This window comes from Clostridium sp. C2-6-12 (assembly GCF_009928485.1).
Taxonomy (GTDB): domain Bacteria; phylum Bacillota; class Clostridia; order Clostridiales; family Clostridiaceae; genus Clostridium.
Map to the genome: position 1 here is coordinate 1 of NZ_JAABNP010000042.1, position 46,302 is coordinate 46,302.

Consider the following 46,302-nt stretch of genomic DNA (forward strand, 5'->3'; position numbering starts at 1 on the left):
TCACAAAGGAATGGCTTATTTATTTTTTACAGATTCTATTTATTCAACAACCTATTTAAATATAATAGAATAATAAAAAAATGTATATAAAAAAATAACAAAACAATATATTTCTATATATGTTTTGCTATTTCTTATATTAGTCAAATAGTTCTTCTTCTAATTCTTCAATATTTAAAATTTTAATGGTATTCCTATTAAATTCAATATAATTTAAATCTCTTAAATTCATTAACTCTCTTGATAAAGATGGTCTTGGAATTCCTAGTGAAGATGCAATTTCTTCTTTGCTTTCCTTTAATGTGATTATTTCACTTTTTTGATTCTTAACTTGTTCTAAAATGTAATTAATGACCTTATGCTTAATGCTCTTAAAGGCAATACTTTTTATTTTAGAATTTAAAATAAATATCTTATTACTTAATGCAGACATAAAATTTCCTAACACTTCTTCATTTGATGTACACAGTTTTAATATATCTGCTTTGCTTATATAAAGTATACTGCTGTCACTAAAGGATATAACTGTTGATGGATATTTAGATTTTTTTGAGAAAATCAAAGCTTCACCAAATACATCTCCATTATTTAATCTCTTTAAAGTAATTTGCTTTCCGCTGAGATATATTCTTTGAATTTCTATTGTTCCCTCTAAAACAAAACCTAAGCTATTACAATCATCTTCTTCATTAGCAATAACTTCACCTTTTTTATATGCTTTAACTGAATATCCAATATTAGAAATAAGCTTTTCAATTTCCTCATTGCTTAAGTTGTGAAAAAACTCATTTCCATGTAACTTATTCACTATTTCTTTCATCTAAAATTCCTCCAACACTTTGCATATGAATAAATAAATTCACATATATTTCATATCACAAAAATTTTCACTTACAGTATATTTTTATTATTTTGGATTTTAATATCGTCAATTGATTTAACTCACGTTCCATCATTCACATATTGCGGCATTGCTTTTATAATATAACTTACATTTATAAGAAAAAATATAAAAATAATTATTGCTATTTTCTTAACCATAAATTAACCTCATTATTTTATTCACCCAATTATAATCTCATATCTATATATTACTACAATAATGCAAAAATCTGAATATTTTTTACTCTAACAAATCGGACTTTTTTATACTTGTGTTTCAAATTGATTTACTAACCTTTCAATAATATTTTTTATATAATGAAACTATCTTTGATTATATAAGAAAAAAATAAGGTAGAACTCAAAGTTCTACCATTATTCATTAACTAATAACTATTCAATAGCTTTTAACAAACTATCTAATCTCATCTTTAATTCAATTAATTCCTCTTTAGGCAATTTTACTTTGCATGCCATTTCTTTTGGAACTTCTAATACCTTTTCTTTTAATGCTCTTCCGTTATCAGTTAATTCAACTATAACAACTCTATCATCATTAACGTCTCTATATCTTTTTATTAAACCCATTGCTTCTATCTTCTTTAATAGTGGGGTTAAAGTTCCTGAATCTAAATGAAGCCTTTTTCCAATATCTTTAACAGTACTTTTTTCATCTTCCCATAATACAAGCATTGCTACATACTGTGTATATGTTAGATTATGTTTATCAAGAAAAGGCTTATATAATTTTATTATTTCTCTTGATGCTGCATACAAAGAAAAACAAACTTGATTATCTAATTTTATACTATCATACTTATTCATATTTTTATCTCCTACTATATTATATATACTATTTCAGTAAATTTAATTTTAATAAATTAAATTAAGTTTAACTTTTTTACATTTATATGTCAATCTCAATTAAGCCTTTTTTGTTAATAAAACTCGTAAATCAGAACTATTTAGTAACTTAATTACCCCTTTATTTAATGAAATCCCATTACAAATAAACTATTTTTTAGAAAGAGAATCAATATAACTTACAGCTGATAAAGCTGCTATATTACCTTCTCCTGCAGCCTTTATATATTGATATGGTTTTCCAACAACATCCCCAGCTGCAAAACATCCATTTATATTTGTTTTCATTAATCGGTCTACTTCAATGTGATTATCAACTATATTTAATCCCGGCACCAATTGTCCTGGAGAAATGCTGTCTCTCAAAATGAAAATTCCATCTGTTTCAATTTCTGATTTTTTTAATTTAAGTTTACTCACCTTATCTTCTCCAATAATTTCAATAGGTGTGTCCTTAATAATTTCAATAGACGAATCTACCCCAACCTCTTCTTCATACATAGGAACATAATATACTTTAGAGGCAATTGTAGCAATAAAGTTAGCTTCTGCTTCTTCGTGTTTATTATATGATACTATTGTAACTACTTTTCCTTTATAAAGTGGAGCATCACAAGTTGCACAATATCCTACACCTTTTCCAAGCAGTCTTTCCTCTCCAGTAAACAGCTTACCATATTGAACACCTGTAGCTAATATTACTGTAGTAGCTTCATACATTTTTTCATTGACCATTAATGCAAAGTAATCTCCCATTGCATATACGTTATTTATTTTCTCTTCTGTTATATTTATATCCATTTCTTTTAAATGATTAAGAAACTCTTCTTGAATTTCCTTTCCACTCTTCCTATAAAAGCCTAAGTAATTATTAATTTCATGAGCCTTTGCAAGTTTTGGTGTAAGTTCTTTATTTCCAAATATAACAAACTTCTTTTTTCTTATTTTTGCATTTAAAGCAGCAGATATTCCCGCTGGGCCACTTCCTATTATTGCAATATCATATCTTTCACTCATTATAAATTCCTCCAACTATTTTTATGTTCTCAATTAAAACTAATATAAATTAATCTTTCTCTTTATACTTTTTTCAATTTGATTGATTTAATAAAATACTAATATGTTAAATTTAGATCTTATATAATATCTATTTCTACATTAATATATACTATTATAATTTAAGAGTTCAATAATTTCAAAATATCTTCTTTTATCTTTAAAGGCTTTGTTGTTGGTGAATATCTCTTTATCACCTTTCCTTCTTTATCAATTAAAAACTTTGTAAAATTCCATTTAATTTCTTTACTAAGTAATCCTTTTGCTTCATTCTTTAAAAATTTATATAACGGATGTGCATTTTCACCATTTACATTTATCTTCTCAAACATAGTGAATGTTACACCATAGTTTAATAAACAAAATGAATGTATGTCTTCATTGCTTGATGGATCTTGGTTTGCAAATTGATTGCAAGGAAAACCTAATATTTCAAGACCTTTATTATTATTTTCCTTATATAGCTCTTCTAATTCTTCAAATTGAGGTGTCAATCCACATTTACTTGCTGTATTTACTATTAAAACTACCTTACCTTTATATTCTTCCATTTTTACTTCCTGTCCATTCATTTTTTTAGCTGAAAAATCATAAAAATTCATTCTATCCATCTCCTTAATAATAATAATTTGAACTTTATCTATTGCTATTAACTGCATAATTTAATCTTTTATAGAACCAAGAATGCCAAAATACATTTACAAAAATTAAATTGAGTTCAATTGTTTTGTTTAAATAAAAACATAGCAGCAACATGTTGTCTACTATGTTTTATGTCATAAAATTTCTTATAAATTAGCTTCAATTGCTTGTTGTATTCTTTCTTTTGGTAAAAATCCTACTAATTGTTCTGCTTTTTGACCATCTTTGAATATTATCATTGTTGGTACACTTGAAATTTGAAATTCATTTGCTAAATCTAAGCTTTGATCAATATCAACTTTTATAAATTTAACTTTTCCTTCCATTTCACCAGCTAATCCTTCAAGTACTGGAGCTAACATTTTACAAGGTCCGCACCATGTTGCAAAAAAGTCAACAACTGTTACTCCACTTTCTATTTCACTTTTAAATTCATTATTTTCTACTATTTTCATCTTTCATACCTCCACTTTATCTATAAAATAATATTAGTTAAAGTTTCCTTCTATTAATTATTTTAAGTATTTTTTATTGTTAATATACATACACCATTGCATTTTCTAAAATTCAATTTAATACAACTAATCTACAATTTCATTTTACTTTGTATAATATTTATTGTCAATATATTTCGAAATTCTTTTCTTATAGCTTTTCAACTTCCATCTTTTTCAAAACAAGTGATAGTAGAAATCCAATTCCTGCGACTCCTGCTACAATATATATTGTAGTATTTACATTAAAATAATTTGTGATTGTCCCACCAATTGAAGGCATAATAAATGCTGATAATCCTGAATATATGCTTAAAGCTAGTAATAGACCCGTAGATTTTAATTTTTCACTTGAAAATTCATATATTAATATACGACTTGCAAGCATCATCATTGGACCATTAATAATTTGAAATACAGAAAGCAGAACCATTGAACTTACACTATTACTCATTCCAAAAAGTATAAATTGAAGCGTAACTGTAAATGCAGATATAGAAAGCAATTTATATGCTCCTAATCTTTTTAAAAAGAAACTTCCATAAATATATACTGGTATCTCCACTAGTGCACTAATTGTCCACTTATATCCTATGTCTGCATTAGTTGCTCCTAATTGCAGCATTTTATCTATTATAGTAGTTGAATTAGCAGTTCCTGCACAATAAATTAAAAATAATATAATTATTGCTAATATATATTTTTTATTATTTAATAGCTCTTTAATATCATCCATAGTGATATTTTCAGATTTACCTTGGCTAGATTTTACTCCTTCTTCAATAAGAACCATTAATCCTAAAAGCATAATTGTTATCAATATAATGCTTAATCCCAAACCCTTGTATCCAAATTCATTTAGCAGCTTGGCAATTACTATGCTTGCTGCTGCCCATCCTATTGATCCAAATGCTCTTATAAAACTAAATTGATCTCTTGCTTTTTCTCCAAAAGTAAAAAGCCAATTATCCAGGTACCCAAAATTCAAATTTGCGAGCCCTGCACTCATTGCTATTAAAATCATATGCAAAATAAACATTTTTGCTTCCAAGCTATAAAATAAATATGTAAATACAGCAAAAGCCATTACTGCAACAATGCATAATTTTTTTACAGTTTTATATTTATCTGATAAAATTCCAAAAACTAACTGAAATACAATAGTAGTAATTGCATAAGATGAAATTAAAATTCCACGTTCCATAGGATTGTAACCTATGTGTGATAAATAAGGCACATATTGAGTATACCCTAAAGCTATAATCCCATATGCTAGAAAATATATAAAGCAAAATTTTATCATCATTTTTTTATCCTTCATAGTTACTCTCCCTAAAATAATTTATTTATAAACAGTTTTTTGTAATTTAATATTTATATACTAAACATATCATATTTAGCGCAAATTCTAAGTTTTCTGATAAATTTTGTAACAACTTTTGCAATTTAGTTATATGTTTTTTTATAAAACAGGTTGTTTTTAGTCATACCATTAAAAAAACGCTTTTCTTACCGAAAAACGTTTCCTTCACAGAATATTATCCTTCCTATGATTTATTAGGTTCAAATTTCATACATCTTTAAATACTCTTTAGTATTACAAATCATTTCATCAAATAAAGCCTTTGATTCTTTCAAACCTATTGTAACTAATGGATCATTTACGAATGCATTATATGCAAGCTCTAAGTCCTTAGTAAGTGCTGCTTCCATTACTGTTTCTGTATTCATAAGATTTCTTATAACAAGATTATTAACATTAACTGGTAAATTCCCTGCGTTTATATTTCTCAACAATGCATTTGTCTTTACTATAGCTCCTAATGGAAGTCCAATAACCTGTCCCTTATTATGAGTTATAGATATTACCATGATGCATATGATATCTTAACTCTAGAAATGAAAAAACAACTTCTTGATTTACTTAATTTAAGTTCTTGTATAATATTTATGGATTTTGAAGAAAATAGCTTAATAGAAGAACTACTTTTTAAAATCCTAAAAGAGGACAAGATCAAATCAACTTATTCTGAATTATATATTATGACACTTTTACTTCAATTATTAATTACAATAAATAGATGTTCTGCTAAAAATAAAAATGATTACGAAACTGAGCAAAAGAATGAAAATATTTTAAAAATAGTTAGATACTTAAATTCAAATTATTTAAATAAGATATCTTTGAACGACTTGAGTGAGCTGTTTTTTATAAGTGAAGCTCATCTTAGCAGATCTTTTAAAAAAGTCACTGGATTTAATATTATAACTTACATAAATATTCTTAGAATAAAAGAAGCACAAAAAATCCTATTAAATTCCAATATGAATATAACCGTAATAACTTATACCATTGGATATGAAAGTATAACCAACTTTGAAAGAATTTTTTAATCTATAACTTCTATGTCACCATTAAAATATAGAAAAATAAATAAAAAGTAATAAATATTTAAATCCTTCTTTTAAATATTTATTGCTTTTTCAATTCTATATTATACTTTTTATATTAAAGCTTTTGAGTTATAGAATGAATATTTCTGGAATTTTGCTGAGAAAATTTCTTTTATATAAAATACTATAAAATCACTGTATATTTTTAATCATATCAGCTAAAAACGCTAATACCAGCCCTTGCCCCCAGCCCTGTATCCATTCTTTTGAAATATTACGATATCCATCTCTATCTTTCATGACCGCTGTACCACCTGATACATTTAGAACACGTCCATCTTCGCTTATATTTTTTAAGATTCCACCTAATGCTTTTTGAACGTATTTTGTATGAAGTGGGTTTACATTATTAATCATAGCAGCTGCAATACCACAAGATGCTGACACTTCCTCATAAGAATCCTCATCATCTAATACAGTTCTCCATAAACCATTTTCAGTCTGAACTAATTTTAATGCTGATAATTGATCGCGAAGCGCACATTCAATGTCCATACACTGTGGATATAAATACCAATCCTTCAAAATTAATTTAACTTGTGACATAGTATAAGCTGACCAGGAATTGGCTCTCCCCCAGTAAACTCCTGACATATTATCTTTATTAACATTATTGTAACCATGATACCACAACCCCGTACTAGGATCTTGCAAATATTTAATATGCCAGTAATATTGGTTGAGTGCATCCTTAATAATATCCTGATTATTTAATTTACTCCCTACTCGAAGTAGGAAAAATGCTGCCATAAACAATGTGTCTGCCCATGCTTGTTCTGGAAAATCATTTTCAATAGATACTGTATGCTGCAAAACATTATCTCCAAATCTAAGAGCATGGTTACGAATATAATCAACTTTACTCATAACAATATCCCAGTATTTTTCTTCACCTGTTTCTTCATATAACATTATAAGCATATGCCCCATGGCACATGTATTGACAGTCCATTCTGGCAGACCAAGTTCAATATATTCATCTGTCCACTTTATAAGCATATCTAAATACTCTTTATTCCCAGTTGTTTTATAGGCTCTAGCTACTCCATAATAAGCCACACCACAAGGCCACTCCCATGTTAAATCCATTGTCATTGTTTTTCTAACTACTTTATCAATTACTTCTATAATTTCTTCTTTGTTATAATTTAGTTTTAACATATTTCACCTCTTTAATATTTACTAATAGGATTAACTCTTTAAAAAATTTGCGTTACAAAAAATTAATATTTCTATAAAATTAAGTGATTTGACTTTTAAGCTTAAACTTTTCTATCATGGAATTCAAAGTCTCTACTTGAACAGTTAATTCTTCACTAGCAGCTGCACTTTCTTCTGCTATTGCTGAATTGGATTGAACTACCTCCGAAATTTGTTGTATTCCATCTTTTATCTGCTTAATAGCATGAGCTTGTTCTCCTGTTGCTAAAGCAATGTCCTCTATTAAGTTAGTAGTTTCATTTACATTACCTGCAACAAGAAATAATTTTTCTGCAGTGTTATCTGCTATTAATCTGCCTTTTGTTACAGCTTGTATACTTAATTTGATAAGCTTAGCAGTTTCCTTAGCCGCTTCTGCACTTTGACTTGATAATTTTCTTACTTCCTCTGCTACAACCGAAAAACCTCTTCCGGCTTCACCTGCTCTTGCGGCTTCTATTGCTGCATTTAATGCAAGTAAATCAGTTTGAGCTGCTATTTCATCAATTTTTACAATTATGTTACTTATGTCTTTTGAAGCTTTTTCAATATCATCAATTGCATTTATCATTTCTTTCATTTGAGTTGTACTTTCATTAACATCTTCTGAAAGTTTATGTGCTATTTCATTAGTATCATATGCACTCTTAGCATTTCTTTCTATTTTTCCGTTTATTTCCTCCATAGATGCTGAAAGTTCTTGAACCACACCTGCCTGTTCTGCAGCTCCTTCGGATAAAACCTGTGCAGTTCCTGATACTTGTTCTGCTCCAGTATTTACTTGCTTTGAAGAATCACTTAATTCACTGAATACCTCATTTAATGAAATTAATATAGCATTTAGTGAATTTTCTACTTCTACAAAATCACCTTTATATTCTACTTTAGTACTTATATCTATATTGCCTTTAGAAATATTCCCCAAGACATCTGATATTTCGTAAATATAACTTCTAAGGTTTTTTATCATTATTGAAAATGAATGTGCCAATTCTCCAATTTCATCTTGGGACTCTATGTCTATCTCAACATTTAAATCGCCTTCAGCTATTTTTTCTGCAAGCTTTGAAATCTCTTTTATAGGATTTCCTATTATATTTGCAAGATAAACTGCTGACCTTACAGTAAATACACAAGCTCCTATAACTGCTAATAGAATAATAGAGCTTGCTATTATTTGAAGCATTTTTAAACTGTTTACTACTTCATTTCCTTTAGCTATACTTTCATTCATTAATGTTGAAACATCCTCTGTTATTAGATTCATCAAAGGTGTTCCATTTTCTCTTAGTACTTTTAATGCCTCATCATTTTTCTTTGCCATACTTAAATTTATTACTTCTGTCTTAACTACCTGATATTGTGCTATATCGTAAGAAATTTTCTTATATAGGTTTTTATCCTCTTTTGCTTCATTATTTTTTTCAATATCTGATATCATCTGCTGAATCTTAGAAATACTAGTATCTAGTTCATTTCTAGCGTCTGTAACTTGATTACTGTCTTTTAACATTATGACATCTCTTATTATTGCCTTAGAATTTTGAACCTCCATGCCAAGATTACCAATGACACCTTGTGAAAATCCATAATTTTTTAATGCATATTCATAATCGCTATTAGTTTTTTGTAAAAACACCAAGCCTAAGCCTCCACATAAAACTGTAAGAATAGCCATAGCCATATATGAAATTAATAATTTCTTTTTTATTGGCAGCTTTTTAAATTCCTTAAATTTTATAATAGTTCTCAGCTCTTTTAAATTTTTGAATTTTATATTAAACTTTATCTTTTTGTTCATTTTAAACTTCATAAATGCACCTTCATTCAAAACTTTATTAATTAAAATAAATTTCTATTTATAATTATTTTCATGTAAAATTCGCATTTACCCATGATTACGTTAAAAAGGTTCATCTGCTCTTTCGTGATAATTGATACTAATACATTTATTTTCTAAATAAAATATTTTAATATAAATATTTTACTTCCAGTTTTACGCAAGTATAATTTTCACGAAGCTGCTGATGAACCTATTAACAAACTTAATCAATTTCTGATTTTAAATCATAATTATTTCTTTAAAATTTTAATTCCATATTTATCCAATTTAATTTCTTTACTTACTTTTTCTCCTGAAAGCATATCAACATATTCTTTATTTCCAAGTGATACAATCTTTTCTTCTTCAGTAAAGTTCATTACAAAAGTAAAGTTATTTTCACCATTACTACGTTTTTGAGCTGTAACTCCCTTTGGTAATTCTCCATCTATAACGCTCTTAATGTTTAAATCCTTAATAAGCTTTGAGTAAAAATCATTATTAAAGTCTTCCTCTGTTCTTGCTGCTATGTAGTAAGCGTTTCCTTCACCATATTTATTTACAGTTACTGCTGGCATATCTGCATAAAAATCATTTTTATAAACTGCAAGAACTTCTGCTGTTTCTGCATGAATTAAATCACAATAATCTTTAACTTTATAAGTTCCTTTTAGATTTTCTTCATTACTAGCAGTAAATTCTAAATAATTAACTTCCTCATCATATAATGAATCTATTTCCTCTGCCCAGATTCCAGTAACTTCTCTAAGTGGTCCTGGGAATCCTCCTAGGAAACAAAGGTCATTTTCATCAACAATTCCACTAAAATAAGTAGTTACGAAATTCCCACCTTTTTTAACGAATTCATTTATTCTTTCTGCTACATTTGGACGAACCATATATAACATTGGTGCTATAACCAAATCATATTTTGAAAAGTCTACGTCCATATTGATTATATCTACTGAAATTCCATTTTCCCAAAACACCTTATAAGCATCTTGACAGCTCTCTACATAGCCTCTTTTATGTCTCTTTAAACCTTGAAGATCATCAATAGCCCATCTGTTTTCAACATCATATATTATTGCAACTTTTGATTCTGCTGTTGCTCCTTGAATTTCCTTTAGTTTATTTAATGCCTCTCCAACTTCAGTCACTTCTCTAAATACTCTTGTATTTTCATGCCCACAATGGTCTACTACAGCTCCATGGAATTTTTCTGAAGCACCTCTTCCTTTTCTCCATTGGAAATATAAAACTGAATCTGCTCCATGAGCTAAGCCCTGCATTGAAGATAAGAAATGCATTCCTGGACGCTTTAGCTTATTCGTATCATGCCAGTTTACAAGACTTGGAGTACTTTCCATAACTAAAAATGACTGTCCACCTTTTAAAGATCTATATATATCATGAACAAAACCTACATTTGCTGCTAGTTCTTCAGTTGTTTCAAAATCATTATGCCATGCTGGATAATTATCCCAAGATGCCACATCAACTTCTTTTGCAAATTTCCAATAATCTAAACCTAAAAATAATTCCATATGTGGATATGCTCCCATGAAATTAGCTGTTACAGGTACCTCAGGTGTAATTTTTCTTATTGGCGCAATTTCATTTTTATAAAAATCTATTGTTTGATCAGTAACAAATCTATTCCAATCTAGATTATGACCATGAACATATAATTCACCTTTTTCTGATGGACTTTCTATTTGAGACCAGCTATTAAATCTATGACTCCAGAAACCTGTCCACCATGAATCATTTAATTTTTCTAAATCATTGTCATACTTTTTCTTAAGCCAATTTCTAAAAGCTTCCTGACAAAGCTCACAGTGGCAGTCTCCACCATATTCATTTGAAATATGCCACATTATCAAAGCTGGATGTTCTTTATATCTTTCTGCTAAAATTTTATTTATTTCATTAGTCTTTTTTCTATATACTGGTGAAGTAAAACAATGATTATGTCTTTGACCATGAATATTTTTAGTTCTATCCTTATTTACTCTTAAAACTTCTGGGTATTTTTCTGACATCCATGCTGGTCTTGCTCCACTTGGAGTTGATAAAATTACATGAACATTATTTGCTGCCATATCATCCATTATTTTATCTAACCACTCAAAAGTATATTTACCTTCTTCTGGTTCTATTGCACTCCATCCAAATATATTTATAGAAACACAATTACAATTTGCTAATTTTAAAAGACGAACATCTTCCTTTAAAACTTCTGGATACTTTAACCATTGATCAGGATTGTAATCCCCTCCATGTAAGAGACCAGTAACTTTATTCATTAATGCTGAATATTCTTTATTCATAAATAATTCCTCCTGTAATTCTTCATTACTCAATTTAATAAAACTCTGAGTTACAATTTTCTTAATTTAAATCATTGAACATATATTTTTATTTATACGTTTTCATCAATAACATAATGTTAGCATTATTATGAATATTTTTAGTAGTAATTTTATTTACTTTTAGTAAAATATTATTTTTTATACCTTAAACTTTACCTGTATAAACACGGAGTTAAGATTATTGAAATATCTTAGAATAAAAACAAATTGAAACATCTTATATTTATTCTAAGATATTTCAATTTACTTTATTTCTAATAATTTTAATAAAAATAAAATGACGTATAACATTCAATTCGTTTTTTATAATAGTTTTTATAAAACAAGTCGTAATATAACATCATAATGATAATACATCAAATCTATTGCTTTAAAATTTTTATTCCATACTTTTCAAATATGATTTCTTTACTTACTTTTTCACCAGAAATCATATCCATATATTCCTCTTTTCCTAATGACACTTTCTTTTCTTCTTCAGTAAAATTCATAATAAAGATATATTTGTTTTCTTTATTGTAGCGCATTTGCGCTGTAACTCCATTAGGCAATACTTCATCAATAACACTTTTAATATTTAAGTCATTAATAATTTTTAAATAAAAATCAGTATTAAAATTATCTTCTGTTCTTCCTGCTATATAATATGCTTTTCCTTTTCCATATTTATTTACTGTTACTGCCGGCATACCTGCATAAAAATCATTTTTATAAACTGCAAGAACTTCTGCTGTTTCTGCATGAATCAAATCACAATAGTCTTTAACATCATAAATTCCTTTTAAATTTTCTTTATTATTAAATTCTAATTGATTTACTTCATTATCATATAGAGAGTCTATTTCTTCAGACCATATTCCTGTAACTTCTCTAAGTGGTCCTGGAAATCCACCTAAAAAGCAAAGATCATTTTCATCTACTATTCCACTCCAATAAGTAGTTACAAATGTCCCACCATTTTTTACAAATTCATTAATTCTCTCTGCTACATTTGAACGAACCATATAAAGCATTGGTGCTACAACGAGTTTATATTTTGAAATATCACAATCCATATCAATTATATCTACTGATATTCCATTTTCCCAAAACGTTTTATATGTCTTCTTACAAGTTTCTTCATAATCTTTTTTATATTTCTTTAAACCTTGAAGATCATCAATGGCCCATCTATTTTCGACATCATATATTATTGCTACCTCTGATTTTGCAATAGAACCTTGAATTTCTTTCAGTTTATTTAATACTTCCCCAACTTCCGATACATCTCTAAATACTCTCGTATTTTCATGTCCACAGTGATCTACCACAGCACCATGGAACTTTTCTGAAGCGCCTCTTCCCTTTCTCCATTGGAAATATAAAACTGCATCTGCTCCATGAGCTACTGCTTGAATTGCTGATAATAAATGCATTTGGGGACGTTTCAACTTATTTGTATCATGCCAGTTCACTAAACTTGGTGTATTTTCCATTACTAAGAATGGATTCCCATTCTTGAATGTTCTATACATATCATGTACAAAACCTATACTTGCTCCTAATTCTGAAGTGCTTTGAAAATTATCATGCCATGTTGGATAACAATCCCATGATGTAATATCTACTTCTTTTGAAAATTTAAAGTAATCAAGCCCTGCGTAAGTTCCCATAAAATTAGTTGTTACAGGAATATTAGACGTTATCTCTCTTATAGGTGCAATTTCATTTTTATAGAACTCTATTGTTTGATATGTAACAAACCTATTCCAGTCAAGGTTATGACCGTGAACAAAAATTTCACCTTTATCTGATGGACTTTCTATTTGTGACCAGCTATTAAATCTATGACTCCAGAAGCCTGTCCACCAAGCATCATTTAATTTTTCTAAATCATTGTCATACTTTTTCTTAAGCCAATTTCTAAAAGCTTCCTGACAAAGCTCACAGTGACAGTCACCACCATACTCATTTGAAATATGCCACATTATTAAAGCTGGATGGTCTTTATATCTTTCTGCTAATATCTTATTAATTTCATAAGTTTTTTGTCTATATACTGGTGAAGTAAAGCAATGATTATGTCTTTGTCCATGAAGATTTTTACTTCTATCCTTATTTACTCTTAAAACCTCTGGATATTTTTCTGACATCCAAGCTGGTCTTGCTCCACTTGGAGTAGCTAAAATTACATGAACACCATTTTCCGCCATATCGTCCATAATCTTATCTAACCATTCAAAAGTATATTTTCCCTCTTCTGGTTCTATTGCTGCCCATCCAAATATATTTATAGAAACACAATTGCAATTTGCGAGTTTTAAAAGACGAACATCTTCTTTTAAAACCTCTGGATACTTTAACCATTGATCAGGATTATAATCCCCTCCATGTAAAAGACCAGTCACTTTACTAATTAGTGCAGAATCTTCGTTGTTCATAAATAATTCCTCCCATCATCTTTCAACATATATATACTAATAAATACATTTTTTATCTATACGTTTTCATTAATAACATAATTTTATCATTATTATAAATATTTTATGAGGTAATTTTATTTACTTTTAGTAAAATCTTATTTTATATAACATTATTAGAATTACCAAATAATTAGCATTTTCTTATTCAATACTGTCTGCAAAGTAATTCCGTTTAACATAAATATTCCTCTGTAAAGTTATCTTCATTAAAAGTCATCTTGAGAATAACCCGCTCACCTTCACCTAAAGGTCTTTCCTCTTCAGTAAAAGAAATTATCTCATTATCCTCAATATCTTCTTCATCTTTCATAATAAATACCTCTTCCTTTTTCTTCTTTCCTTTTCCCTTTTTATTTTTCCTAGTTTCTAAGGAGATTAAAATATCATTCTTAAAGCTGTTATCAATAATTTCACTACTCATATTATTCATTTTATTAATTTCAGTATTAATAATTTCTTGATTTTCTTTATCATCATTTTTACTGATGGGGATTTCTTTTTCAGCTACATTAATTTCTGATTCTTTATCTTTATTGTCTGATTTTTTCACTTCATTACTAGGTATTTCAATTTGAGAATCTTCTTTAGTAACTGCTTTTGCATTTTTAAGTTCATTCTCGTTTGTATTCTTAATTTTATTTTCCTTATCTTCCAAATTTATTTTTTCCTTTACCTTAATATTTTGATGCTTTGAAAAATTTTTAACTCTATAAATCCTCCCATCAATTAGCTCAAGCATTTCTAATTCTATAAATATTTCTAATGCTAATTTAATTTGTTCCTCACTTCTATTAAACTCTATTGCTAATGTTTCTATTGTATATGGAAGATTTCTAGACATATATAGATTGCCCTCCATATTAACTTTTCCTGCTAAAAGCACAAGCGCCATCCAAATATAATGAATTAAATCTCTTTCGGGCTTCTTGTCTATTATTTTAGATTTAGTATCACTCAACATATCAACTCTAAATTTTACATACTTTCTTTCTCTCATAATTTCTCATTTCCCTTCATATTTATTATAGTAACAGGTTAATCCATCAAAAATATTCTTGGTTGCAGAAAAGTTCCGTATTGTAGCATAGCTACTCTTTTTATAAGTGCATATCTACTTTATATATATATATGCGCATCTTCTTTTTCTCATCTCAGTCATCCTTCTTTAAAATCATTTTGTTATCTATATGTTATATATACAGGATATACGTTTTTATAAACCACATTACATAAAAAATAATAATTTTTTTCTATTAAAATATTACAAATTTCTTATTATGACTACTTCTATTTCACCTGCTATACTTCTCATACTCTTTTTATATTATCACCATCATAAGTGGTAAATAATTTGTAACCACTTAACTTAAATAAAAACAAGTTAATACATGTTGTTTTGCATAATAAAATAAGGATAGTAGCTATATTTTATATATATGCTTCTACTATCCTTATAAATTAATATTTAATTTTGAATTTATCTACCTCTGCATGATCTCTATAAAATTCAACAAATTATTTTCTAGCGAAATGCATCTAATGCCACTGTTGGTTTTCCAGTACTGTCAAAAGCACCTTTATAATATTTATTCCAATCACCGTAACATTCAGGTTCCCAATAGAATACGCCTATACCTTTTCCACCAGAAACAGATTTTGTTTTATTTATTATATCTGTAAGAAAAGCCTTACAAATTACTGGTGAATTAACATCCATACCAACTTCACATAACATAACTTCTTTACCATATCTGTTTACCATGTCATTCATATTATCTAAACATAATTTATTTAGACTCGCCCAGTTAGTTGTATTAGGATATAATGACATACCTATAACATCATACTTTGCACCATTTGCTTTAAGTCCATCAAACAGCCACCTAAATACTTCATTATTATCTCCACCAGGAAGGTGTATTATAACCTTGGAGTTACTGTTTACTTTTTTCACAGCATCATAACCACTGTTAACAAGCCATGCAAAATTTTTCATATTTGTGGAAGCTCGTCCTTCCTCCCATAACATACCATTATTGGTTTCATTTCCAACTTGCACCCACTCTGGATTTACTCCATTTGATTTTAATGTACTCATTACGTCATATGTATAATTATAAACTGCATTCATTAAACCATTAAAATCGTAGTTTTTCCATGCTGCTGGTTTAGCCTGTTGTCCTGGATCACACCAAGTATCGCTATAATGAAAATCTATTAATATTCTGAATCCCATATTTTTTGCACGTACTGCTTGTTTTACAACATCATCCTTGTTGCAAAAACCACGTGAAGGGTTAACCCATACCCTAAATCTAATTGAATTTATACCATGATCTTTTAATATTTGTAAGCAATCCTGTTTAACACCGTTATCATTATAAAATGCCCATTTATAATATTCCATTTCTGATAACCAACCTACATCTGCACCTTTTGCAAAATTAGTAGCAGCTTGAACATTTTTAGCTGAAAAAGATGAGAGAGTTAAAATTATAATTACACATAATGCTAGAGAAAAAGTATTTCTAAGACTTTTGATTAACATAAAATCCCTCCTAAAAAAATTAGAATATCAATTTTTAATTGTAAGTTTACATTAAACTAATTTCTGTATTATCGTTTTATTTAAACACATATATTGGTTATCTATTTACATTAAGATAAAATATTAGAAAATTTATAGTAGTCCACTAATCTAAATTAATAAACGCACTTCCATTTATACGTTTTCATCAATAAAATAGATATTATCTCAAATATTTACTTTTAATTATTTTCAAAATATATCAAATGCAAAGTCTATTTGCATTATTTGTAAATACTTAATTTTTGTAACTGAATAAAACTTAAAGTAAAAATGCTTCAAGAGCTTTAGTAGGTCTCCCATCTTCACCCCAGGCGCTTAATTTATATTTACTCCAGCTATATGCTCCTTGCGGTTCCCAATAAAATACACCTAATCCTTTTCCTTCAGGAATAGCCTTTACTCTCATCATCACTTCTTTGAGCATATCATAATTATTACTTATCTTTGTATCTTCTCCACCAATTTCGCATACCATTACTTCTTTGTCATATCTTCTTACAAATTCAATTAAATTATTGGTCAAATTATCTATTGTTTCTGTGTAATCTTTTTTCACCCAATATGGATAATAAGATACACCAATCACATCATATTTCCCGCCATTAGCCTTATGCTTATCAAAAAAGCTTACAAATCTATTTCTATCATCACCTTGATCAAGATGAATTATAACCTTTGCTTCCCTAAATACTGCTTTTACAGCTTCATAAGCTCTATCTAACAACTTTGACAATTGTTGAAAATTTTCAGTGCTGCCTTCTGGCCATAACATTCCACTAGGAATTTCATTTCCTACTTGTACCCATTCTGGACTAATATCCTTATCCTTCAATGCATTCATAACTTCTAAAGTATAATCATAAACATCTGATACCAACTCATCAAAACTGTGGTTTTCCCATGCAGCAGGTTTCTTTTGCTTTTCTGGATCTGCCCAACTGTCGCTATAATGAAGATCTATCATAAGTCTAAAACCCATTTCTTTTGCACGAAATGCCATTTCAACCACTTCAGCAGTACTACAATGACCACTTGCCAGATCATCTGAAGGATTTACCCATGCTCTTAAACGTATTGAATTAATGCCATGATCCTTCAAAATCTTAAGGCAATCCTCTTCCTCTCCATTGACATTATAAAACTTATATCCTGTTGCTTCCATTTGATGCAACCAACCTACATCTGCACCTTTTGCAAAATTTATTTCTTTATCATATTTTTGTTTGCTCATTTTTTCTCCTATCATATACTAATAGCCACCTCTATTGCTTCAAGCTATCCTTTTTCTTTTATTAAATAACGGCAGATGATTTTTATTAATTAATCATCTGCCATTATATTTTTAAACTTAAGTTCTAAACATTACTATTTATTATATTCTTCCATATAAACTTTTACTTGTTCTTTGCATTCTGCTAATATTTTATCAAATCCAGCTTCTGTTAACTTTTCTCTGTATTGCTTTATACCAGCATCAACATCTTGAACCATTCCTAAATCAAGAGGTACACCATATTGAGTAATAACATTACCGACTGCTGCCATTTCATTTTTCAATTTGCTATCGTCAAATGCAAATGCTGCTAATGGATTAGTTACAGTATAATCTGATTTCCATTTGCTTATTGTTTCTTGAACTATAGCTGGTTGATCTGCTGGAGCACGATGTATCTTTTGACTATACCATCCCCAAGGGCATACATTAGCTGCTGGGAAGTTTTCACCTGCAGCTAAAGTTTTATATTTTTTATCTCCATCTGCTTGCCAGTGAGTTCCTTCAACACCATACCAAGTTAAATCGTAAATGTCTTTATCATATCTTAATAAATCTAATGCCATTAATGCTCTTTCAGGATTTTTAGATATTGCATTAATTGCCATACCGTTATTAGTATAAGTGTTTATTAATCTATTAGTTCCTTTTGTTTGGTCTATAACTTGAGCATTCCAATCTGGATTGCTTTTATTCATTCTTTGTACTCTATCTGCTACAGATCCGATATTCCAAACCATTAATCCTGTTTTTCCACCTACGAAATCATCATCTCTTGTTGCTTTACTTGAAATTGAATCACTTGACCAGTATCCTTTATCTGCAAATTCTTTCATTTTATGTGCATATTCTTTATATTCTGGAGTATCTACATATGCAAATATATTTCCTGATTTATCATTAACGTTAAATCCTATTGATGGTAATGGAGCTCCGCTAATTCCACCAAATCCATATCTCTCCATCATGTATGGGTATTGAAGATTTTGGCCGCCTCCATTTGCAATTACTTTAATACCACTTCCTGTATCTTTAGAAACAGCATCCATGTATTTTTCTAATTGCTCATAGTTCTCAATCTTTTCAATTCCATATTTCTTCATTAAATCGCCTCTAGCGCCAAATACTCTTGTTCCATATTCTTCTTGGTCACTAGGAATCATATAATTTTTTCCTTTTATCTTAGCTTGTTTCCATGCTTCTTTTGGCTCATTTTCATATATATTAGGTGCATATTTTTTTAACATATCATCTGATAATTCATAGAAACCATTCTTTGTTGCCACTTGGCTGTAATATCCCCATCCGGCTGCTGTAAAAATCAAATCAAAATCTTCCCCAGATTGAAATAGTAATTGATATTTTGTAGCCATGTCAGACCATGGTAGAAAACTAACATCTAATGTAGCATTAATTTTTTTCTTCATTATTTCATTTACTTTTCCATAGACAGTATCAAAATCCTTTGGTTTATCACCTATTAGGTACATTTTTAATTTTACTTCTTTTAGCTTAGACGGATCTGACGCATCTGGACTTTTGCTACTAGAACTTCCACATCCGATCATAAGTGAACCTGCAATTACTGCAGCAAGTCCAACTGAAATCATTTTTTTAACAGTCTTTTTTATCATTCTTTCTTCCCCCTATACGTTTTGTTTTTAATATTATTTATCATAAATTTTTAATTATGAGCATTATAATTCTAAACTATTAACTGATCTAATTATTCTTTTACAGCACCAATAGTTATTCCTGATACAAAGTATTTTTGTACGAAAGGATATAATAATAATATTGGTCCTGTTACTATAACTGTTAGCGCCATTTTTAAAGATTCACTTGGCATATTTATAGCTGAACCTACACTTCCTCCTGTTTGAGATAAAACAGTCTTATAAGCTTCAACATTGTTCACTATTTTATATAAATAATATTGAAGAGAATATAAATTTTCACTATTAACGAATAGCATACAGTTATACCAATCATTCCAATATCCTATCGCTATAAACAATCCTACAGTTGCAAGTGCTGGTTTTGATAAAGGTAATATTATCTTCCAGAAGATTTCAAAGTCTCCTGCTCCATCAATTTTTGCAGCTTCTGTAAGTGCTTTTGGAATTCCACCTAAATAACTTTTCATTAAGATGATATTAAATGCACTTAGCATTGGCGGCAACAATAATGCTAAATAACTATCTTTTAAATCAAGATATCTTACCATTAATATATACCAAGGTACAAGTCCACCACTAAATAATGTAGTAAAGTAAATGAAGAAAGAAAATTTATTTCTCCACCTAAAATCTTTTCTCTGAAGTACATATGCTGTCATTGCTACAATAAATAAGCCTAATACTGTACCTATAACCGTTAAACTAATAGTCACCCCATAAGCTTTTACTATTGACATAGGTTCCTTTAATGCAGTTTTATATGCCTCTATTGAAAAGCTTTTTGGGAAAAGTGAAAATCCATTAGCAATAATTTCTTTTTCATCTGTAAATGATCCCATTACTACAAGTAAAAAAGGTATTAAACATAAGAGTGCTATTATTGTGATCAAAGTATAACTTATTCCATTAAATATTTTTACGTCTGAAGATTTTTTCATTTAAAATTCCACCTCCTATACTAGAATAATGAATTATCACTATCGTAGCGTTTTACTAAATAGTTCGTTATCAATATTGTTATAAAGCAAAATACTGATTGATATAAACCTGTAGCTGCTGACATTCCAACTTCACCTGATTGAATTAATGATCTAAAGGTAAATGTGTCAATAACATCTGTAATTTTAAATAACGGTCCATTATTTCCTACAAGCTGATAGAACATTTGGAAATCTCCTCTGAAGATATTTCCTATTGCAAGTAAAGTAAGTATTATCATTGTTGGTACTAAACATGGTATTGTTACTTTGAAAATTCTTTGGAAGATGTTTGCACCATCAATTTTAGCTGCTTCATAAATTTCTGAATCTATTCCCATAATTGCTGCTAAGTATAATACTGTTCCATATCCAACATTCTTCCATGCAGAAGCAAATATTAAAATAATTGGCCATACATAAGTACTAGTATAGAAATTAATTTTTTCAAAACCTAATTTAACTAACAAACTGTTTATTGTTCCATTTTCAACATTTAAAAGGTTATATGCAATAACACCAACTACAACCCAAGAAATAAAGTATGGTAGGAACATTGCAGTTTGAGTAAATTTCTTAAAGTATTTTCTAGAAACTTCTGAAATTAAAATTGCCATTCCCATTTGTAATATTGTATTAACTGTTATAAATGCCGCATTATAAAGAATTGTATTTCTTGTTACTTCAAAAGCTTGTCCTGATATAAAGAAATAATTAAAATTATCAAAGCCTACAAAAGGACTTCCAAAAATACCATCCCTAAAATTATAATTTTTAAAAGCTAGTACTGTTCCAGCCATAGGGATATAGCTAAATATGAAAAAGTAAAGAAAAGCTGGTAATAGCATTAATAGTAAAATTTTATTTTTCTTGATTTCACTAATAAATTTAGTACTTTTACTTTTTTTCATATCGTTTACTTCATATACATCATTAACTAAATTCTGATTGATTCCATTTTCCATTAAATATATCCTCCTTTTGTTATACGTTTTCACTTACAAGCTAATAATAGCATCTAAGAAAATCATTTTTGTAGTAATTTTATTTACTTTTAGTAAAATATTATTTTTTATTTAAGATTTTTTAGTGTATACTATCTAATGTAATTATTACTGGTATAAATTTTTATAAAAACATATAGCTGTCATTAAGTAAAATGTATTTTCACTTTGTAAATTCTTCTTAAATATTGCATTTTATATTGACATGATTTATTTTAGTAACAGGGGGGAATCTTATGATAAATTTATTAATTGTAGATGATGAAATTTTTACTCGCGAAGGCCTTCTTGAAATGCTGCCTTTAGATAACCTTGGTATAACTGAAACTAGACAAGCCTTTGATGGACTCGATGCATTAAATATAGTCAAAGACTTTGAACCTAATATATTATTAACAGATGTGAGAATGCCTAGAATGAATGGTATCGAATTAGCATTTGAAATAAGAAAACTTTATCCAGAATGTTCTATAATTTTTATGAGTGGATATTCCGATAAGGAATATTTAAAATCGGCTATTTCTCTTAAGGCTATCACTTATGTTGAAAAGCCAATTGAATTAGAAGAACTTGAAGAAGCAATCAAAACCGCTGTTTTAGAAAATTCAAAATCCTTAACAATAAAAGACAGTATAGAAAATAAAATTGCTTTGGAAATGATTCATGAAAATAATAAAGCTCAGCTTGAAATATCTTTAAATTCATTAATTTCTAAAGAACTTATTGAGGAACTAAAATCCTCAAATTTTGTAACCGTTTTATTAAAAACAGAAAATATAATTAAAAATAATACAGTTATTGAAGACCTAAAGAATATTTGTTCTTTGTATTCTTTCAATAGCTTTGCTTCAATAAAAGATGATAGAGAAATAATTATTCAGCTATTTTTCCCTAAGGATAATGCATATAAAGATATTGCTTCTGATATATTTAATTCTTTATTTATATCAATTGGCGAATATTTATCAAAACAAACCAATTATTATTTATGTGTTGGAAAAATTGTTTCTACACTAGGTAATATTCCAACCTCCTATCAAATAGCTAAAAGTTCATTAAATAATTCCTTTTTTTATGACTATAATTCTATAATGCTGCCTACAGTTAATTCTTGTGATAGCTATGTTTTAACTGATGGGATTTATTCTGAATTTGATATATATCTTACAGCCGAAGAAAATCAAAAAATTATATTATATATAAAACAGTTAACTTCCGAAATACGAAAATATACAGCAACGCCCGTTTCGTATATCAAAGATATATATTATAGGTTGTTTTTGAAAGTGCTTGATTTTGCTTCTAAAAGAAATTTAGAGCTTGATGAATCAATGAATTCTAACTATGTATTTGAAAAAATATTACAGTGTCCTAATATTTTTGTTTTAGAAAATTTTTTAATGGATAAAGTAAATGAATTTTTCATCATATTAAAAGATAAAACTTCAAAAAGTGATCCTGTTTTATCGGTTATAGATTACATTCATAATCATTACTCAGATTCGAATCTTTCTTTGGAGCAGATAAGTAAAAACACTTTTCTTACACCAGCTTATATTTGTGTTATTTTTAAAGATTTTACTTCAACAACTGTAAACAAATATATTAATGAATATAGAATTGAAAAGGCTAAGCTATTTTTAATGGACTCTGACATAAGCATGGGTGATATTGCTACAAAGGTTGGTTATAGTGATGGAAATTACTTCTCTAAAAGCTTTAGGAAGGCAACTTCATATACTCCATCTGAGTACAGGAGGAAATTTTCAAAATGAGGTTAAATATAATTAGACAGCTTATTAATACCTTTAAGTCAAAGCTAATTAACCAATTTATATTTATGTATTCTATACTAATAATAATTCCATTGACAATATTATTTACTTATACTTATACTAAGATGTCTACAATGATTGAGGAAAATATTACTGCCTCTACTGAACAGGCTTTTGATCAATCCTATTCGTTTATCACTTACAAATTAGATAGAATATTTAATTCTTCAAATGCATTGGTCATAGATAATAATTTAACATCTATCTTAAGAAAAGATCCTAATAATTATCCTATAAGTGAACAGGTTGGAGATTTATTTAATTTACGAGACATATTATCTTCATATCAAAATAATATTGATATTAATAATATAAATGTTTATGTAAATGATAAATTTATTTATTCAAATGAAAGCCGAAATATATTTTCAATGAAAAAACTAGATGGTTCTAAATGGTTAGATAAAATAAAGAAGGAACGTAATAGATTTTTCTGGTGTCCACCTTCTTATTTAAACTCCAACCAAACTGAGTTTTTGTCTTTAGGGAAAACAGTTATAAGTCCAGATGATTTTTCTGATAGCATTGGTTACATTGTAATTAACTTCAAGAAAAGTGACCTTGAAGATATATTAAAAAAGATAAATTCCATTGATGGTAGTATAAGCTGTATAGTTAATTCTAATGGAGACTTAATTGCCGCCTCAAACTATAATAATTATGATGTCTATAAGAGCCTTGTAAGTCAAATTAAACCATCAAATAATACGAGATTAACTGAGTTTGATTATAATAATAACACCTTTTTTATCCAGAGCTCGTACATAGATAAAACTGATTGGCAGATTGTTAATATTGTTCCATATAGCACAGTAAGTTCTCAAATAAATACCCAAAGAATAATTCTAATCATTATAGTGTTAATATTTGGAGGAGCATCGTTATGGGCTGGTTTTTATTTTTTTAACGCAATAAATAAACGCCTTTCTAAAGTTATTAAAGGTATGCGCGAAGTTCATACAGATACCCTTGATAATTTTATTGAAAATGACAGCGATGATGAGCTTGGAGAACTTATTAACAATTATAATTACATGATAGCAAAGATGTCAGTATTGGTAGATGACCAATATAAATTGGGTAAAGCAGTTAAGAATGCAGAATTAAAAGCCCTTCAATCTCAAATCAATCCACATTTTCTATATAATACTCTTGATATGATAAATTGGATGGCTTATAAAAATATGAACTCTGAAATAAGTTCAGCTGTAAAAAAATTAGCTAAATTTTACAAATTATCGTTAAATAAAGGTAAGGATATAATCTCAATAAATGATGAAATAAATCATGTTTCTTTATATACTGAAATTCAAAATATGAGGTATAGTAATAGAATTACATTAGAATTGGATGTAGATGATTTTATTAAAAACTGCAAAATTCCTAAAATTACATTGCAGCCAATAGTTGAAAATGCAATACTTCATGGAATATTGGCAAAAGGTGATGTTGAAGGTAAAATAATTATTACAGGTACTATAGATGAAAATGCAATTTATTTAAGAGTTTCTGATGATGGTATTGGAATTAAAGAAAGTGAATTACCTTTTATTTTATCAGCAAAAAAGGTAAAATCTAATAGTACAAGTTCTAAGGGAAGTGGTTATGGAATCAGAAATATTAATGAGCGTATAAAGCTTTATTATGGAGATGATTTTGGTCTTTCCTTTGCCAGTACTTATGAAAAAGGTACTACTGTTACCATAAAAATACCTATAATCGAAGATGAACTTTTATAACTTATATTCTTAAAAATTAAACTAATTATTTATAAATCAAGAAAGGACTCGATTCAGCTTATGAAAAAAGAATTTTATGATAAACCACTTTACTCAATATCAAATTATGTTATTGCCTTTGTATTGAGTAGCGCATACACAACCATTTGTAATACATTGCTTATATTATTTGCTATATTTACTGCAATATCTCCAGATATTTTTAGTGTATTTTTATGCTTTATAGCTTTAATACCTTTAGGGCCTTCCTTAGGCGCACTATATTCCACCACTGGAAAAATAATTCGTGAAAAAGATATTTATTTTTCTTCATATTTTTGGAATACATATAAAACTAATTTTTTGTCAAATATAAAGTTATGGATGACTGAACTTATTCTTATTACAATATTATTTATTGATTTTCAATATTTTTATTTAAATTCACCTGGAAATGGAATATATATGATTTTTATTGCTCTAATTGTAATTTCAATAATTGTTGGATTTTATGCTTTTGCCATAAACTCTAGATTTGAATTAAAGTTAAAAGATTTAATAGTATTATCACTTTATTATACTATCAAAAAATTCCCAGTAACCATATTAAAGGTCGCTGTTATTATTCTAAGTTACTATGTATTAAGATATGTATCAATTGTATTATTAAGTTTTATTCCTACAGTGATATGCATTATTTTCTATTTTTATGATAAAGCTATCTTTGCAGAATTGGAAAATAAATTTTTATCAAATACTGATGACCAAGAAAATATCAACATGTAGAAGAAATATAAAAAATTAACTTACATAAAACTATAAAAAGGTTATATCTCAAAATTCTTATTGAAATTGAGATATAACCTTTTATTTATAATACTTGGCCTCATTTTTTAATCACATTATAAAAAAATCAATAATAAAAATTTCTTAGCTATTTATTGTAATTTTTCTCTAAATTAAGTAAACTTTCTTTTACCTCTAATCCAGCTGCATACCCAACCAACTTTCCATTTGCACCAATTACTCTATGGCATGGTATTACAATCATGATTGGATTCTTATTATTAGCCATTCCAACTGCTCTTGAGGCCTTTTCATTTCCAATAATCTTTGCAATTTCTCCATAACTTTTAGTTTCTCCAAATGGAATTTCTCTTAAAGCATTCCATACCTTCTTTTGAAATTCTGTTCCTTCTGGTGCTAATGGCAAATCAAATCCACTGCGTTTCCCTTCAAAATATTCGTTAAGCTGCTTAATTGCTTCTTTCAACAAAGCTGTTTCTTCTCCATTAGTCACTTTTTCAATATCTTTTGGGACATAATGAATTCTAGTAATTGCCTCTCCATTTTCCTCTATTTCCATTCTTCCAATCTTAGTATCATAATAAAATGAATTTTTCATAGTTTCCTCCTAAGATTAATCTTTGAGAAAAATTATATTTATTTCTCTCAATTAGTTAATAACTTTTATCATTTTAGTTACTTTCCAATAATTCTTCCTTCTTAATATATGGGTTAAAATATCTACTCTTTTTAATAGTAGCTTTTCCAATATTTATTGCCTCTTTTGGACAGATATTTATACATGCCATGCAATCTGTACATTTACCATTCCATTTAGGTCTTTTATTTTCCATAGTTATGTTACTAACTGGACAAACTTTTTCACACATTTTACATCCAATACATTTATCATTTACATTAAAATTTTTATCTTTTTTCTTATAAAAATCCTTCCAAAGCTTATATCCTAAATTCATTATTCCTGTTTTAAATTCTTTTGATTTAACTTCTCTCTTCTCAATAGATTCTATGAATTCTGATAATATACCTTCATTTGCTTTTATTGCTTCTTTTGCTCTTTCTTCTCCTGGATTTCTTCCCATTTTTATATAGTTTGAAATATATTTAATGGTACAATAATTACTTATTTTATTAGATAATATTTTATTTATTTGAGCAAAACTATCGTCTGCTCCTCCGCCACCAGTAACTCCAACTGCAAAAATATATGCATTGCTATTTACTTTTACCTTTGAAATAAATTCATAGACTACAATAGGTAATCCTCCGCAGTGAATAGGATATACAAAACCAATTTCTTCATCAGTATATGTAAGCTTATTTTCTTTTAATGCTTTACTCATAGAAATTAATTCGCATTCTTCAAACTGCTCTTTTATTATTTTAGAAACATATAAAGAATTACCTGTTGCTGAATTATAAAATATCTTCATTTTCATCTCCTCCTGCTTAGCTTTTAACTTTGAGAAGAATTAAAATTTAATGTTACAGCTTCAAATTTTACTCTTCTCAAAGTATTTCTACATTCTATTTATTACTAAGTTCAATAAATTTATTTATATCTTCTTCTACAGTTTTCAAAGAATTTTTCCAGAATTCTTTACTATTAATATCTATGCCCATAACCTTTGCCACATCTGCTAACTTATTTTTTCCTGTAATAGACAGAAGTTTTTCATAATCCCTGGCAAAAGACTGACCTTTTTTTAGATATTCAGCATATAAACCTTTAGCAAATAATAATCCAAAAGCATATGGAAAATTATAATAATTATAATCAGCATCATAATAATGTGGCTTCCAAGTCCACATATAAGGATGTAAGAATTCTGAGTCTAATCCATCTCCATAGGCTTCTTTTTGAGCATTTATCATAAGTTCTTTTATTTCTTCAACACTTAAAGCACTTTCTTTTCTAGCATCAAAGAAAGACTTTTCAAATAAAAATCTAGAATATATATCAACTATTACCTGAGTACAATCACTTATTTCAGTTTCAAGAATTGCTAATGCTTCATCTTTATTAGCTTCTTTTACTGCTGCTTTCTTAATTATTGTTTCACAGAATGTAGATGCAGTTTCAGCTATAGGCATAGGATAATCTGAATTTAGAATAGTTTCATCATTTAAACATTCTCCATGGAAACCATGGCCTAATTCATGAGCAAGTGTTACAACATCTCCAAAATTTTCTCCATAGTTTAATAGTATTCTGCTTTCACCAATGAAATGTAAGTTTTCACAAAATGCTCCACCAACTTTTCCTTCTTTAGGTTTAACATCTATCCATTTATTATCTATAGCTTTTCTTGCAAAATCCCCCAAATGGTCACTAAAAGTTCTAAAGTTCTTTTCTACAAATTTAGTTCCTTCCTCATAAGTGAATTTCATATCTGCTTCACATACAGGAGCATATAATTCATAAAATGGAAGACCATTTTTGTAGCCTAACATTTCTGCTTTTCTTCTCAAATATTTTCTAAATGAAGGAAGACTTTCTTTCATAGCTGAAAACATTGCTTCTAATGCTTCTTCGTTCATTCTTGAATCTATAAGTGTTTTTTCCAAAACTGATTTATATCCTCTAAAATCACAAATAGTTAGAACTTCACCTTTTATAGCATTTAAAGCTGCTGCCACACCTTCTTCTACTTTTTTATAAGCTTTTATTTCTGCCTCATAAGCTTTCTTTCTTGCACTACCTTCCTTGTCATAGGCCATATTTAAAACAACTGTTAATGGTAATTCTTTAATTTCATTATCTTGTTCAATTTCCACTTTTAATGTAGATATTAAATTATCCTTAAGCTTAACCCACGCATTTGAACCTGTATTTTTCATATTTGCTATTATATTTTCTTCTCTATCGCTAAGAAGATATTTACTTTGCTCAATAACAGTTTTTAAAATAAACTCATGCTCTTTAAGTAATTCTGATTCATTTATTACACTGTCTATATTTTCAATGCTGCTTATATATCTTTCTAGCTTAGCTGAACTTTCAACTAAATTTGTAAGCTTCTTTTCTAATATATCTGAATACTTTAATGCATCATTATCTTTTGTATTAACACTTAAACTAAGATTTATAAAAATATCTAATTTATTTGATAGTTCTGTTATTACTGTAAATTTATTAATATATTCTTCTAACTTCTTAACTAAATCTTCTTTGTCTTTAATAACTTCTACCGCCCATATGTTAATATCTTCTATAACTTCAGTAAGCTTTTGTAAATCACTAATAAACTCTTCGCTATTAAATCCTTTATATATTTCTTTTAAACTCCAATTTAATTCCATGTTAATCCTCCTTAACCTTTGCAGTCTTTTATTAATAATTTCATTAATTTTGAAATTACATCTTATTTTTAATTATAGTTCATCATAACTTTTTTTCATATATATTATTTTAATTATAGTTTCCACTAAATGCAAAACCTGTATTCACTAAAATAATATAGATATAATACAATAACATAATTCAAAACTAAATAATAAAAAAATAATTTTAGCAAATTAAATTCTCTAATTCACTAAAATTATTTCTATAATACTGTGCTATACAATATTCTATTTTCAGAAAAAATTATTAAAACTTTTAATACTCTTAACCTTTCACAGATCCTGCTGCAACTCCTCCAACAATATATTTTTGACCTAATATAAATACCACCAATACAGGAAGTAATGTTAATATAATATCTGCACTAACTAAATTCCATGAATTTTCAAAAGCTCCAAAGAAATTATAAACTGCCAAAGTCATTGGCCATTTTGTTGAATTATTTAAATAGTAAAGAGGCATTGTAAAGTCATTCCATACAGCCATAAAGTTTAAAACAAATAAAGTTGAAACAATTGGCTTTAATAATGGAAGAATTATTTTAACAAATAATTTAATTGGTCCACATCCATCAATTACTGCTGCTTCATCAATTTCTCTAGGAATTGTTGAAATAAAGCCATAAGACAAAAATAAGCTAAGAGGAATATTTATCGCAGCATATACAAGAATTATTCCTACTCTTGTATTTACAAGTTCTAAAGCTTGTAAAACTTTCATTAATGCAACATTATTAATTGGTATAGCTATGCCAGATAGAATAAAATAATAAATAATATTATTAATTCCCTTACGATTTCTAGCTATTACAAAAGCTGCTGCGGCTACTACTATTACAATAATCAAAACGCTGGCAGTAGCATACAGAAGACTATTAAAGAATGAAGATATTAATTTTCCTTGTTCAATTACAGTTTTATAATTTGAGAAAATCCATTCCTTAGGCAGAGAAAGAGACATTTTATTTGACTCCCCTTGAGTCTTAAAAGAATTAAGGAATAAAACTACTATGGGTATTAGCACCATCAAACTTATAATTACTGCAATAACATTACTTATTATATTACCAGCTGATTTCTTTAAATTGACCATTATGCCTCTACCTCCTTATTTTCCATAGATTTGATAATGAAATATAACAAGAACAATAAAGCAAAGAATAATATACTAGATAAGGTTGTACCCATTGCATAATTACCTTTTGAGAATTCTTTATAAACAGCTGTGTTTATAACGCCTGTTGCATTACCCGGTCCACCATTTGTTAAGGAATAAATCATGTCAAATACTCTAAATCCATAAGTTACATTTAAAATAGTTACATTTATAATAATAGGTTTTAATAGTGGCAAAGTTATCAAACGAAATTTTTGCCAGAAATTAGCTCCATCAATATTTGCCGCTTCATAATAATCAGGGGAAATAGACATTAATCCTGCTATAATAACAACCATTATGTATCCCATTCCCTTCCAAGTATCTACCGACATAACAGTTGCAAAAACAATTTTTAGATCAGTTAACCAATTCATTGCTAAAAAATTTAATCCAACAGATTTTAAAAAATTATTTATAAAACCTGTATCGGGATGAAGCATACTCTTAAAAACAAGTCCCACTACCAAATAAGACATTACTTGTGGTGAAAAAATAACCATTCTATGAAAATTTTTAAATTTTATAACCTTTTGAGTTAATAATAACGCTAAAGCCAATCCTACTACAGTCTTCATTATTGTTGTTACTGCTGTGAAGGTAACTGTGTTCCATAAATATAATCTATATTCTGGTTTCCCTTTTAATACTTCTGTATAATTCTTTAAACCTACAAAATCAATTTTATCTGTAAAGTTATTCCAATCAGTAAAAGAGTACATTATTCCTATAATTCCTGGTAAAAAGCAAAGTAAAAAAAATATTACGAGTGCGCCACTTGTAAAATACCACGGATATAACTTTTTTCTGTCCATCTTAACTCCTCCATTTTCATAAATTGTGGCATATGAAATAAAATAACAAGTTCAATATGGTATACATATTTTCCGCTAAACTTATAAACGTATATTTATATAACTTATTAAATAGGGGAAAATGAAATTAATGTTTAGCTTAAAATATCCTATCATGCTGACTTGTTATTTTATTTATGCTTAAGATTTCTAGAAATTAGAAACCTTAATACCTATAATTTATAATTATTATTTATTCCAATCAGGATCTTTTTGTAATTGCGCTTGTTCTTTTCTTCTATTCATAATTGTTTCTAAAACTTGTTTTAGAGTTAGAGATCCAGTGTACATAGCTTCTAAATCTTTACCAACATCCATCCATTGACTATCTATATATTTAACACCAGCTTGAACAACCATTCCTTTTTGTAATGAGTCGATATATGCTTGGTCTTCCTTTGAATATTTAGATTTAATTTCAGGCCAGCATAATTCTGATAATCCAGGTTGACCATCTAAACGTTTTTGTAAATTTTCTGGTTTAGCTAAGAAGTCAAAGAATTTCTTTGCTTGTTCTACATGTTTTCCATTTTTATTAATAAAATATGCATTACTTGCTGGGTTTACACCTATTGCTTGGTTATCTCCCCAAGGCATCACAAATATTCCTAATTTGTTTGTATCAAAGTCTGGGAAATCCGCCTTTACTTCATTTCTCCATGCTGATTCAGATATGAACATTGCAGCTTTTCCTTTTGCCATTGCTTCCTTAGCATTTTCTACTGAATTACTTAAGTAGCTATCTCCGTAGAAACCTAAATCAGCAAATTCTTTTAATTGACTTATAATAGTTTGTAATTCAGGTATAGCATCTAAATCAACTTCATTTTTATTAAGTTTATTATATAAATCAGGATGTTTTTGTTGATACATAGCTCCTGTTTCAAATAATGGAAGTACTTGATGCCATCCATTTTGTGTTCCTTCAAAAATTGGAGTCACTCCTGAATCCTTTATCTTTTGACACACATTTTTAAATTCAGCATAATTGGTTGGAACTTTTAAGCCCAATTTATCAAATATTTCTTTATTATATACATAGAAATACATCTTCTTTCCTGGGAAAGTTATTCCATAAACCTTATCCTTATAAGATATTGAAGGAAGAACGTTCTTATCCATTCTCTTTACCCATTCTTCATTTGATACATCTACAACATATTTTTCTGGATTTACTCTTGTTACAAGATTTAATGGATCTGCATCTGCACAGAAAATGTCAGGAGCTTCCCCTGAGTCTAATTTTACTTTTAATAAATCACGCCATTGTGCATCTGGTGAAATTTGAAAATCAATTTTTACACCTGTTTCTTTTTCATATTCCTTTGCTAATTCTTGCACAACACCTGATGTTGGTAGTCCAGATTGATGTGATCCAAATGTCAATGTAACCTTTTCCCCTGAAGACTTAGAATCACTTGAACTCCCCGTTGAACTTCCTCCACATCCTACAAGTACACCTCCTGCCATAACTGTAACACATAGTGCACTTAATAATTTAACTAAACGCTTTCTCATAAATGTATACCTCCACTTTTATAATTTTGAATGTATGATATTTATAATCTTTTGATAAATAATAAATTAGTATTTAAGTATATTAAATTCACTATTTATCGCCCCCACTTAATGATATGCTTTACATAAAGTACATGTTTATAATACCATTGTCCTTTTTTATTAGACATAGACAAAATAGAATTTCCTTTTGCACTTTTTTGAACAATCATATATAATACTTTTTGAAAGGGGCATTGTAATGAATCGAAGATTTTATTATTCTCAAAAAGTATATTTATTTTTTGCTTATGGACTTCTTATTACCATGTTGCTATTTTTATTTTTTATTTGTTTTTACTATTTTTACAGTCAGAATATCTATAAAGATGCTACTACAAAGTCAGAAACTCTATGTGCTTCTGTTCACAACTCAGTATCTACAGAATTAAATAATATGTCAACAATATCTATGAATATAGTATATTCTAATGCAATTAAAAAGAATTTTACCAGCTTTGCAAAAAATAATGCTGATACAATTGAACCAGAAAAATTTTTTCCATATAGAGAAAACGTTTTAGCTATATATGATATAATTACTGCAATTATCGGCCCATTTCAATCAGCCTCCCAAGTCAATCTCTATACACTAAATGGAACTTGTATTGGCTCTGGATATTTTCAGGGTGTTACATATACAAATCTGCAAAATATACCATGGTATAATGAGACTATTAATAAAAATGGTGCTAAAAATATTTCCTTAAACACTAATAACTTATTGAACAATCCTAAAAAAAGCAAAAATATATCTGGCAATGACTTTCTTTCATTAACTCGTGTATTTTTTAATAGCAGCAATGAACCAGAAGGAATTGTAGAAGTGTTGCAAGATTGTGATGTGATCTTTTCCTTAATTTCAGAGCTAAAACAAAAAAATCCCTCTACTTCATTTTATATATACAATGAAAAAAATGAATTGATTTATCCATATACTTCTACAGAAGCTATTAACACAAATTATATAAACATTATAAAGAATAGTTCTTTAGTTCCCTCTGTTGGTTACTTTATTGATATTAACGATAAAGAAAGCGTACTTATGTCATATCAAAAAATTGATTCTTATAATTGGACAATCGTAACTAGCGAACCTAAAGAAGTTGTTTTTAAATCATTGAATTCCTTTAAAGAAGTCTTTGTTGTTATTATTGTTATCTCAATTTTCTTCACTTTACTTTTATGCTTTATCATTTCAAGTCGTCTTACTCATCCTTTAAGCAAGTTGACAAGTGCAACAAAAAAAGTAACAATAAATAGGGTATTAAATGAAAACGAATCCATTTTTACTTCTATCAATACTAATGTGCTTGAAATCTCCGAATTATTTCAGTCATTTCAAGATATGTATAGTAAGCTAAAAGATTCTTCTCATGAAATTTTGTTATTAAAATCAGAAGAAACAAGAGCCAAATTACAGGCAACTCAATCTCTTGTAAATCCACATTTCTTATATAATAACTTAACCAATATAAGCATTATGGCTGAAGAAAATATGAATGAAGATATTATAAAAATCTGCCATGCCTTGTGTGATTATTTTAGATACATTTCAACTACTGATGAAACTGCTGTACCCCTTTTACAAGAAATTTTGTACACAGAAAAATATATTGAATGTATGAAAATGAGATATGGAAATGATTTCATTTACGATTCATGTATTCAAGAAGAAACAAAAGATATTTTAATTCCAAAGTTAATAGTACAACCTATTGTTGAAAATGCTTTTAAATATGGCTTTAGTTCTTCTCCTCCTTGGAATTTAAAATTAAGTTCAAGAATAGAAGATGAAAAGTGGTTAATAAATATTGAAGATAATGGGGGATGCCTAAGTGATGAAAATAAAAACAAACTTTTATCCTATTTTGAAAATATGAATAAGAATGAAGAATTAAAGAATTTAAAAATAGGGGGAATGGGTCTTAGAAATGTATATTTACGGTTACACCTCCTATATGATGATCATGCTATTTTTAAAATGGACAATTCTCAAAAAGGAAAAACCATATTTACAATTGGAGGTCCAATTTATTTAAATAAGGAGGAATTTTATGAACAGTATACACAAATATAAATATATTGTTGCAGAAGATGAACACTTAATTAGGCAAAATATAATAAAGAAAATTGATTCTTTGGGCATCCCATTAGAATTGGCTGGTGAAGCCAGTAATGGTGAAAATGCCATTTCTCTTGTGGAAGAATTATATCCTTCTTTAGTAATTACAGATATAAAAATGCCCCAATCTGATGGATTAGAATTAATTCAATATATTCATAAAAATCATCCTCATATAAAGACAATGATATTAAGCGGATATAATGATTTTAAATATGCTCAATCAGCATTGAAATATGGGGCTAAAGATTTTCTTCTAAAGCCAATTAAAATTGAAGAGCTTAATGCTGCCTTACAGAATATTTTAGTTCTTCTTGACTCAGAAAATAAGGAAATCTCTTCATTTTCAATTGATCCTCATAGTTTAAAACCAGAAGATTTAAGCAAATTAATGGAAAATTATCTTCGCAGTAATTACTCCTCAATAACTTCCTTAACTACGCTTTCTGATAAGTTTGGATTCACCAATGAATATTTAAGCAAAATATTTAAAAAACATATTGGTGAAACACCAATAAAATATATTACAAAAATACGTATTAACGAAGCTAAACTTCTCTTAATTAATCAACCTGATTTGGAAATTCAAAAAGTTGGAGAATTGGTGGGGTATAAAGATGCTTTCTATTTTAGTCGCGTATTTAAATCAAACGTAGGTAGCTATCCAAGTGATTATAGAATGAAAAATTTAATATTACATTGATTCTATTTTTCAATACAAAACAAGAAGTTGAACTCTTATTCGAAGTAGTTCAACTTCTTGTTTTATTTAATTTATAAAATTCTATTTAATTTATTAGGAGTTTATATATGATTAAATTTAAGTTGCTTTATAATTATTAATTTTGTGTATAGCAACTTTTATCTAAAATGTGTCTAATTTTCAAAAGCTTGTGACAAATCATAAATTATATCATCAATATGCTCTGTTCCAATAGAAAGACGAATTGTATTTGGCTTAATTCCTGACTCTGATAATTCAGTTTCGTTCATTTGTGAGTGAGTTGTACTTGCTGGGTGTATAACTAAAGATTTAACATCTGCAACATTTGCAAGTAAAGAGAATATTTCTAATTTATCAATGAAATCTTGCGCTTCTTTTGCTCCACCTTTAATTTCAAAAGTGAAGATAGAGCCAGCTCCCTTAGGGAAATATTTTTTATATAATTCATTATCAGGACTTTCTGCCAATGATGGATGATTAACTCTTTCAACTTTTGAATGATTCTTTAAGAAATCAACTACTTTAAGTGCATTTTCAACATGACGTTCAAGTCTAAGAGAAAGTGTTTCTAATCCTTGTAATAATATAAATGCATTGAAAGGACTTATGCAAGCACCAGTATCTCTTAATATAACAGCACGGATTCTAGTTACATATGCTGCTGAACCAACTGCTTCTGCAAACTTAATTCCATGGTAACTTGGATCTGCTTCACTTAATTGTGGGAATTTTCCTGATCCTATCCAATCAAACTTTCCAGAATCAACAATTACTCCCCCTAATGATGTTCCATGCCCACCTATAAACTTAGTAGCTGAGTGAACAACTATATCTGCTCCATGTTCAATTGGTCTGAAGAGGAATGGAGTTCCAAATGTATTATCAACAATTAGTGGGATTTTATGCTTATGTGCAATTTCTGCAAGTGCATCAACATCTATAATATTGGAATTTGGATTTCCTAGTGATTCAATAAATATTGCCTTTGTATTTTCTTGGATTGCATTTTCAAAATTTGATAAATTATCAGGATCTACAAAAGTTGTTGTGACACCGTTATTAGGGAAAGTATGTGCTAATAAGTTATATGATCCACCATATATAGTTTTTTCTGCTACTATATGATCTCCCGCTTTTGTTATATTTTGCAGCGCATATGTTATTGCTGCTGCCCCAGAAGCTACAGCAAGTGCTGCTACTCCACCTTCTAAAGCTGCAATACGTTTTTCAAAAACATCTTGTGTTGAATTAGTTAGACGTCCATATATATTTCCTGCATCAGCTAGTCCAAATCTTGCTGCTGCGTGTGCTGAATTTTTAAATACATATGAAGTTGTTTGGTATATTGGCACTGCTCTCGAATCGGTAGCTGGATCTGGTTGTTCCTGTCCTACGTGTAATTGTAATGTTTCGAATTTTAATTTTCTTTCATTGTTACTCATAATTTTTGCCCCCATTTTCTTTTTTATAAATTGCTTATTAATGTCTTTTTATTAATTTTATATTTACAATATTCATATATACATGATAGATTTACTATGATTTGATGTTACTATTTTTTCTATTACTTGTCAATAAAAAATATTCCATATTTACATTATTTTAACCTTATAATTATTGTTTTGATAAAAATAAGCCTGTTTAAATAACATTTATATGCTATAACCAGGCTATTTTGCTAACTAATTTCATTCGCTTAAATATACTAATTCTCCATTAAAATATGTTTGAACAACATTAATTTCATGTATATCTAATGGTTCTGTTTCAAATATATTTTTATCTAATACAATAAAATCTGCTTTTTTCCCAATTTCTAAACTACCTATTTGATCTTCTTTACCTAATACATAAGCTCCATTAATTGTAAACATTTTAATTGCTTCTAATATAGATATTCTTTCACTAGGATTTAATCTATATCTCATGTCATTAAAATTTATTTTTTCAGGATATCCAGATGGAATAAAATCATATAAATTACGTATTACAGCTGATTCAATGGCATTCAAAGGATTTAATTCACCCGATATTTCTTCATCAAAACCTCCAGCTGTAACAACTCCATTATCCACTAGGGATTTTACTGGGTATTCTCTCTGCGCCCTTTCTTCTCCTATAAATAATATTTCACTTTCTTCTAACTCATTACTTTTATTGAACCAAAATGGTTTTATTATTGAATTTATATTGAATAACTTCAGCTTTTTTATATAATATTTAGTTATTAACTCTAAACCTATTAACGAATTTCTGCACTTGTTCTTGACATTGTTATTAACAGAATACTCTAAACAATCCACTGCCAATTTACAAGCAAAATCTCCAGATGCATGTATTATAGTATTAAAATCTAATCTATTTACCATTCCTATTGCGTCTTTAAACTCTACCATATCCCACATAAGCAATCCATTAGAAATATTTAATTTTTTCTGATTTTCATAATCCTTAAACAAATATGCAGTTCCAATACCAATAATTCCATCTAAATTAAACTTTACTATTGATATACTAAATAAATCAGTTTCATATATTATTTTATTCCTTTTTAGCTGATGTATTTGCTCACATATTGTTTGCCTGCATACCTCATAAGGCATTATTGTAATACCATAAATTACTTTTATTTTAAGCTTATTGGTTATTTCAAGTCTTCTATATATTTCTAGGGATATTCTTTTTTCTTCAATTAGACCTATGGAAGTCACACCATAAGAATGTAACTTATTTTGAAATTTTATAAATGTATTTAAATATTTCATATCACTATATTCTTTTAAACTATCTGTATTAATTAAGTATATAGCATTTCCTTTAAGAGTTCCCCATAATTCTCCTTCTTCATCTAATTCTATTATTCCACCAATAGGTGGCTTTGTGTCCTTAGTTATTTTAAAATACTCAAAAGCCTTAGTATTCAACCATAAAGCATGATTGTCAAAAGATTTTAATACTATTGGCTTTTGAGTTTCTATTTTTTCAAGCCAATTTTTATGAGGCCCTTTAAATACTTCTAAATATCCATACTTATTATTTGGTGTTCCTTCGAAACTTATCCAATTCCACCCTAAACCATAAATTACTTCTTCTTCTGGATGAGAATCAACATAACTCTGAATCATTTTTAAATATTGCCATGGATTATTTCCTTCAAATAAAGATAACTCATCTTTGTTAATCATAAGTTTCTCTGGTAAATTACCATGTGCAAAAATAAAACCAGGCAATACCACTTTGAACTTTAAATCAACTATTTCTGTTTTCTCATTAGAATACTTCTTTACATCTTCATTACTTCCTAAACCTATTATTTCGCCATTTTTAACAGCCATTCCTTGATAAATTTTATTTTTATTATTGATGCTGTAAATTATACCATTAATAAAAAGCTTATCTGCATTTTTCAAAGGCTTTTTATTTGATTCCATTAAATATTTTCCTCCAGTTTAATAGCACTAAAATTAAAATCTACTTAATTATATTCATAAACTTAAATTTCATGAAAATTTTTAATATTAAATATGGCAATTGAACTTTACAAATATTGAATATTGATAGATAATAATTAGTAATATAATTAATAAATAAAGGAGGGGAAGTTAATGGAAAATTCTATCTTAAAAGAAGGTATGAAAGCACCTGATTTTACCTTAATAGGCTCTGACAAAAAAGAACATAAATTAAGTGATTATTTAAATAAAAAAGTCGTTTTATATTTTTATCCAAAAGATAATACTCCAGCTTGTTCTCAAGAAGCTCAAGATTTTAAAAGTTTAATTGATAAATTTAATGAAAAAGATACAGTAGTAATAGGTGTAAGCAGAGATTCTCTTAAATCCCATGATAAATTCATTGAAAAATATGGTTTACCTTTTCTTTTATTATCTGATGAAGAAGAAATAGTTTGTAATCTTTATGGAGTTTTAAAAGAAAAAACTATGTTTGGAAAAAAAGTTTTTGGAATCGAAAGAAGCACTTTTGTGATAGATGAAAATGGAATAATCTCAAACATTTATCGAAAGATAAAGGTTCCAGGACATGTTGAAAATCTAGTCTGTTCTCTTTAAAAAAACTATAAACCAAAGGATTAGTCTTTAATAATTTTTTAAGCTAATCCCTTGGTTTTATATTTTATATACAATTTTCATATTTACATTAAATAATAGATAATTATTAAGAATATTTTTATTTAACTTAATATTTCAAGGCAATGCTTGGCAAAAGCTTCTCCTAAAAGTTTATGCCCTTCTCTTGTGAGATGCAATGCATCAATTTCAGATGGTTCTGTAATTAAAGCTGCATCCATAAATTCAATACCTAAATTTCTTGCTATCTCCTCATACTTAGGAGCTAATTTTCTGGAAATTTCATAGGATCTCATATATCCAAAGCCTTCACCACATTCAGACTCCATAATAGTTTTACCTATATATGTTGGAGATACTAGCAAAACTTTTGCTGGTATATTTTTAGGATTTTCCTCTGCTGTAATATTAAGCGCCATTTTTGCAAGAATGCCAGCTCCTTTAGCTATATCACATGCTGGAACATGATATCTTTCTTTCATATCATTTGATCCAAGCATTATAATAACCAAATCCAAAGGATAATGTGATTTAATGCATGGAGTTAAATATGTTTTCCCATTCTTTAAAATATCATAAGGATCATCTAATACTGTAGTTCTACTATTTAACCCTTCTTCTATAATTCTATAGTCAGATCCTAATAATTTTTGTAAAATTCCTGTCCAGCGCTCACTATAATCATATCTTTCATGATTTTCTGGATTAAATCCATATGTATTAGAATCCCCATAGCAAAGTATATGTTTCATAAATAGTATCCTCCTTAATATTTTCTTATGTTAATGCTTTTAGTTTTTCAAATATTTTTAAATTGCTTTTTTTCAAATTAATTATTTTGAAATCTTTGCTTACAAAAACATGTAAAGTGCTTCCCTTAGCAATTTCTTTTTCATCTTTTTCTCTAATAACTGAATAATTAAATTCTACTTTAACAGGTGTTAATTCCTTAACCCAAGTTTTAATAATTAATTCATCTTCATATTTTGCACCAATAATATATTTGCAATTACTTTCAGCTAAAGGAATTAAGATTCCTTCCTGCTCCATTTCAGTATAACTTATATTGCTTTCCTTTATAAAATCTGTCCTTCCTGCTTCAAACCAAATCAAATAATTAGAATGATGTACAATTCCCATTTGATCTGTTTCAGCATACCTCACTGTAATTTTTGTTTCACTTATATACAATTGAAACACTCCTTGCTTATAAATTTGTATATTTATAATTTCTTTAATTTTTCTATTTAGATTGTTCTAGATTTCCCATTTGGCTAATTACCATATTATAATATTTTCCTTTAGCGTTCATAAGACTCTTATGATTTCCACTTTCTAATATTTTTCCCTCTCCAATGACCATAATATGATCTGCATCTCTGATTGTAGAAAGTCTATGTGCTATTAAAAAGCTTGTTCTATTTTTCATTAAACTAACCAAGGCCTGTTGAATATCTTTTTCAGTCTTTGTATCGACACTACTGGTAGCTTCATCTAAAATTAAAATAGGGCTATCACATAATACCGCTCTGGCAATAGAAATAAGCTGACGCTGTCCCTGGCTTAAGTTATCTGTAGCTCCGGATACCATTGTATTATATCCCTTAGGCAATTTATGAATGAAATCATGAGCATGAGCTATTTTAGCTGCTTTTATAACTTCCTCATCAGTAGCATTCTTTTCTGAATATCGAATATTATCCATAATTGAGCCAGTAAAAAGACAGGTATCTTGTAAAACTACTGAAAAACATTTTCTAAGACTGGTTCGCTTAATATTTGTAATTGGTTCATTGTCTATTAGAATTTTACCGCTATCTGGATCATAAAAACGTGTTAACAGATTTACAATAGTAGTCTTTCCTGCCCCTGTTTCTCCTACTAAAGCTACAGTTTCACCTGCATTAACCTTAAAGTTTATATCTTTTAATATAATATTTGATTTATCATAAGAAAAAGTTACATTTTCAAATATAACCTGACCACTAGGATTTTTTATATAAACTGCATCCTCAATATCTTCTGGCTCTTCTTCATTATCTAAAATTTCAAAAACCCTTTCTGCTCCTGCAAGAGCTGATTGAATAGTATTAAACATACCAGCAATAGAGTTAATTGGCTGTGAGAATTGTTTTGAATAACTCAAAAAACTTACTACAGTTCCTACTGATAAACCATATCCTACTGATAATATACCACCAACAATAGCTACAACTGCAAAAATAAAATTATTGATGACATTCATGATAGGCATCATATATCCAGACCATATTTGTGCTTTGCTGCTGCTTTCACATAATTTTTCATTAATTTCTTTAAATTCATCTAAAATATCTTTCTGCTTACTAAAAGCTTTAACCATTTTCAATCCTAGTATATTTTCTTCGATTATACCATTAAGTGATCCAAGACTTTTTTGCTGAGCTGAAAAATATTTACGACTTTTTGATACAATTCCTCGTGTTAAAATGGTTACAAATGGAATGCTTAATAAGACAACAAGAGTAAGCCATAAATTTAAATATATCATAACAACAAAAGAACCTGCTATTGTTAAAATACTTGCTATTAATTGTGTAGTTGTCTGAGCTATGGTTGAACTAATATTGTCTACATCATTTGTAATTCTGCTCATAGTATCACCATGAGAACGTGTATCATAAAATTTCAAGGGAAGTCTCTGCATCTTCTCAAAAAATTCTGAACGAATTACAAATACAAGCTTTTGTGAAATCTTAAGCATAATAAATCCATTAGCCAATGAGATGATCCAATTTATAATATACAGAAAAATAATTATTATTAAAAAATGTCTGAGCATTTCTGTTTCTACTGTTCTAGTTTCAATTTTAAACGTATTGAAAGTTTTTCCTATATAATAAGGAATTGCAACGGAAATTAATGAAGAAAAAATTGTTAGTATAATTGCTGCTATTATTGCTTTTGCCCAGCGCATATATATTTTTATAATACGCATTAAGGTACCCTTAGTGTTTTTAGGTTTTGCAGTTGGTGCAAATCTATTTCTATTTCCTCCAATTGGTTTTCCTCCAATAGATGGCCCCTTTACTTCTGCTTTAGAAAATTGTTGCAACATAAACTACACCTCCTTACTGCTTTCTATTTGAGTTCTATAAATATCTTTATATATTTCACAAGTTTTCATAAGCTCACTATGAGTTCCATAACCAGCCTTCATTCCATTATCCATAACTAAAATTTTATCTGCAAACATGGCAGTCCCACATCGCTGAGTAATTGTAATTATAGTTTGATTTCTTGTTTTTGAACTTAAACTTTCCCGAACTTTAGCTTCAGTTACAGCATCTAGAGCACTAGTTGCATCGTCTAGTATAAGTACAGCTGAATTTCTAAGTACACCTCTGGCAATTGATATACGCTGCTTTTGTCCTCCAGAAATATTAACTCCGGCACTTCCTAATAAACTTTCATAAGCACCATTCATTTTTTCAACAAAATCAGCCTGAGCCTTTGCAGCTGCATCATGTATCATCTCATTTGAGGCCTCTGTATTTCCCCATTTAATATTATCAGCAACAGATCCTGAAAAGAGCATTGGCTTCTGCGGTACAATAGCTATATTATTACGAACCGAATCAATATCTAATTCTTTTATATGATGATTATTAATAAGTATTTTTCCACTATTTACATCGTAAAAACGTAAAAGAAGCCAAGCTACTGTAGATTTACCACTACCAGTTGGTCCAATTATAGCTAAACTTTGGCCACTTTCTATTGAAAATGATAAATTACTAATGGCAGGTACTCCACTGCCATTAGGATATGCAAAAGTTACCTCTTTAAATTCTATTGAACCATTTAATTTTTTTATTTTTCCAGTATGTAAAAAATCTTCTTCTGAATCAAACACTTCTTTAATTCTAGCTGTAGAAGCTTTTGTTCGAACAAACGTATTAAAAATATTAGTTATCATAATCAATGATATAAGTATTTGAGCCATATAAATTGTAAAAGCTGTAATATCTCCTGGATTAGCAATATTTAAGGTAAATAAAACACTTCCAACATAAATTACTACTATTGTTCCAACTCCAACTGTAAGTGTTATAAGTGGTGAAATTAAAGTGACAATTATTTGAGCTCCTATACCTTTTTCCATTAAATTTATATTTGCTCTTTCAAATTTTTCAGTTTCCTTATCATATGTTCCAAAGGCTTTAATCAAACGTACTCCAATAAGATATTCCTGTACAACAGAATTCACCTTGTCCATAGCTTTTTGTAATTCAAAAAAACGAGGATAGCTTAATTTCATACTAATTATAATTAAACAGCCTACTATTGCAACCAATCCATATATTATCAGACTTAATTTAAAATTAAGCATTGTAGCAAAAATAATACTTCCAACACATGTGATAGGTGCTTTCAAAAAAATTCTCATTATTCCATTTACAAATTGTACAATTTGTGCCGTATCATTAGTCATACGTGTAATAAGAGAACCACTTTCAATTTTATCTGCACTTCCTTCAGAAAAATTCATAATTTTTTTAAATAAATCATATCTAAGATCTGCTCCCATGCGTTGCGATACTTTACTTGCTAAAATATTTCTTGTAACTGCAAAACATGCTCCAATCCCAGTAACCATAAGCATAAGGCTTCCCCAATAATAAACCCTTGAAAGTGATCCTTGTTCAATTCCATTATTAATAATATTAGACATAAATGTAGGACCAAGCAAATCACAAATTGCCTCTAAAGCAACACAAAAAACTGCTATTAAAAATGGATTTTTATATTTTTTAAAATATTTGCCATATAGCTTCATATTATTTATTCCTTTCTTTCCTTAGATGCTAATACTCAAATTATATTATACATCCTTTTTACTCTAATTTCCTATTATTATGAATTTATAAATTAATATATTTATCTATGAAAGGATGAAATATAGTAGTAAAATGAATAAAGCTATATTTATATAAAAGTAACTATTGCTTAACCAATGATCATGTAGTTATCATTTTTAGGAGGAAATAGGGTGAGTTTAAAATATAAAGTAAAAGTACTTCCATCTAGTCCTGGTGTATATCTTATGAAAGATTCTCTTAATAGTGTGATTTATGTTGGGAAATCAAAGAATTTAAAAAATAGAGTTGGATCATATTTTCAAAATTCCAAATCACATTCACCTAAAGTTTTGAAATTAATTCAAAACCTTAAAGATTTTGAATATATTCTTACTGATACAGAGTTTGAAGCCTTTATGCTGGAGTGCAAATTAATAAAAGAAATAAAGCCAATTTACAATAAACAACTAAAAAGTCCAAAGGCTTATTCTTATATTAAAATAAAAATACATGGGAAATATCCTAGTATAGAAATATCAAATGAAATAGATAAAGATGATGGAAATATTTATTTCGGACCTTATACAAATAAAAATACATTAGAAAGAGGCCTTGGTGGGATTAAAGAATGTTGCAGAATACTATGTAATAATAAAATAAAAAAAACATCAGTCTGCTTTAATTATTCTTTGGGATCATGTATTGGAATGTGCTCAGATAATATTCCTACAAAACAGTATGTTGATATATTAAACGAGATAATAAACCTTATTAACGGTTCTGATAAAAGTATTATTAATAAAATGGAAAATATAATGAACACTGCTTCTGAAAAATATGATTTTGAAAGTGCTGCAAAATATAGAGATTACATAACTGCTGTTAAATATTTGATTGGCAAATCAGACGTTGTTAAATTTACTAAAGAAAACAAAAATATTGTTCTATTAGAACCTTTAAGTAATAACCTGATTAAGCTTTTTCTTATAAATGGGAATAAAGTATTGTTTGAAGAAAAGTACATAATAGATGACTTAAATTCGGAAAAAGTGAAAATTATCCTGAAAAATAAGATTTTATTTTACTTCAATGATGAAATTATATCAAATTCAATAGAAGTAGGTCGAGAAGAAATAGATGAATCCCAAATTATTTATACGTATTTAAAAAGTAAATCTAACTGCTGTAAATATACTATAATTCAAGATAAGTGGCTAAAGAGTCCTAATAAAGATTCAATTATATATACTTCCCTTAATAAATTATTGTCATTTTAAATACATCTTAATTACACATAAATAAGTCATAAATTTGCAAATATTTAAAGGCTGAAATTTAGAGGAATTCTAATTTTCAGCCTTCAAAAACTTTATACTTGCTTACAAATAAAATAAAAAAAGATAGTCACTAAAACTATCTTTTTATCTTACCTCGCAACGTCCTACTCTGCCACACAGTCACCCGTGCAGTACCATCGG

General features: G+C 28.2%; 37 protein-coding genes. 8 read left to right on the top strand and 29 right to left on the bottom strand.

The window, feature by feature from the left end; translation table 11 throughout:
* Nucleotides 1-139 precede the first annotated feature (139 nt).
* The 7 genes from GXK56_RS23805 to GXK56_RS23835 form a co-directional block, all read right to left on the bottom strand.
* Complete coding sequence (locus GXK56_RS23805; RefSeq protein ID WP_160692156.1) at nt 140-820, bottom strand: Crp/Fnr family transcriptional regulator; 681 nt, start codon at nt 818-820, stop codon at nt 140-142.
* A 455-nt stretch (nt 821-1,275) separates the two neighbouring features.
* A complete protein-coding gene (locus GXK56_RS23810; RefSeq protein ID WP_160692158.1) occupies nt 1,276-1,707 on the bottom strand; it encodes a MarR family transcriptional regulator in 432 nt (143 codons plus the stop codon).
* A gap of 189 nt (nt 1,708-1,896) precedes the next feature.
* The gene (locus tag GXK56_RS23815) at nt 1,897-2,763 is read right to left on the bottom strand and encodes an NAD(P)/FAD-dependent oxidoreductase (protein ID WP_160692160.1); all 867 of its coding nucleotides are present in this window, start codon (nt 2,761-2,763) and stop codon (nt 1,897-1,899) included.
* 161 nt (nt 2,764-2,924) lie between these two features.
* Nucleotides 2,925-3,404, bottom strand: a complete 480-nt coding sequence (locus GXK56_RS23820) for a glutathione peroxidase (RefSeq protein WP_160692162.1) — start codon at nt 3,402-3,404, stop codon at nt 2,925-2,927.
* Nucleotides 3,405-3,590: 186 nt separating this feature from the next.
* A complete protein-coding gene (trxA, locus tag GXK56_RS23825) occupies nt 3,591-3,899 on the bottom strand; it encodes a thioredoxin (protein ID WP_160692164.1) in 309 nt (102 codons plus the stop codon).
* A gap of 190 nt (nt 3,900-4,089) precedes the next feature.
* The gene (locus GXK56_RS23830; protein WP_160692166.1) at nt 4,090-5,259 is read right to left on the bottom strand and encodes an MFS transporter; all 1,170 of its coding nucleotides are present in this window, start codon (nt 5,257-5,259) and stop codon (nt 4,090-4,092) included.
* Nucleotides 5,260-5,501: 242 nt separating this feature from the next.
* Nucleotides 5,502-5,810 carry a hypothetical protein gene (locus GXK56_RS23835; protein WP_160692168.1) on the bottom strand — a complete coding sequence of 103 codons (309 nt, stop codon included), beginning with the start codon at nt 5,808-5,810 and terminating at the stop codon, nt 5,502-5,504.
* 27 nt (nt 5,811-5,837) lie between these two features.
* On the opposite strand from GXK56_RS23835, the gene GXK56_RS23840 reads away from it, so the two are divergent.
* Nucleotides 5,838-6,332 (top strand): AraC family transcriptional regulator, encoded by a 495-nt coding sequence (locus tag GXK56_RS23840; RefSeq protein ID WP_160692170.1) that lies wholly within the window; start codon nt 5,838-5,840, stop codon nt 6,330-6,332.
* 192 nt (nt 6,333-6,524) lie between these two features.
* On the opposite strand, the gene GXK56_RS23845 is transcribed toward GXK56_RS23840, so the two are convergent.
* The 10 genes from GXK56_RS23845 to GXK56_RS23890 all read right to left on the bottom strand — a co-directional run bounded on the left by GXK56_RS23845 (nt 6,525) and on the right by GXK56_RS23890 (nt 21,735).
* The gene (locus GXK56_RS23845) at nt 6,525-7,553 is read right to left on the bottom strand and encodes a glycoside hydrolase family 88 protein (protein WP_160692172.1); all 1,029 of its coding nucleotides are present in this window, start codon (nt 7,551-7,553) and stop codon (nt 6,525-6,527) included.
* A 79-nt stretch (nt 7,554-7,632) separates the two neighbouring features.
* Complete coding sequence (locus tag GXK56_RS23850) at nt 7,633-9,405, bottom strand: methyl-accepting chemotaxis protein (protein ID WP_243156233.1); 1,773 nt, start codon at nt 9,403-9,405, stop codon at nt 7,633-7,635.
* A 260-nt stretch (nt 9,406-9,665) separates the two neighbouring features.
* Nucleotides 9,666-11,747 carry a beta-galactosidase gene (locus GXK56_RS23855; protein ID WP_160692174.1) on the bottom strand — a complete coding sequence of 694 codons (2,082 nt, stop codon included), beginning with the start codon at nt 11,745-11,747 and terminating at the stop codon, nt 9,666-9,668.
* Between the two features lie 404 nt (nt 11,748-12,151).
* Nucleotides 12,152-14,209 carry a beta-galactosidase gene (locus GXK56_RS23860; protein WP_160692176.1) on the bottom strand — a complete coding sequence of 686 codons (2,058 nt, stop codon included), beginning with the start codon at nt 14,207-14,209 and terminating at the stop codon, nt 12,152-12,154.
* Between the two features lie 214 nt (nt 14,210-14,423).
* Nucleotides 14,424-15,248 carry a phage replisome organizer N-terminal domain-containing protein gene (locus GXK56_RS23865; RefSeq protein ID WP_160692178.1) on the bottom strand — a complete coding sequence of 275 codons (825 nt, stop codon included), beginning with the start codon at nt 15,246-15,248 and terminating at the stop codon, nt 14,424-14,426.
* 525 nt (nt 15,249-15,773) lie between these two features.
* On the bottom strand, nt 15,774-16,799 hold the full coding sequence (locus GXK56_RS23870) for a glycosyl hydrolase 53 family protein (protein WP_160692180.1): 1,026 nt from the start codon (nt 16,797-16,799) through the stop codon (nt 15,774-15,776).
* A gap of 301 nt (nt 16,800-17,100) precedes the next feature.
* Entirely contained in the window at nt 17,101-18,087 is a 987-nt protein-coding gene (locus tag GXK56_RS23875; RefSeq protein ID WP_160692182.1) for a glycosyl hydrolase 53 family protein, read from the bottom strand.
* Between the two features lie 119 nt (nt 18,088-18,206).
* Nucleotides 18,207-19,748: an ABC transporter substrate-binding protein gene (locus GXK56_RS23880; protein ID WP_160692184.1), complete on the bottom strand. Its 1,542-nt coding sequence runs from the start codon at nt 19,746-19,748 to the stop codon at nt 18,207-18,209.
* A gap of 92 nt (nt 19,749-19,840) precedes the next feature.
* Nucleotides 19,841-20,731 carry a carbohydrate ABC transporter permease gene (locus GXK56_RS23885; protein ID WP_160692186.1) on the bottom strand — a complete coding sequence of 297 codons (891 nt, stop codon included), beginning with the start codon at nt 20,729-20,731 and terminating at the stop codon, nt 19,841-19,843.
* Nucleotides 20,732-20,751: 20 nt separating this feature from the next.
* The gene (locus tag GXK56_RS23890; RefSeq protein ID WP_160692188.1) at nt 20,752-21,735 is read right to left on the bottom strand and encodes an ABC transporter permease subunit; all 984 of its coding nucleotides are present in this window, start codon (nt 21,733-21,735) and stop codon (nt 20,752-20,754) included.
* A gap of 275 nt (nt 21,736-22,010) precedes the next feature.
* On the opposite strand from GXK56_RS23890, the gene GXK56_RS23895 reads away from it, so the two are divergent.
* Genes GXK56_RS23895 through GXK56_RS23905 form a run of 3 tightly spaced genes read left to right on the top strand, consistent with a single transcriptional unit; the run spans nt 22,011 to nt 26,113 of the window.
* A complete protein-coding gene (locus GXK56_RS23895) occupies nt 22,011-23,549 on the top strand; it encodes a response regulator (RefSeq protein WP_160692190.1) in 1,539 nt (512 codons plus the stop codon).
* A complete protein-coding gene (locus GXK56_RS23900; RefSeq protein WP_160692192.1) occupies nt 23,546-25,348 on the top strand; it encodes a sensor histidine kinase in 1,803 nt (600 codons plus the stop codon). Before GXK56_RS23895 ends, GXK56_RS23900 begins: the two co-directional genes overlap by 4 nt.
* Before the next feature lie 60 nt (nt 25,349-25,408).
* On the top strand, nt 25,409-26,113 hold the full coding sequence (locus GXK56_RS23905) for a DUF624 domain-containing protein (protein WP_160692194.1): 705 nt from the start codon (nt 25,409-25,411) through the stop codon (nt 26,111-26,113).
* A 148-nt stretch (nt 26,114-26,261) separates the two neighbouring features.
* Here GXK56_RS23905 and GXK56_RS23910 read toward each other — a convergent pair whose 3' ends face one another.
* The 6 genes from GXK56_RS23910 to GXK56_RS23935 form a co-directional block, all read right to left on the bottom strand.
* Complete coding sequence (locus GXK56_RS23910; protein WP_160692196.1) at nt 26,262-26,732, bottom strand: methylated-DNA--[protein]-cysteine S-methyltransferase; 471 nt, start codon at nt 26,730-26,732, stop codon at nt 26,262-26,264.
* 73 nt (nt 26,733-26,805) lie between these two features.
* Complete coding sequence (locus GXK56_RS23915) at nt 26,806-27,567, bottom strand: EFR1 family ferrodoxin (protein ID WP_160692198.1); 762 nt, start codon at nt 27,565-27,567, stop codon at nt 26,806-26,808.
* A gap of 94 nt (nt 27,568-27,661) precedes the next feature.
* Nucleotides 27,662-29,437, bottom strand: coding sequence for a M3 family oligoendopeptidase (locus GXK56_RS23920; protein WP_160692200.1), 1,776 nt, complete (start codon nt 29,435-29,437; stop codon nt 27,662-27,664).
* Between the two features lie 307 nt (nt 29,438-29,744).
* Complete coding sequence (locus GXK56_RS23925) at nt 29,745-30,572, bottom strand: carbohydrate ABC transporter permease (protein ID WP_160692202.1); 828 nt, start codon at nt 30,570-30,572, stop codon at nt 29,745-29,747.
* On the bottom strand, nt 30,572-31,450 hold the full coding sequence (locus tag GXK56_RS23930; protein WP_160692204.1) for a sugar ABC transporter permease: 879 nt from the start codon (nt 31,448-31,450) through the stop codon (nt 30,572-30,574). Before GXK56_RS23930 ends, GXK56_RS23925 begins: the two co-directional genes overlap by 1 nt.
* A gap of 228 nt (nt 31,451-31,678) precedes the next feature.
* Complete coding sequence (locus GXK56_RS23935) at nt 31,679-33,007, bottom strand: ABC transporter substrate-binding protein (RefSeq protein ID WP_160692206.1); 1,329 nt, start codon at nt 33,005-33,007, stop codon at nt 31,679-31,681.
* A 241-nt stretch (nt 33,008-33,248) separates the two neighbouring features.
* On the opposite strand from GXK56_RS23935, the gene GXK56_RS23940 reads away from it, so the two are divergent.
* Both GXK56_RS23940 and GXK56_RS23945 read left to right on the top strand, forming a co-directional pair.
* Nucleotides 33,249-35,126 carry a sensor histidine kinase gene (locus GXK56_RS23940; protein WP_160692208.1) on the top strand — a complete coding sequence of 626 codons (1,878 nt, stop codon included), beginning with the start codon at nt 33,249-33,251 and terminating at the stop codon, nt 35,124-35,126.
* The gene (locus GXK56_RS23945) at nt 35,104-35,874 is read left to right on the top strand and encodes a response regulator (protein ID WP_160692210.1); all 771 of its coding nucleotides are present in this window, start codon (nt 35,104-35,106) and stop codon (nt 35,872-35,874) included. The genes GXK56_RS23940 and GXK56_RS23945 overlap by 23 nt, the downstream gene beginning before the upstream one ends.
* Before the next feature lie 173 nt (nt 35,875-36,047).
* Here GXK56_RS23945 and GXK56_RS23950 read toward each other — a convergent pair whose 3' ends face one another.
* Nucleotides 36,048-37,337, bottom strand: coding sequence for an O-acetylhomoserine aminocarboxypropyltransferase/cysteine synthase family protein (locus GXK56_RS23950; RefSeq protein WP_160692212.1), 1,290 nt, complete (start codon nt 37,335-37,337; stop codon nt 36,048-36,050).
* A gap of 246 nt (nt 37,338-37,583) precedes the next feature.
* Nucleotides 37,584-39,326, bottom strand: a complete 1,743-nt coding sequence (locus tag GXK56_RS23955; RefSeq protein WP_160692214.1) for an amidohydrolase family protein — start codon at nt 39,324-39,326, stop codon at nt 37,584-37,586.
* 174 nt (nt 39,327-39,500) lie between these two features.
* On the opposite strand from GXK56_RS23955, the gene GXK56_RS23960 reads away from it, so the two are divergent.
* Nucleotides 39,501-39,965 (top strand): peroxiredoxin, encoded by a 465-nt coding sequence (locus GXK56_RS23960; protein WP_160692216.1) that lies wholly within the window; start codon nt 39,501-39,503, stop codon nt 39,963-39,965.
* A 122-nt stretch (nt 39,966-40,087) separates the two neighbouring features.
* Here the strand turns inward: GXK56_RS23960 and GXK56_RS23965 are convergent, their stop codons facing one another.
* The 4 genes from GXK56_RS23965 to GXK56_RS23980 are packed head-to-tail and all read right to left on the bottom strand — an operon-like array spanning nt 40,088 to nt 44,802.
* Complete coding sequence (locus GXK56_RS23965; RefSeq protein ID WP_160692218.1) at nt 40,088-40,735, bottom strand: SGNH/GDSL hydrolase family protein; 648 nt, start codon at nt 40,733-40,735, stop codon at nt 40,088-40,090.
* Nucleotides 40,736-40,760: 25 nt separating this feature from the next.
* The gene (locus GXK56_RS23970; protein ID WP_160692220.1) at nt 40,761-41,174 is read right to left on the bottom strand and encodes a thioesterase family protein; all 414 of its coding nucleotides are present in this window, start codon (nt 41,172-41,174) and stop codon (nt 40,761-40,763) included.
* Nucleotides 41,175-41,226: 52 nt separating this feature from the next.
* Entirely contained in the window at nt 41,227-43,080 is a 1,854-nt protein-coding gene (locus tag GXK56_RS23975) for an ABC transporter ATP-binding protein (RefSeq protein WP_160692222.1), read from the bottom strand.
* A 3-nt stretch (nt 43,081-43,083) separates the two neighbouring features.
* Entirely contained in the window at nt 43,084-44,802 is a 1,719-nt protein-coding gene (locus GXK56_RS23980; protein WP_160692224.1) for an ABC transporter ATP-binding protein, read from the bottom strand.
* A 213-nt stretch (nt 44,803-45,015) separates the two neighbouring features.
* Between GXK56_RS23980 and GXK56_RS23985 the strand changes: the two genes are divergently transcribed.
* On the top strand, nt 45,016-46,101 hold the full coding sequence (locus GXK56_RS23985) for a GIY-YIG nuclease family protein (protein ID WP_160692226.1): 1,086 nt from the start codon (nt 45,016-45,018) through the stop codon (nt 46,099-46,101).
* Nucleotides 46,102-46,302: the final 201 nt, after the last annotated feature.

Excerpts from the sequence above, each read along its gene's own strand:
- GXK56_RS23805 (WP_160692156.1), bottom strand. The coding sequence starts at position 820 with ATGAAAGAAATAGTGAATAAGTTACATGGAAATGAGTTTTTTCACAAC.
- GXK56_RS23810 (WP_160692158.1), bottom strand. The coding sequence starts at position 1,707 with ATGAATAAGTATGATAGTATAAAATTAGATAATCAAGTTTGTTTTTCT.
- GXK56_RS23815 (WP_160692160.1), bottom strand. The coding sequence starts at position 2,763 with ATGAGTGAAAGATATGATATTGCAATAATAGGAAGTGGCCCAGCGGGA.
- GXK56_RS23820 (WP_160692162.1), bottom strand. The coding sequence starts at position 3,404 with ATGAATTTTTATGATTTTTCAGCTAAAAAAATGAATGGACAGGAAGTA.
- trxA (WP_160692164.1), bottom strand. The coding sequence starts at position 3,899 with ATGAAAATAGTAGAAAATAATGAATTTAAAAGTGAAATAGAAAGTGGA.
- GXK56_RS23830 (WP_160692166.1), bottom strand. The coding sequence starts at position 5,259 with ATGAAGGATAAAAAAATGATGATAAAATTTTGCTTTATATATTTTCTA.
- GXK56_RS23835 (WP_160692168.1), bottom strand. The coding sequence starts at position 5,810 with ATGGTAATATCTATAACTCATAATAAGGGACAGGTTATTGGACTTCCA.
- GXK56_RS23840 (WP_160692170.1), top strand. The coding sequence starts at position 5,838 with ATGAAAAAACAACTTCTTGATTTACTTAATTTAAGTTCTTGTATAATA.
- GXK56_RS23845 (WP_160692172.1), bottom strand. The coding sequence starts at position 7,553 with ATGTTAAAACTAAATTATAACAAAGAAGAAATTATAGAAGTAATTGAT.
- GXK56_RS23850 (WP_243156233.1), bottom strand. The coding sequence starts at position 9,405 with ATGAAGTTTAAAATGAACAAAAAGATAAAGTTTAATATAAAATTCAAA.
- GXK56_RS23855 (WP_160692174.1), bottom strand. The coding sequence starts at position 11,747 with ATGAATAAAGAATATTCAGCATTAATGAATAAAGTTACTGGTCTCTTA.
- GXK56_RS23860 (WP_160692176.1), bottom strand. The coding sequence starts at position 14,209 with ATGAACAACGAAGATTCTGCACTAATTAGTAAAGTGACTGGTCTTTTA.
- GXK56_RS23865 (WP_160692178.1), bottom strand. The coding sequence starts at position 15,248 with ATGAGAGAAAGAAAGTATGTAAAATTTAGAGTTGATATGTTGAGTGAT.
- GXK56_RS23870 (WP_160692180.1), bottom strand. The coding sequence starts at position 16,799 with ATGTTAATCAAAAGTCTTAGAAATACTTTTTCTCTAGCATTATGTGTA.
- GXK56_RS23875 (WP_160692182.1), bottom strand. The coding sequence starts at position 18,087 with ATGATAGGAGAAAAAATGAGCAAACAAAAATATGATAAAGAAATAAAT.
- GXK56_RS23880 (WP_160692184.1), bottom strand. The coding sequence starts at position 19,748 with ATGATAAAAAAGACTGTTAAAAAAATGATTTCAGTTGGACTTGCTGCA.
- GXK56_RS23885 (WP_160692186.1), bottom strand. The coding sequence starts at position 20,731 with ATGAAAAAATCTTCAGACGTAAAAATATTTAATGGAATAAGTTATACT.
- GXK56_RS23890 (WP_160692188.1), bottom strand. The coding sequence starts at position 21,735 with ATGGAAAATGGAATCAATCAGAATTTAGTTAATGATGTATATGAAGTA.
- GXK56_RS23895 (WP_160692190.1), top strand. The coding sequence starts at position 22,011 with ATGATAAATTTATTAATTGTAGATGATGAAATTTTTACTCGCGAAGGC.
- GXK56_RS23900 (WP_160692192.1), top strand. The coding sequence starts at position 23,546 with ATGAGGTTAAATATAATTAGACAGCTTATTAATACCTTTAAGTCAAAG.
- GXK56_RS23905 (WP_160692194.1), top strand. The coding sequence starts at position 25,409 with ATGAAAAAAGAATTTTATGATAAACCACTTTACTCAATATCAAATTAT.
- GXK56_RS23910 (WP_160692196.1), bottom strand. The coding sequence starts at position 26,732 with ATGAAAAATTCATTTTATTATGATACTAAGATTGGAAGAATGGAAATA.
- GXK56_RS23915 (WP_160692198.1), bottom strand. The coding sequence starts at position 27,567 with ATGAAGATATTTTATAATTCAGCAACAGGTAATTCTTTATATGTTTCT.
- GXK56_RS23920 (WP_160692200.1), bottom strand. The coding sequence starts at position 29,437 with ATGGAATTAAATTGGAGTTTAAAAGAAATATATAAAGGATTTAATAGC.
- GXK56_RS23925 (WP_160692202.1), bottom strand. The coding sequence starts at position 30,572 with ATGGTCAATTTAAAGAAATCAGCTGGTAATATAATAAGTAATGTTATT.
- GXK56_RS23930 (WP_160692204.1), bottom strand. The coding sequence starts at position 31,450 with ATGGACAGAAAAAAGTTATATCCGTGGTATTTTACAAGTGGCGCACTC.
- GXK56_RS23935 (WP_160692206.1), bottom strand. The coding sequence starts at position 33,007 with ATGAGAAAGCGTTTAGTTAAATTATTAAGTGCACTATGTGTTACAGTT.
- GXK56_RS23940 (WP_160692208.1), top strand. The coding sequence starts at position 33,249 with ATGAATCGAAGATTTTATTATTCTCAAAAAGTATATTTATTTTTTGCT.
- GXK56_RS23945 (WP_160692210.1), top strand. The coding sequence starts at position 35,104 with ATGAACAGTATACACAAATATAAATATATTGTTGCAGAAGATGAACAC.
- GXK56_RS23950 (WP_160692212.1), bottom strand. The coding sequence starts at position 37,337 with ATGAGTAACAATGAAAGAAAATTAAAATTCGAAACATTACAATTACAC.
- GXK56_RS23955 (WP_160692214.1), bottom strand. The coding sequence starts at position 39,326 with ATGGAATCAAATAAAAAGCCTTTGAAAAATGCAGATAAGCTTTTTATT.
- GXK56_RS23960 (WP_160692216.1), top strand. The coding sequence starts at position 39,501 with ATGGAAAATTCTATCTTAAAAGAAGGTATGAAAGCACCTGATTTTACC.
- GXK56_RS23965 (WP_160692218.1), bottom strand. The coding sequence starts at position 40,735 with ATGAAACATATACTTTGCTATGGGGATTCTAATACATATGGATTTAAT.
- GXK56_RS23975 (WP_160692222.1), bottom strand. The coding sequence starts at position 43,080 with ATGTTGCAACAATTTTCTAAAGCAGAAGTAAAGGGGCCATCTATTGGA.
- GXK56_RS23980 (WP_160692224.1), bottom strand. The coding sequence starts at position 44,802 with ATGAAGCTATATGGCAAATATTTTAAAAAATATAAAAATCCATTTTTA.